The following is a 55,439-nucleotide window of genomic DNA, read 5'->3' as shown; positions in this document are numbered from 1 at the left end:
TCGATGACGCGGGCCAGCTCGGCGCCGTACTCCATGGCGCGGGTCGGGACGCCGGACACGTCCGGCTCGTCGTACTGGCCCAGGTCGGCGGTGTAGGTGCACGGCACCGCGCCCTTGTCGCGCATCCACGCGACGGCGACCGAGGTGTCGAGTCCTCCCGAGAAGGCGATGCCGACGCGCTCGCCGGCGGGGAGGGAGGTGAGGACCTTGCTCACGTGAGGGTTCCTTCGGAGGTGGTGGTGGGGTGGGGTTCGGGGGTCAGGGCGCCGGCGGGTGGCTCTCCGCCAGCGCCAGGAATCGTCGGGCGAGCGCGTCGCCACCGCGGGGGTCGCGGCCGATCACGAGCACGGTGTCGTCGCCGGCGATGGTGCCCAGCACCTCGGGGAACTCCGCCTTGTCGAAGGCGGAGGCGAGGAACTGCGCGGCACCCGGCGGGGTGCGCAGCACGACGAGGTTGCCGGTGGCCTCCGCGCTCACCAGGAGCTCGGCGCACAGCCGGGCGACCCGGTGGGCCGACGCCGCGGTCTCGGCCGGCGGCTGGGGACGCCGGTCGCCCCCCTCGGCGGGCACCGCGTAGACCAGCGCGCCGGAGGCGGCGCGGACCTTCACGGCGTCGAGCTCGACCAGGTCGCGCGAGAGCGTGGCCTGGGTGACCCGCACGCCGCTGTGGGCCAGCAGCTCGGCCAGCTCGGTCTGCGAGCGCACCTCCCGGTGCGTGACGAGGTCGATGATCAGCTGGTGCCGGGCGCTCTTCGTGCTCGGCCGCAGCGCCGCGTCGCCCATCAGCGTCACTCCCCCACCGACCCGGACGCGCCGCTCGCGCTCCCGATGGCCTCGTCGAGGATCGCCGGCCAGGCCGCCAGGAACTCCTCGACGTCCGCGGCGGACAACACCAGCGGAGGAGCGAGCCGGATGCGCCGCGGCGTGGGGTTGTTCACGATGAAGCCCCGAGCCTGCGCCACCTCCGCCACGGCCGCGGAGCCGTCGGCGACCAGGTCCAGGCCGACCAGCAGCCCCTCGCCGCGGACCTCGCTCACCCGGGGGTCGGCCGCCAGCCCGTCGCGCAGCCTCCGGCCCAGCACCGTGACGTGCTCGAGCAGACCCTCCGACTCGATGGTGGCGACCACCGCGAGCGCCGCGGCGCAGGCGACCGGGTTGCCGCCGAAGGTGGTGCCGTGGTTGCCGGGCTGGAGGAGGTCGGCCGCGTCGCCCAGGCCGACGAGGGCCCCGATGGGGAAGCCGCCGCCCAGGCCCTTCGCGACCGTGACCAGATCGGGCCCACCGAGCTCGGCCAGACCGGGCGCGGCGTGGTGGGCGAACCAGCGACCGGTGCGGCCCATGCCGGTCTGCACCTCGTCGAGCCACAGCAGGGCCCCATGCTCGGTGGCGATCCGCCGGGCGGTGGCCAGGTAGTCCGCGGGCGGCACCACGACGCCCGCCTCACCCTGGACCGGCTCCAGCAGGACCGCCGCGGTGCGGTCGGTGACCGCCGCCGCGAGCGCGTCGGCGTCGCCGTAGGGAACGAACGTCACCTCGCCGGGCAGTGGCTCGAACGGGGCACGGTAGGCCTCCTTCGAGGTGAGCGCGAGCGCGCCCATCGTGCGGCCGTGGAAGCCCCCCTCGGCGACCACCACGTGGGTGCGGCCGGTGCGCCGGGTCAGCTTGAATCCCGCCTCGTTGGCCTCGGTGCCGGAGTTGGTGAAGAACACCTTGCCGGGGGTGCCACGACCGGCCGGGTCGACCAGCGCGAGCAGCTTCTCGGCGAGCTCGACCTGGGGGCCGGTGGTGAAGAAGTTCGACACATGACCGAGCGTGGACAACTGGCGGGTCACCGCCTCGACCAGCGCCGGGTGCCCGTGGCCGAGAGCGTTGACGGCGATGCCGCCCAGCAGGTCGAGGTACTCGTTGCCGTCGGTGTCCCAGACCCGGGCGCCGGCGCCCCGCTCGAGCACCAGCTTGGGTGGGCCGAACGTGTTCATCAGCGACCCGGCGTACCGGGCCCTCCACTGGTCGCTCACCTGATGCCCGCTCATGAGCGCGCCGCCTCCCGCGCCTTGCGCGTCTTGGTCTCGACACCGGGCAGCACCTGGGTGCCGACCCCCTCGTTGGTGAACAGTTCGAGCAGCACCGCATGCTCCTCGCGGCCGTCGACCACCGTCGCCCGCGGGACGCCGTTGCGCACGGCACTGAGACAGGCACCCATCTTGGGCACCATGCCGCTGGCCAGCGTCGGCATCAGCGCCTCGAGGTTCTCGGGGCTGATCTCGCCGATCACGTCGTCGCTGTGCGGCCAGTCGAGGTAGAGACCCTCGACGTCGGTGAGCACCAGCAGCTTCTCGGCGCCCAGCGCCACGGCAAGGGCGGCCGCGGCCGTGTCGGCGTTGACGTTGTGGACCTGCCCGTCCTGGTCCGGCGCGACGCTGGAGACCACCGGGATCCGGCCGGCCTCGATCAGGTCGAGCACCGCCTCGGGGCGCACCCTCGTCACCTCGCCGACCAGGCCCAGGTCGACCTCCTCGCCGTCGACGATCGTGTTCGTCGGCTCGGCGGTGAACAGCCCGGCGTCCTCACCGGAGAGGCCCACCGCCAGCGGTCCGTGCTCGTTGATCAGCCCGACCAGCTCGCGCTGCACCTTCCCGACCAGCACCATCCGCACCACGTCCATCGCCTCGGGGGTGGTGACCCGGAGCCCGCCGCGGAACTCGGACTCGATGCCGAGCTTGTCGAGCATCTGCGAGATCTGCGGGCCGCCGCCGTGCACCACCACCGGGCGGAACCCCGCGAACCGCAGGAACGCGATGTCCTCGGCGAAGGCTCGCTTGAGGCGGTCGTCGGTCATCGCGTTCCCGCCGTACTTCACCACGACGACCTTGCCGTGGTAGGCCTTCAGCCACGGCAGCGCCTCGGCCAGCGTCGCCGCCTTGGCGGGGTCGGGCTTCCCGGGGTTGTGGCGGGTGTGCGGGATCGTCTGGTTCTCGGTCATGTCCTGGGTCGTCGTCTCGTCGCTCATGAGCTGTAGGCGCTGTTCTCGTGGACGTACGCGTGGGTGAGGTCGTTGGTCCAGACGGTCGCCCGCTCGGAGCCCGCCTTGAGGTCGATGGTCACGCTCACCTCGCGACCGGTGAGGTCCACCGTGGTGGGGTCGGCGTGCGGCCCCGAGGACTTGCACACCCACACCCCGTTCATCGCGACGTCGAGGTCGACCGGATCGAAGGCGGCGTCGGTCGTGCCGATGCTGGCCAGCACCCGCCCCCAGTTCGCGTCGTTGCCGAACACCGCGGCCTTGAACAGGTTGCTGCGGGCGACGCTGCGGCCGACCTCGACCGCCTCGTCCTCGGTGGCCGCGTTCAGCACCGTGATCGCGATCTCGTGGTCCGCGCCCTCGGCGTCCCGCAGCAGCTGCATCGCCAGGTCGGTGCAGGCCTGGGTGAGCGCGTCGGTGAAGTCCGGCAGGGAGGGCGTGATTCCGCTCGCCCCGCTGGCCAGCACCGTGACCGTGTCGTTGGTCGACATGCAGCCGTCGGAGTCGAGCCGGTCGAAGCTGACCCGGGTGGCCGCGCGCAGGGCGACGTCGAGGTCGGCTGCCTCGACCACGGCGTCGGTGGTGAGCACCACCAGCATCGTGGCCAGCTGGGGCGCAAGCATGCCGGCGCCCTTCGCCATGCCGCCGATCGACCAACCAGGCCCCTCGACCACCACCTGCTTGCTGACGCTGTCGGTGGTCATGATCGCCTCGGCGGCGTCCAGCCCGGCGTCGGACGAGAGCGCCGCGTGCGCCGCGTCCACCCCGTCGAGCAGCGACTGCCGGTCGTTGCGCAGGCCGATCAGCCCGGTCGAGCACACCACCACGTCGATCGCGCCGATGCCGAGGTGACCGGCGACCTGCTCGGCCACCGCGTGCGTGGTCTGGAACCCCTCGGGGCCGGTGTAGCAGTTGGCGCCACCGGAGTTGAGGACCACCGCGCGGACCGTGCCGTCCTTGACCGCCTCCTGGCTCCACAGCACCGGGTTCGCCTTGCACCGGTTGGTCGTGAACACCGAGGCGGAGTCGAACCGCGGCCCGTCGTTGACCACGAGGGCCAGGTCGCGGGCGCCGGTCGACTTGAGTCCGGCGGCGACGCCGGCCGCCCGGAAGCCCTGCGGTTGCGTGACGCTCATCAGGGAGCCACCCCCACCGTGGTCAGGCCCAGGCCCTCGTCGAGGCCGAGCGCGAGGTTCATGCACTGCACCGCGGCACCGGCGGTGCCCTTGGCCAGGTTGTCGACCGCCCCTACGGCGACCAGTCGCCCGGCGGCCGGGTCGACGGTCACCTGCACGTGGACCGCGTTCGACCCCATGACCGACTGCGTCTGGGGCCACTGCCCCGGTGGGAGGACGTGGACGAACGGCTCGTCGGCGTACGCCGCGGCGTACACCTCGTGGGCCTGCTCGCCGCTCAGCCCGGGATCGGCGAGTGGGGCCGAGCAGGTGGCGAGGATGCCCCGGGCCATCGGCACCAGCAGCGGGGTGAAGCTGACCGCGACCTCCCCGCCCGCGAGCGGCGAGAGGTTCTGCACGATCTCGGGCGTGTGCCGGTGGGTGCCGCCCACGCCGTAGGCGCTGGCGTTGCCCATGATCTCGCTGCCGAGCAGGTGCGGCTTGGCGGCCTTGCCGGCACCGCTGGTGCCGGACGCGGCCACGACGACCACCTCGGGCCGGACCAGCCCGGCGGCGACTGCCGGCGCCAGCGTGAGCGTCGACACGGTCGGGTAGCAGCCCGGCACCGCGACCCGGGTCGTGCCGCGCAGCCGCTCGCGCTGGCCGGGCAGCTCGGGCAGCCCGTAGGGCCAGGTGCCGGCGTGCTCACCGCCGTAGAAGGCGGTCCAGGCGCCCGCGTCGGAGAGCCGGAAGTCGGCGCCGCAGTCGACGACCACCACCGAGGGGTCGCGCTCGCTCAGCGCCTCGGCGATCGCACCGGACTGGCCGTGCGGGAGCGCGAGGAACACCACGTCGTGGCCCGCGAGAGTCTCCACGTCGGTGGGCTCGAGCACCCGGTCGGCCAGCGGCACGAGGTGCGGCTGCAACGCACCGAGCGGCTGGCCGGCGTTGGAGGCGCCGGTCAGGGCGCCGATCTCGACCTCCGGGTGGTCCAACAGCAGACGCAGCAGCTCGCCTCCGGCGTACCCGCTCGCGCCTGCAACTGCCACCCGTCTCCTGGTCATGTGCATGACTATACAGTCCTTCGTATGTTCTGAGGCACGGGGGGGGTTCATTCCTCGGTCCCCCACGGCGACAACCGGCATGCGGGAGGGTGGCGCGCGCCACTAGTTTGCGGTCATGCCCCGACTCCCCGCTGCCCGCTACCTCGAGCACCTCCGCGCGGACTCCCGCCGCTTCCGCGACGTCCTGGCCGACTGCGATCCTGCCGCCCGGGTCCCCGGCTGTCCGGACTGGACCGCCGCCGACCTGCTGTGGCACCTCGCCGAGGTGCAGTGGTTCTGGGCCTGGGTGGTCGAGAACCGGCCGAGCGAGCCGGCGGAGGACCAGCCGGGCCCGGACCGGCCGGACACCTACGCCGGCCTGGTCGCGGCGTTCGACGACCACTCGGCCCGGTTGGTCGCGGCGCTGGAGACCGCCGACCCCGCCGAGCACGCGTGGAGCTGGTCGGCGGATCACACGGTCGGCTTCACGCACCGCCGGCAGGCCCACGAGGCGCTGATCCACCGGCTGGACGCCGAGCAGACGGCCGGCGAGGTGACTCCCCTGGACCCGATGCTCGCCGCCGACGGAGTCGAGGAGTGTCTCGACGTGATGTTCGGGGGCACCCCGCCGTGGGGTCGTTTCGAGCCCGGACCCGGCCACGTGCGGGTCGACTTGTCCGACACCGGCCACTCGATCTGGGTGCAGGTGGGGATGTTCCGGGGCACCAACCCCGCCGACGGGGTCAACCACGACGGCACGGACATCCGGGTCGTGGCCGACCCGGCCCACCCCGCCGACGTCGTCGTCAGCGGCACGGCCGCGGCCCTCGACGGCTGGCTGTGGCGCCGCACCGGCGACGAGCAGCTCACCGTCGAGGGCGACCGTGCCGTCTACAAGCAGTTCCGCGAGGCGGTCAGCCACCCGATCGACTGAACGGTCCGTCAGGCGGTCGCTGAGGTCAGCTCCGCTGGACGGCCCCGGTGCGCTCCGCTGCCAGCGCCACTGCGGCCTCACGCGCTGCCGCGGTCTCCTCATCGGTGAGGGTGCGGTCGGGGGCCCGGAAGCGCAGCGCGAACGCCAACGACTTGCGGCCGGGGGCGACCTGCTCGCCGGTGTAGACGTCGAAGAGCCGGATCGACTCCAGCAGCTCGCCCGCGCCCTCGCGCAGCGCGGCCTCGACGTCAGCGGCGGGCACCCCGTCGTCGACGACCAGCGCGACGTCCTCCTTGGCCAGCGGGAACGACGAGAAGACCGGCCCGGGCACCACGTCGACGGCGTGCTCGAGCAGCCGGTCGAGGTGCACCTCGGCGGCGGCCGTGCGAGCCGGGACCCCGAAGGCCCGGCACACCTTCGGGTGCAGCTCGCCCGCGTGGCCGACCACCACACCGCCCACCAGGAGCTCGGCGCAACGACCGGGGTGCCAGGGCGCCCGATTGCCGGAGCGCACGATCAGCTCGAGCCCGAGAGCCTGCGCGACGTCACGCACCGCGCCGATCGCGTCGCTCCACCCGGCCGCACGGCCGGGGCCCCACCAGCCGGCCGGCTCCCGTTCGCCGGCGACGACCAGCGCGAGGTGCAGCGGCTGCTCGGGCAGCGCCTTGTCGAGGTCGGCCAGCTCACCCTCGTCGGGCCGGCGGTCGACACCGAAGATGGGGGCCGGCCCCGCCGCTTCGCGGGGCAGCGTGACGGTGGCGGTCTCGAACAGGGCGACGTCGCCGTGGCCGCGGCCGGCGTTGCGACCGACGGCCTTCAGCAGGCCCGGGAGCAGCGTGGTGGTCATCGCGGGCTCCTCGGCGGAGAGCGGGTTCGCCAGCCGCAGGACCCGGCGCCGCTCGTCGTCCTCGGGCAGCCCGAGCGCGTCCAGGTCGGGCACGCCGACGAACGGGAAGCTGACCACCTCGACGTAGCCGGCGCCGGCGAGCGTGCGCCCGATCCGGCGGCGCAGTGCCTGCGACCGGGTGAGTCCGCGACCGGGCGGAGCCGGAGGCAGCACCGACGGCACGTTGTCGTAGCCCTCGACCCGGGCGACCTCCTCGACCAGGTCGAACGGGTCGGTGAGATCGGGACGCCAGGCCGGCGGGACCGCGGTGAGCCGGTCGCCGTCGACGGTGACCTCGCAGCCCACCGCACGCAGGGCCGCCACAGCGCGGTCAGGGGGGATCTCCATGCCGGTGACCCGGGCGGCCAGGTCGGCGGCGAGAGTGATGGTCGGCTGCTCCGGCGGCCGGCCGACCACGGTCACCCCGGGCCCGGCCTGGCCTCCGCCATAGGTGGTCAGCAGCTCGACGACCCGGTCGGCCGCGGCCTCGGTGATCTCGGGGTCGACCCCGCGCTCGTTGCGCTTGCCGGCCTCCGAGGTGATCTTGTGGCGCCGGCCGGTGCGGAACATCGACACGGCGTCCCAGTGCGCGGCCTCGACCAGCACCGAGGTGGTGGTCTCGGACATCTCGGTGGTCTCGCCACCCATCACGCCGCCCAGACCGATGATGCCCGAGTCGTCGGTGACCACGAGATCCTCGGGCGAGAGCTCGCGCTCGGTGCCGTCGAGGGTGGTCAGCCGCTCCCCCGTGCGGGCGCGCCGGATGCGCAGCGGGCCGGTGAGCTTGTCGGCGTCGTAGCCGTGGATCGGGCGACCGAGCTCGAGCATCACGTAGTTGGTGACGTCGACGGCCAGCGAGATCGGCCGCATCCCGGCGAGCCGGATGCGGCGAGCCATCCACTCGGGCGTGGGTGCCGCCGGGTCGAAGCCGGTGACCTGACGCGCGACGAACAGCGGGCAGCCGTCCGGGTCGTCGACGATCACGGGGTAGCCGGCGTCGTTCGCGGCGGGCACGGACCGGTCCGCCGGGTCGTGGTAGGCCGCCGCGAAGCCGAGCGCGGCGTCGCGCGCGACGCCGCGCAGCGACAGGCCGTAGGCGCGGTCGGGGTTGATCTCGAACTCGATGACCTCCTCGTCGAGGCCGAGCACCCCGAACGCGCTGGCGCCGGGCTCGCCCGCGTCGGCGGGAAGCACGATGATGCCGTCGTGGTCCTCGCCGATCCCCAGCTCGCGCGAGGAGCAGATCATGCCCGCCGAGACGTGGCCGTAGGTCTTGCGCGCCGAGATCGCGAAGTCACCGGGCAGCACGCCGCCGGGAAGCACGACGACGACCAGGTCGCCGGGCTCGAAGTTGTCGGCGCCGCAGACGATGCCCTGGGGCTCTCCGGTGCCGTTGGCGTCGCCGACGTCGACGGTGCACCAGTTGATGGTCTTGCCGTTCTTCTGCGGCTCGGGCTGCTTGGTGAGCACGCGGCCGACCACGAGCGGACCCGTGATGCCGTCGGCGGCACGCTCGATGCCCTCGAGCTTGAGGCCGAGCATGGTCAGCTTGGCGGCCAGCTCCTCGGTGCCGAGCCCGGCCGGCAGGTCGACGTAGTCGCGGATCCAGGAGACGGGGGTCTTCACGGTTCTCAGATCTCCGTTCCGAAGGCGGTGGTGAAGCGGACGTCGCCCTCGAAGAACCCGCGGAGGTCTCCGATGCCGTGGCGGAACATCAGGGTGCGGTCGATGCCCATGCCGAACGCGAAGCCGGTGTAGCGCTCGGGGTCGACCCCGCAGGCCACCAGGACCCGCGGGTTGACCACGCCGCAACCGCCCCACTCGATCCAGCCCTCGCCCCGACAGGTGCGGCAGGTCGCCACGTCGGGCTCGCGGCCGCGGCACACGAAGCAGACCAGGTCGACCTCGGCGCTGGGCTCGGTGAACGGGAAGTACGACGGTCGGAAGCGCGTGGTGATCCCCTCGCCGAACATCGCGGTCGCGAAGTGGTCCAGCGAGCCCTTGAGGTGAGCCATCGTGATGCCCTCGTCGACCACCAGGCCCTCGACCTGGTGGAACATCGGCGAGTGCGTGGCGTCGTACTCGTCGGTGCGGAAGACCCGTCCCGGGCAGACGACGTAGATCGGCGGGCGGCGGGTGAGCATGGTGCGGGCCTGCACCGGCGAGGTGTGCGTGCGCAGCACGAGGTGGTTCTCGGGGGGCTCGGTCCAGAACGTGTCCTGCATGGTGCGGGCCGGGTGGTCGGGCCCGAGGTTCAGCGCGTCGAAGTTCAGCCACTCGGCCTCGACCAGCGGCCCCTCGGCGACCTCCCAGCCCATCGCGACGAAGATGTCGGCGATCAGCTCGGCGCCCGTGGTGAGCGGGTGCCGGGCCCCGCGCGGGGTCCGCGCGGTCGGCAGCGTCACGTCGACGGCCTCCTCGACGAGCATCCGCTCCTCGTGCTCGGCCTCGAGCACGACCTGGCGCGCGGCCAGCGCCTTGCTCACCGCGCCACGCGCCTGCCCGACCCGCTGGCCGGCCTCCTTGCGCGCCTGCGGCGGAAGGGCACGGATCTCGCGGTTGGCCAGCGCCAGCGGCGAGCGGTCCCCGGTGTGCTCGGTGCGCACCTGCTTGAGCTCCTCGAGGTCGCTCGCGGCGGCGATCGCGGCGAACGCGGCCTCGCGCATCGCCTCGACCTCCTCGGCCTTGAGCGGGGTGACCTCGACGGGGTCGTAATCGGTGTTCGGTCCCGACATGGAGAACCTTCCGGGCTGGGGCTGCGCCGGGTCGGCGCGGGAGCTGGTCGCTGAGCTGGCAGGTGGCCGGTGCCGCCGCGGGCACCGCCGGGCCAAGTCTAGGAACTGCCGGGCATCGGCGGCGAACCGGTTGTCTGTCGGCTGCTCAGCGCGTGAGGTACGCCGCGGCCTCCGCTGCCCAGGTGCGCCCCTGCCGGTCGGTGGCCGGTGGCTCCTCCCCCACGGTTAGCTCGAGGAAGCGGTCGTTGCGCTGGACGACGGCGAGCCGCGCACCGGGCATCCCGGAGAGGACGTCGAGCAGGGGGCGCAGCAGCGGCCACACCCGGGCACCCAGACGGTCACTCGTGAACTCGGCGGGCGGGACCCGGCCGGGGACCTCCAGCGTCAGCGCCACCTCGGCCGGTGCCGCACCGACCAGCACGGAGACATCCGAGACCACCGGCTCGGTGGCCGTGCCCCAGGCCACCGAGGGATCGAGGACCGGCGCGACCGCGTCGGTCAGGTCGCGCCACACCTGGACGTCGCGGGCGTCCAGGCCGTCGCGCGTGGCGAGGGTCGCGACCGGCTTGGTCCAGCCGTCGTCGAGGTGCCAGCCCACCACCCGGATCCCGTCGACACCGGCCAGCACCGGATCGCCGACCACTGCGGCCGCGACGTCCGCGACGCCGGGGGGATCGGGTCTATCGACAGAGAGGTCGAGCTCGGGACGCTGCGGATGCTGGGCATCTCCCGCTACGACGACCTGGGCAGGCGCGAGCACGTCGACGGCCCGGACCAGGAGGTCCGCCCACTCGTCGGGATCGCCGTCGGAGTCCTCGAAGTTCCAGATGCCCGAGGCGCCGTCGAGCACATCCTCGGACCGTTGCTCGAGCGTGCCGGCCCCCAGGTAGACCGTGCTGAGCCAGGGCCCCCGGTCAGCGATCGTGGCCAGGACCGCGCTGACCTCCGCAGCGGTCGCATCGGGCTCGAGGTCGACCCGCACCACCTCCTCGAAGGCGCCGTCCTCGACCTCCTGCTCGCCGACGAACGCGTCGCGCACGCCCGAGAGCGCGGCGATGCCGGACGCCTCCGAGCCGCCGGCCTGTTCGTCCGCGTCGCAGCCCCCGGCCAGCAGCGCGCAGAGCAGGAGGCACCCCCCGACCGAGAGAAGCCGTGGGAGTCCGAAGCCCGGCGCAGCCGCCACGGTCACGGCTCACTCGCTCCGATTGGCCTCTGCGGGCCAGGTGGTGACCACGCGGGCTCCACCGCCGGGCGCGTCGCCGATGGTGACAGTGCCGCCATGAGCGCGCACCAGCCCGTTGACCAGGTAGAGCCCCAGCCCCGAGCCGCCCCGCGCGCCGCCGCGCCAGAACTTGGTGAAGACCCGCCGCCGCAGGTCGGGTGGGATGCCGTCGCCCTCGTCGTCGACGGTGATCCGCACCCCCGAGTGGTCGGCGTCCGCCGGCTGCGGCTCGAGCAGCACCGAGACGGTGCCCTCGCCGTGCCGGACGCCGTTCTCGACGAGGTTGGTGACGACTTGGGTGAACTTGTCGGGGTCGACGACGATCTGAGGCAGCTCTGCGGAGGCCCGAAGCTCGACGGCCCGGCTGGTGCTGGCCTGCACCGAGTCGACGATGCGCCCCACCAGCACAGCGGCGTCGGAGGGGCGGGCGTGCATCTGCAGCCGGCCGGTGTCGATGCGGGCGACGTCGAGCAGCTCGGCGATCAGGCGGCTCAGCCGGTCCGAGTCGCTGCTCACCGTGGTCAGCATCAGCTTCTTCTGCTCGTCGCTGAGCTTCTCCCAGCGGTTCAGCATCGCCTGCACGAAGCCCTTGACCCCGGTGAGCGGCGAGCGCAGCTCATGGGCCACGGTGGCGACCAGGTCGGAGCGCTCCCGGTCCAGGCGGGCCCGGCCGCGCCCGGAGCGCAGGGTCACCGCGACCCGGTGCACCGGTGCACCGGGGCCGTCGCGGTGCAGCCGGGCGACGACCAGCACCTCGGTGCCGTTGGGCAGCAGCCAGGACTGCTCCGGGATCGCGGACCGCGTGCTCAACCCCTCGTAGGGGCGGTTGCAGGCGCACCATGCCCGGCCTTCCTGGTCCTGGAGCGCGAGGACGTCGACGAGCGGCTCCCCCAGGCCGGCGTCCGGGTCGGTCCCGAGCATCCGCGCCGCGACCGCGGACACCAGCGTCACGCGCCCCTCGGCATCGGCCACGACCACCCCGTCGGGCAGGGCATCGGCGAGCTCTCGAGCGCTGGCGAGGTCCCGGTCCACGGCGCACAGCCTACGGTGGTGGTCCGGACCAGTGCCGGGTTCGCCTCGCGACAGGAGCACCATGACCACGAACGACCGTTCACGAGCCCGGTCGCGGACCAGGTACGCAGCCGCGACGACCGCGCTCGCCCTCGGGCTGACGACGGCCTGGACCGCGGTGGCCGGCAGCGGGGCGGCGTCCGGTGAGGAGAGCGCCACCGGCGACGGCCCGATCCGCTACCGCACGATCCCGACGCAGGTGTTCGACGTGCCCGGCACCGGCAGGATCGCGGTGGGCGCGCCGAGCCTGAAGCGGGTGATGATCCAGCGCCAGGATGCTGCGACCGGCGCCTGGGCCGAGCCGGAGGTGCTCCACCAGGAGCCTGGCATCGAGTGCGGCGCCCTGAACGGACGCACCTCGGGCGGCGGGGTCGCGCTGCTGCTGGAGTGCGACTCCAACTGGTCCGAGGACCAGGCACCGGCCGAATCGGTTGCCCTCGTCTCGCAGGACCTCGACACCTGGGCACGGCAGACGCTGCCGGGCGAGGCCTACCTCTCTCCTGGCATCTCACCGAGCGGGGAGCACGCGGTATGGCTGGCCGGAGGGCACGGTGACGTCGTGCGCTGGTCGGCCGGCACCGGCTTCGCACCGCTGCAGAGCACGACCTACGACTACGACTCCGGCGACCCGACGGCGGTGGTCGCCGACGACGGCACGGTCACCGTGCTGGGCGCCGAGCCGGCGGCGGACCGTCCCCGCCGGTGCGTGATCGGTGTTCACGGTCTCGACCCGGACGGCGCGGTCACCACCGATGCCGTCGACCCGGCTCCCGGCCATCGTCTCGGGTGCACGGAGCTGAGGATGGTCGGCCTCTCCAGCACCCGGGTCGAGGGAGTCTTCTGGTCCCCTGCCGACACGTTCGTGATCGGGCGTGACGACGAGACGTCGCCCTGGCGGCTGGTGCAGGTGGCGCCGAGCCATGCGCCCGGCCTGGTCGAGCACGGTTTCCGGCCCTCCACGATGCACACGGTGTTCTCTTGGGCCCGCAACGGACCCATGGTGGCGATCGGCAGCCCCGACGGCCAGCGACTGAAGGCGCAGCTGTACGACGCCGAGGCCCAGGTCTGGGGCCCACCCGGGGTGGTCTACGACCACGGCTCGCCGGACTGCCGCTGGGCGGGGACGACCGGCGGAGCCCTCCGCCCGGTGCACCAGCTGGTGATGAGTTGCGGACCATCCGGCCACACCAGGGCGCTGCTCAGCCATGACTCGGTCTCCTGGGTGAGCGTGCCGCTGCGCGGCAAGCCGCTCGCCGTCGGACGAGGCGGCACACCGGTGGCCGCCCCGCAAGCCCGGCGGACCACGGTGGTCTCCCCGTCCGGAGTGGTCCGGCTGCCGGTGGGCGCCCCGGGCCGTTGCGAGGTCGTCTTCCCCACCGGCCCCGACGAGGTGGTGCGGCTGCACGCCGGACGCGGAGACCGCGGCTGGCCCAGCCGTCTACAGGCACACGATGGAGAGCGGTGGCGCACCATCGACCGGGTCCGGATGCCGGCGCGCGGTCGCTGTGCCGAGGTCGACGCCCTGATGGGCGAGGAGCCCACGGAGTTCCAGTTCCGCAACGGGCAGCGGTGGGTCTTCGTGCGCGTCGTCCGCAGGGGCGAGCGGTGGCACGCGGTCCGCGGCAACGGCTACTGACCGTTCTCAGCGGCCGCGTTGCACCTTCGCGGAGGCGTAGAGGCAGACCGCGGCAGCGGTCGAGAGGTTGAGGCTCTCGGCGCGGCCCAGCAGCGGGATGCGCACCCGGTGGTCGGCCAGGGAGGCCAGCTCGCCGGGCAGCCCGTGGGCCTCGTTGCCGAACAGCCAGGCCGTGGGCGCATCGAGCAGAGCGTCGGCCTCGAAGAGGTCGACCTCGCCGGCGCCCGCGGTGGCGAGGACGGCCAACCCGGCCTCGCGCAGGCTGCGTACGACGGCGGCCGGGTCGGGCGCGACCGCCACCGGCAGGTGGAACAGGCTGCCCACGGTGGCGCGCACGGTCTTGGGGTTGTACGGGTCGACCGAGGTGCCGGCGAGCACGACCAGATCGGCGCCGGCGGCGTCGGCGGTGCGGATCACCGTGCCGGCATTGCCGGGGTCCCGCACGTCCGCACAGACCGCGACCAGGCGAGGGGACCGCTCGAGGAGCGTGTCCAGGGGCCGGTCGAGGAACCGGCAGACGGCGACCACACCGGCCGGGGTGACGGAGTCGCTCAGCGAGGCGAGTGCCCGGTCGTCGACGACGGTCCAGGGCACGCCGGCCGCGGCGGCGGCGGACGCCAGGGCTGGCTGCTGGTCGGTGGCGGACTCGGTGGCGAAGACCTCGACCGGGCAGCCGGGGACGCCCAACGCCCCCTCGACGGCCTTCGGGCCGTCGGCAAGGAACAGCCGCCGCTCGGAACGGGCCGAGCGGCGGCTGAGCTTGCGCGCCTCCTTGACGCGGGCGTTGCCCGCAGTCAACGGGGTGGTGTTCAGGCCGAGGCCTCCGTCTTGGGGGCGTTGACGTCCTCGGGCAGCGCGGCCCGCGCGGTCTCGACGAGCGCGTTGAACGCGGCGATGTCGTTGACGGCCAGGTCGGCGAGGATCTTGCGGTCGACCTCGACACCGGCCAGGTTCAGGCCCTGGATGAACCGGTTGTAGGTCATCCCCTGGGCGCGGGCGGCCGCGTTGATGCGCTGGATCCACAGCTTGCGGAAGTTGCCCTTGTTCTTGCGCCGGTCGTTGTAGCTGTAGACCAGCGAGTGGGTGACCTGCTCCTTGGCCTTGCGGTACAGGCGCGAGCGCTGACCGCGGTAGCCGCTGGCCCGCTCGAGGGTCGTACGGCGCTTCTTCTGGGCGTTCACTGCCCGCTTGACGCGTGCCACTGTCTTACTCCTTGGTGCTCAGTTCGGGTGCCGGGGTCTCGGGGCGGAGCGGACGCTCTCGCGTCGCCCTGCCGGGCCGACCGGCGGGGTCGGTGGGGTCAGAGACCCAGCATCTTCTTGGCGCGCTTCACGTCGGCCTTGGCGACCTCGGTGGTGCCGGACAGGCGCCGGGTGACCTTGGAGGGCTTGCTCTCCAGGTTGTGGCGCATGCCGGCCTTCTGGCGCCGGATCTTGCCCGACCCGGTCACCCGGAAGCGCTTGCTCGCTCCGGAGTGCGTCTTGTTCTTCGGCATCTCTGCTCTCTCTTCTCGTCCAGCGGGTGTGCGGGGCGCGCCCCGCCACGGGGGCGGTCCCGGCGGGGACCACCCGTGGTCTGCTCGTGCGGACCGGGTCAGGCCTCGATCTCGGGATCGAGGTTCTCGGACCGGCCACGCTCCTTCTTCTTCGCGACCGGGCCGGCCGCGTGCGCGGCGTCGCGCTCGGCCTGCTCGGCGGCACGCTCGGCGTCGCGCTCGGTGGCCTTGGCCTCCTTGGCCGCCTGCATCTCGATCTTGGCGTCGGCCTTCTTCTTGTGCGGGCCGAGCACCATGATCATGTTGCGGCCGTCCTGCTTGGGCGAGGACTCGACGAAGCCGAGCTCGGCGACGTCCTCGGCAAGGCGCTGCAGCAGCCGGAAGCCCAGCTCGGGACGGTGCTGCTCACGACCGCGGAACATGATCGTGATCTTCACCTTGTCGCCGGCCTTGAGGAAGCGGACCACGTGACCCTTCTTGGTCTCGTAGTCGTGGGCGTCGATCTTGGGACGAAGCTTCATCTCCTTGATGATCACGTTCGTCTGGTTGCGACGCGCCTCGCGGGCCTTCTGGGCGTTCTCGTACTTGAACTTCCCGTAGTCCATGAGCTTGCAGACCGGCGGACGCGCCGTCGGCGCCACCTCGACCAGGTCGAGGTCGGCCTCCTGCGCGAGCCGGAGCGCGTCGGCGGTGGGAACGATGCCGACGGTCTCGCCGTTGGGTCCGACGAGGCGGACCTCGGAAACCCGGATCCGGTCGTTGATACGAAGCTCGGTGCTGATGTGTCCTCCTGGTTGGCGTGCTCTGTCGGAAGATCACCGCGTCTCGGGCCCACTCGGCCCGAAATCGACGAAGGCTCCCGCCGTCGCAAGCGGGAGCCAGTCATGACACGTCACCCGACCTGGGGTGTCGCACCGCCGGGATGGTCGCCAGGGATCGGCGTCCACCTCGGGACCGGACCCGACGACCTGTGCCCGGTGGTGCTGGACGGCGATCGATGCGGGTGGGAGACGCACATGGCGGCCCCGCTTGTGGATCCTTCCCGTCGTGCGGGCACGGCGGAACTGATCGGTCAACACGCGATGCTAGCCGATCATCGCTCCGCAGGCCCAATCCAGCCGAGGCGCTCGCCGACGCGGACCAGCCGCCAGCCGGCGGCCAGGGCCCGCAGGTCGTCGCCCTCCACCACCAGCCGCGCCGGCCCGGCGACGTCGACCAGCAGTGCGGCCGCCTCCTGCTGGACCGCCGACAGGGCCGCCAGTGAGGCGGTCACCGGCGCCGGACGGGCGTCCGGGTTCCACGCGTGCATGGTCTCCAGCGAGGTGAACGCCAGCAATGCGGTGCGCCCGTCGGCGCCGGTGAGCAGCACCGCCGCCATGTCGCTGGACTTCTCCCGGGCCAACCCGTCGGGGCCGGTCTCCACCTCGCCGAGGACCGCAACGACGGGCACCAGCAGCCTGGTCGGCTGCAGCGCCGCCAGCGCGTCGGCGTACCGGCTCGGGTCCGCGGCGTAGGCCGCCAGCGCGGCGGCCAACACCGGGTCGGCGTCGCCCCGGTCGTCGGGGAACGCCGGGCCCTGCAACTGTCGCGGCGGCTGCACCATGCCCCCATCGTCGCGCATGCCCCCGGCGCGGGCGCGGTGTGGGACGCTGGAGGGGTGGACGACGTGACCTGGGGAGCACTCACGCTGACCCTCACCCTGCTCGGCGGGGCCTGGACCTGGTACGCCTTCCGGCACCGGGGCCTGGTCTCCGGACTGCGCGGTGCGGCCTTCACGCTGCTGCCGCTCGCCGCCTACCTGACCAAGACGCTGCGGATGTTCACCCGCATCGCCGACGCGGTCACCGACTGGGCGGTCTCACTCGCCTTCAACCCCCTGGTGTGGGGCGGCGTGGTCCTGGCCGGTGTGTCCGTGGTGCTCTTCGTGGTCGCCGGGGCGCTGGCCGCGCGCGGCATCGGCGGTGGTCCCAAGGCGGTCGCGCGAGGGAGCACGGGGAAGCGGTCGGGCGAGAGCGCCGGTCCCGGTGAGCTCGACAGCGGCACCAAGGGCCGCGGCAGGACTCCGACCCCCTCCGGCGACCCCGAGCTCGACGACATCGAGGCGCTGCTGCGCAAGCGCGGCATCTCGTGAGCGGCAGGCACTCCGGGGTCTCCGCCGAGGCGGTGCACCGCCATCGGCTGTGGGCGCGGCTGGACCAAGCGGTGGCCGGCCTGCCCTCGCCACCGGCCACTCCCGTGCTCGTCGTCGACCTCGATGCCTTCGATCACAACGCCGCCGATCTGGTCCGGCGCGCGGGCGGCAAGCCGATCCGGCTGGCCTCCAAGTCGGTGCGGGTGCCGGCGCTGCTGCGCCGCGCGCTGGCCGTCGACGGCTTCTCCGGCGTGCTCGGCTACACCCTCCGCGAGGCGCTGTGGCTCGAGGAGCAAGGAGTCAGCGACGACATCGTCGTGGCCTACCCCACCGTCGACCGCGCCGCGCTCGCCCAGCTGGTCGCCTCCCCGACCGCGGCCGCCCGCATCACGCTGATGGTCGACGACGTGGCCCACCTCGACGTGGTCGACTCCGTGCGCTCCTCCCACGCGGTGCCGGTGCGGGTGGCTCTCGAGGTCGACGCCGGCCTCCGGTTGGCCGGGCAGCACGTCGGACCCAAGCGCTCGCCGCTGCACGACGCCGAGCAGGTGGTCGCGCTGGCCCGAGCCGTGCAGGAGCGCCCCGGGTTCCGCCTGGTCGGCGTGATGACCTACGAGGGACAGGTCGCCGGCCTGCCCGACTCGGTCCCCGGTCAGCGGGGGCGCTCGGCCGCGGTGCGAGGGCTCAAGGCCGCCTCGACGGGACAGCTGCCCCAGCGCCGACGGGTCGTGGCCGATGCCCTCGCCGGGGTGCTCGAGGCGCCGCTGGAGTTCTGGAACGGCGGCGGCACCGGCTCGGTGGAGACGACGGTCGCCGACCCGGTCGTCACCGAGGTCGCCGCCGGCTCCGGGCTGCTCGTGCCGACGCTGTTCGACCACTACCGCTCCTTCACGGCCACGCCCGCGGCGTTCTTCGGCGTCCCGGTCGCCCGGCGCCCCTCCCCCGACGTGGTCACCGTGCACGGCGGCGGCCTGGTCGCCTCCGGCGCCGCCGGACCGGACCGGCTGCCCACCCCGTGGGCCCCGCCCGGGCTGCGGCTGACCACCCTGGAGGGAGCCGGCGAGGTGCAGACGCCGCTCACCGGGCCCGCCGCCTCCCTGCTGCGCATCGGCGACCTGGTCTGGTTCCGGCACGCGAAGGCCGGCGAGCTGTTCGAGCACGGCAGCACCGTCCACCTGCTCGCGGGCGAGGAGCTCGTCGATGAGGTCGCGACCTACCGTGGCCACGGCCTCGCCTTCTGACCCCGCGGGCGTCGCCGGGCTGGTGCTGGGCCTCGCCGCCGCACGCCCGCCCACGCTCGGCTCGGGCCGGCTCGTCTGCGTCGACGGGCCCGCCGGGTCCGGAAAGACCACGCTGGCGGCGGCACTGGCCTCGGCGCGGCCCGACGCGACCGTGCTGCACATGGACGACCTGTACGACGGGTGGTCGGGGCTGGCGGCCGGCATCGCCCAGCTGGAGGGACTGCTCACCGAGCACGCGGCCGGCCGCCCCGGCCAGGTGCGCCGCTACGACTGGCACGCCGGCCGCTACGCCGAGACCGTCCACCTCGACCCGGTGCGGCTGCTCGTGGTCGAAGGGGTGGGGGCCGGGGCCGTCGGGCACGCCGATCTCACCGGAGTCCTGGCCTGGGTAGTCGCCCCCGACGACACCCGCCTGCAGCGCGGCCTCGAGCGCGACGGGCCGGCCGTCGAGTCGCACTGGCGGCGCTGGCTGACCACCGAGGCCCGCCACTTCGCCGAGGACCGCACCGCGGAGCGCGCCGATCTGATCGTCGACGGTCTCGGCCTCGCGGCCCCGGTCGTCCGCTGAGCCCGGCCCCGCTCGCCGGTGGTGTCGGCTGGGTCACGGATCGGGCCCGGAGCGCCCCTGCCTCCATAGGGCTCCCTAGGGTGGAGGGGTGCTCCCTCCCAGCGGCGACCAGTTCGAGATCAGTGCCGACGGCTACCACGCCGTCGTCACCGAGAGCGGCGCGGCGCTGCGCAGCCTGACCTACTTCGAGCGGCCGCTGGTCGACGGGTTCGCCCGCGCCGCGATGTCACCGGGCGGGCGGGGTCAGTGGCTGGTCCCGTGGCCGAACCGGGTGCGCGACGGCGCCTACAGCTTCCGCGGCCACGACCTGCAGCTGCCGCTGACCGAGCCGTCGCGGGGCAACGCCTCGCACGGGCTGGTGCGCTGGGCGGCCTGGTCGCTCGTGGAGGCCGAGGAGCACCGGGTCCGGCTCGGCTACCGCCTGATGGCGCAGACCGGCTATCCGTGGACGCTCGACCTGGAGGTGACCTACCGGGTCTCGGCCCACGGGCTGACCGCGATGCTGCGCGCGACCAACCGGTCCGACTCCGCGGCCCCCTTCGCCGCGGGCGCACACCCCTACCTGGCGATCGGCGGGGGTCCGGTCGACCACCTCGAGTTGCTGCTGCCGGCGTCGGTGCGGCTGGTCTCCGACGAGCGCAAGCTTCCGGTGCGCTCGCGCCACGTCGAGGGAAGCTCCTACGACTTCCGGACTCCCCGGGCGATCGGGCCTCTGGTCCTCGACGACTGCTTCACCGAGCTCGAGCACGACAACGGCGGGCACGCGACGGTCGAGCTGCTGGCGCCGGGCGACGAGGAGGAGGGTGTCGCGCTCTGGGTCGACCGGCACTTCCGCTACCTGCAGGTCTACACCGCCGACGACGTGGAGCGCACGGCCCGCCGGTCGATCGCGGTCGAGCCGATGACCTCCCCGCCGGACGCCTTCCGCAGCGGCGAGGACCTGGTCGTGCTCGCCCCGTCGGGCCGCGCGGGCGACTCGATCAACCTCTCGTGGGGCATCCGGTCGCTGCCCTGACCTCCAGCTAGCCGCGGTCGAGCAGCAGCCGCAGCTCGCGCACCGCCTGGCGGGCCCGGGCGCCGTCGCTGCCCTGGATGCCCATCGCCGAGACCGTGCTCCCGTCGGCCAGGTCGAAGGTGGCCCACGGGGCGCCGGGCGGCAGGTGCACCGCGACCACCTCGGCCCAGGCGTACTCGTGGCGGCGGTAGCCGTTGACCACCACGAGCCGCTCGGCCTCGGCCACGACGCGCGAGCGCATCAGCGCATACATCACCGCGAAGATCAGCAGCCCGAGGAAGACCAGCGTGCCTCGCTGGAAGGCGGTGAACTTGGCCCGCGTCTCGGGGTCGAAGCCGAACCAGGCGAAGGCACACACCACGACCAGCGCCAGACCGAAGACGAGCCCGGCGATGCGGGGGCCGAAGGGGCGCCAGCTGCGCGGGAGCTGCGCGCCGGCGGCGCCCGGCTCAGAGGCGGCAGGCATGGATGTCGGTGAGCAGGATGCCGCGGGCACCCAGCTGGTAGAGCTCGTCCATGAGCCGGTGCGCGCCCTCGCGGGGAACCATCGCCCGCACCGCCACCCAGCCCTCGCGGTGCAGCGGGGAGACGGTCGGGCTCTCGATGCCCGGGGTCAGCGCCACCGCGCGCGAGACGTGCTCGCTGCGGATGTCGTAGTCCATCATCACGTAGGACCGGGCCACCAGCACGCCCTCGAGCCGGCGCTTGAAGATCTCGAACCCGTCGGGCAGCGGGGCGCCGCGACGGGTCACCAGCACCGCCTCGGACTCCAGGATCGTCTCGCCGAAGACCTCGAGGCCGGCCTGGCGCAGCGTGCTGCCGGTCTCGACGACGTCGGCGATGGCGTCGGCCACTCCGAGCTGGATGCTGGTCTCGACGGCCCCGTCCAGGCGGACCACGCTCGCCTCGATGCCCCGCTCCTCGAGGAACGCCCGCACCACTCCGACATACGACGTCGCGATCCGGCAGCCGGCCAGCTCGCCGAGGTCGCGGAACGCGCCGCGCGGGCCGGCGAAGCGGAACCGGCTGCGGCCGAAGCCCAGCGAGAGCACCTCGTCTGCGTGGGCGCCGGAGTCGCGCAGGAGGTCGCGGCCGGTGACGCCGATGTCGAGGGTGCCCTCGCCGACGTAGAGCGCGATGTCGCGGGGGCGCAGGTAGAAGAACTCGACGCCGTTGTCGCCGTCGGTGAGCGTGAGCTGCTTGGCGTCGTCGCGCTGGCGGTAGCCGGACTCACGCAGCATCTCGGTGGCCGACTGGGACAGCGAGCCCTTGTTGGGCACCGCGATCCGCAGCAGCCCGGGGGTGGGGGTGACAGACACGGGATCCTCTACAGGTGGGAGTAGACGTCGTCGAGCTCGATGCCGGAGGCCAGCATCAGCACCTGGGCGTGGTAGAGCAGCTGGCTGATCTCCTCGGCGGTCCGCTCGGGCCCCTCGTGCTCGGCGGCCATCCAGGACTCGGCCGCCTCCTCGACCAGCTTCTTCCCGATCGCATGGACCCCGGCGTCGAGCTCACGCACGGTGCCGGACCCCTCGGGACGGGTCCGCGCCTTCTCCCGCAGCTCAGACCACAGCTCGTCGAACGTCTTCACGGTCCGACAGCCTAGGTGGCTCCCCCGCCGCGCCGCCCACCGGGCCGGGGTCAGGCGCCGTAGCCGCGCTTGACCCGGCGAAGCGTCTGCGCGGTGACCAGAGCCGCCGAGGAGGCCTCGTAGCCCTTGTCCTCCTGCGACCCCTCGAGCCCCGCGCGGTCCAGGGCCTGCTGCTCGGTGTCGCAGGTGAGCACGCCGAAGCCGATCGCGGTCTGGTGGTCCAGCGCGACCCGGGTGAGCCCGTCGGTCGCGGCGCTGCAGACGTAGTCGAAGTGCGGCGTGCCGCCCCGGATCACCACCCCGAGCGCGATCACCGCGTCGTAGGCCTGCGCGGCCAGCGCCGCGGCCACGACCGGCAGCTCGAAGGTGCCCGGCACCCGGACCACCACGGGCGCCTCGACGCGGTAGTCGTCGAAGGCGCGCTGGGCGCCGGCGAGCAGCCCGTCCATCACCTGGTCGTGCCAGCTGGCCGCGACCACCGCGACCCGCAGGTCGTGGCAGTCGATCGGCTGCTGCGTGGGCGCTCCGGCTCCGCTCATGGGGTGGCTCCGTCCATCTCGAGGTGCGGCAGGTCGTGGCCCATCCGGTCCCGCTTGGTGAGCAGGTAGGCCAGGTTGTGATCGTTGGGGTGGGGGGTCAGCGGCACCCGGCTGTCGACGTGGACGCCGAAGTCCTCGAGGCTCTCGACCTTGTCGGGGTTGTTGGTCAGCAGCCGGACGCTGTGCACCCCGAGGTCACGCAGGATCTGGGTGGCGGTGCCGTAGTGGCGGGCGTCGGCGGGCAGCCCCAGGTCGAGGTTGGCGTCGACGGTGTCGCGGCCGCCGTCCTGCAGCTGGTAGGCCTGGAGCTTGGCGACCAGGCCGATCCCGCGGCCCTCGTGGCCGCGCAGGTAGACCACGACGCCGCGGCCCTCCGTGACGATGCGCTCCATCGCCTCCTCCAGCTGCGGGCCGCAGTCGCAGCGGTGGCTGCCGAACACGTCGCCGGTGAGGCACTCGGAGTGCACCCGGGTCAGCACCGGGCGGTCTGCTGCGTCGGAGAGGTCGCCGTGCACCAGCGCGATGTGCTCGGACCCGTCGACGGTGATCCGGTAGCCGTAGGCGGTGAAGTCGCCGGACCGCGTGGGCAGCCGGGTCTCGGCCACCCGCTCGACCAGGTTCTCGTGGCGGCGCCGGTAGCGCACCAGCTCGTCGATCGAGATCATCGCCAGGCCGTGCTCGTCGGCGAACTCGCGCAGCTGCGGGCCGCGCTTCATGGTGCCGTCGTCGTTGACCACCTCGACCAGCACGCCCGCCGGGGTCAGCCCGGCCAGCCGGGCCAGGTCGACCGCGGCCTCGGTGTGGCCGCGCCGCACCAGCACCCCGCCCTCGCGGTAGCGCAGCGGGAAGACGTGGCCGGGCCGGGTGAGCTCCCACGGCTCGGTGGCCGAGTCGGCCAGCACCCGCACGGTGTGGGCGCGGTCGGCGGCGGAGATGCCGGTGGAGACGCCGTCGCGGGCGTCGACCGAGATCGTGTAGGCCGTGCGCAGCCGGTCCTTGTTGTGGGGGGTCATCAGCGGGATCTCGAGCCGGTCGAGCATCCGCGCCGGCATCGGCACGCAGATCACCCCCGAGCTGTGCCGGATCGTGAAGGCCATCAGCTCGGGGGTGGCCTTGCTGGCGGCGAAGATGATGTCGCCCTCGTTCTCGCGGTCCTCGTCGTCGACGACGATGACCGCCCGGCCGGCGGCGATGTCGGCGATCGCCCGTTCGACGGGGTCGAGCCGGACGGTCTGGTCGGTGCTCATGCAGCAGCTCCTTCTTCCACCGGGGCGGGCGCCTCGGTGCGGGTGGTGCGCTCGAGGCGCCACCAGGTGAACAGGCCGGCGATGCAGAAGCCGCCGTAGAACAGGTACATCGCAGCGGTCGGGTAGTAGCCGGCCTGGACCAGCGTGGTGACGCCGACGACGTCGACGGCGATCCACACCAGCCAGAACTCCACCCAGCCACGGGCCATCCCGTAGGTCGCGAGCAGCGAGCCCGCCAGGATCCACGCCTCGGTCTCGGGGCCCCACGAGCCGATCCGCACCAGCAGGCCGTACGCCGCGGCGTAGCCGACCGCCGCGAGCACGAGCAGGCCCAGCCGCTCGGGGCCGGTCGCCCAGCGGGGGGTGACCGCGGCGCCGTCGGCCCCGTCGGCGCGGTTGCGCGACCAGCGCCACCAGCCGTAGAGGCCGGCGACCGCGAACATCACCTGCCGCCCGGCCTGGCCCCACAGCGGCTCGGCGACCGCGTTGCTCAGCTCGCCGGAGACGAACACCGTGAACAGCAGCAGGTTGCCGACCAGGCCGACCGGCCACGCCCAGAGCACCCGGCGCATGCCGAGCAGCGCACTGGCCAGGCCGAAGCCGTTGCCGACGACCTCGCGCACCGCCAGCGACCCCTCGCCGACGGGGATCGTGCCGTGCAGCAGCCAGTCGAGCATCAGCCCTCCCCTCGCGCCGCGAGCAGCTTCTCGACGTGCTTGGCGATGACGTCGGCCTCGAGGTTCACCCGGTCGCCGACCGCCCGCCGGCCCAGGGTAGTGCGGGCGAGGGTCTCGGGGATCAGGCTGACGGTGAACCGGTCGACGTGGGCCTCGACCACCGTCAGGCTCACCCCGTCGACGGTGATCGACCCCTTGTCGACCAGGTAGCGGGCCAGGTGTGCGGGCAGGGAGACCTCGACGACCTCCCAGTGCTCGCTGGGGGTCCGCGCGAGGATCGTGCCGACGCCGTCGACGTGGCCCTGCACGAGGTGGCCGCCCAGCCGGGTGCTCAGCGTCGCGGCCCGCTCGAGGTTGACCCGGTCGCCCGGCGTCACACCGCGCAGGCTGGTCTTGTCGAGGGTCTCGGCCATCACGTCGGCGGTCCAGCGCGGCCCGTCGAGCGCCGCGACGGTCAGGCAGCAGCCGTTGACCGCGATCGAGTCGCCGAGTCCGGTGCCCTCGAGGACGGCCGCGGCCTCGATGGTGAGCCGGATCGCGTCGCCCTGGTCCTCGACGGCGGCGACGGTGCCGAGCTCCTCGACGATGCCGGTGAACATGTCAGTCCTCTCCCTGGGTGGTGCGGTCGTGGGGGGCCAGCGTGAAGCGGACGTTGGCCTCCGGGTCGTCGGCGAGCACGGTCACGTCGACGACGCGGGGACGGAACGCGTCGGCGATCGTGGCGATTCCGAGGTCGGCGACGGCGCTGCGCCCGGCGCCGAGCAGGAACGGGGCGACGTACGCCACGACCTCGTCGACGAGACCGGCGCGCCAGAAGGCGGCGGCGAGCGTGGGCCCGCCCTCGAGGAAGACGTGCTGGCGGTCGCGGGCGAACAGTTCGGCGAGCGCCGCGCGCGGGTCGCGGGTGCGCAGGTGCACGGTCTCGGCACTGTCGTCGAAGACCCGCCGCCCGGGGTCGAGGTCGCGCAGCCCCATCACGGCGCGCAGCGGCTGATGGGGCAGCGGCCGGTCCTCGGCGTCGCGGACGGTGAGCAGCGGGTCGTCGACCGCGACGGTGTTGCTGCCCACCAGCATCGTGTCGCACAGCGCGCGGAGCCGGTGCGTGTCGAGCCGCGCGGCCCGCGAGCTGACCCAGCGCGACGTGCCGTCGGCGGCGGCGCTGCGACCGTCGAGGGTGGTGGCGAACTTCCAGGTGACGAAGGGACGGCCGTGCTCGACCGCGAACGACCACACCCGGTTGACCGCGCGGGCCTCGTCGGCCAGCAGCCCGCCGACGACCTCGACACCGGCCGCGGACAGGGTGGCCGCTCCCCCGGCGGCGACCGGGTTGGGGTCGGCCTGGGCGAAGACCACGCGGCGTACCCCCGCCTCGAGCAGCGCCTGGGCGCAGGGGCCGGTGCGCCCGGTGTGGTTGCACGGCTCGAGGGTGACCACGGCGGTGGACCCCCGGGCGGCGCCGCCCGCCCGGGCCAGCGCGTCGGCCTCGGCGTGCGGGGTGCCGGCTCCGCGATGGTGGCCCTCAGCCACGGTCCGGCCGTCGGCGTCGAGCAGCACGCACCCGACCCGTGGGTTGGGGCCGAGGGGGACGCCGGGCGTCGCCGCGAGCTCGAGGGCGCGACGCATCGCGCGCTCCTCGGCGCCGCCGAACCCGGTCCGGCTGTCCATCGCTGTCGTCCCCTCGTGCCCGCTCGCGGGCTCCGGGGCGTGGGACCAGCCTCCGGACGCCTCGCCGCGTGGGCGGAGCGACCGGTGCGTGCGTCTTCCCATCCGGACTTTGACCGTCGGTCCAGGAGTTCCACCTGGTCAACCGGTCACTGGCAATGACCGGGTCGCGGACTTTCACCGCCGGCTCGGAATTTCACCGACCCCAGAGCACGCGAGTCTCTCAACTCGTGGCCCTGAGTCTGCCACAGTCCCCACCGGTCGCGGCGCCGGCTCGTCCCACGGGACGGAACGGCGGGCCCCTGGTTCACAGCCTCGGGTCGACCGGCTCCGACTCCAGCGCCAGCACCCCGGCGACCGCCTGGTGCACCCGCCACAGTGGCTCGCCGCCGACGAAGCGGGTCAACGCCTCCAGGCCGAGGGCGTGCTCGCGCAGCGCCAGCGAGCGCTTCCGTCCCAGGCTGCGCTCGCGCAGGGCGTCGAGGGCGTCGAGGTAGTCGGGCCCGTAGACCAGTCGCAGGTAGTCCCGGCCGCGCACCTTCAACCCCGGCTGCACCCGCGGCCCGACCGGATGCGCGGGCTTGACGACCATGCCCTCCCCGCCGCCGGCGGTGAGCTCCTCCCACCACGCCGTGGCCTCCTGCCGCTCGACCGTGGAGGAGAGGTCGACGAAGCGGTGCCGGGTCGGGACGACCAGGTCGCCCCCCAGGCCCGCGAGCCGCTCCAGGTGCCACGGGTGCGGCTCGGTGAGCGCGAGCGCTCGACCTTGTGCAGCGAGCACCTGGAACGGCGCCACCCGCACCCCGTCCAGGCCTGCCGTCGGCTCGCAGTACGCCGCGTAGGCGTCGCGGAACGCCGCGGCGTTGCCGGCCCGGTGCCGCGACCATGCCGCCAGGTCGGCGACGTCGAGCCCCCGCCCCGCGGCCGCCTCCAGCACCGAGTCCAGCGCCGGGAACGAGGCCGCGGCGGCCGCGCCGACCGCGGCGAACTGCTCCCTGATCAGGCCCAGCGCCTTCGCCGACCAGGGCAGCAGCTCGCAGTCGAGCACCAGCCAGTCGGTCTCCAGCTCCGCGAACAGCGGGCCGCATCGCTCTCGGAGTCGCTCGACCAGGGCGGTGCCGGTCTCGCCGGTGAAGAACGCCCGGCCGGTGCGGGTGTGGACGACGCCGGTCGAGCCGTCGCCGACCCCGAAGCGACGCTCCGCGGCCGAGGGGTCTCGGGCCAGCACCGCGACCGCCCGCGACCCCATGTGCTTCTCCTCGCAGACCACCCGGGTCACCCCCGCGGCGGCGTACTCGGCGAAGGCCTGCTCGGGGTGCTCGAGGAGCCCCTCGCGCGCGGGCGCGGCCGACCCGGACGGCGGGCTCTGCGCCGGAGACATCGTCGGCGGCAGGTAGACCAGCCACCGCGGGTCGACCGCGAACCGGCTGAGCACCTCGAGCGCTGCGGCGGCGTTCACCCCCGGCACCTTCACCCGCCCGGCGAGCCCGGTCTCCACCCACTGGGTGCCGGTGACGTCTCGGACGTCGAGCACCGACGGCTCCCGGTCCGGCACCGCCGGGGCGAGGGGGCGCACCGGCGCGTACCACTCGCGTTCGGCGGGCACGGAGACCAGCTCACGCGAGGGATAGCGCAGCGCGGTCAGCGCGCCGCCGAACACCACGCCGGTGTCGAGACAGATCGTGTTGTTGACCCATTCGGCCGTCGGCACCGGGGTGTGCCCGTAGACCACGGTGGCGCGGCCCCGGTACTCCCGTGCCCACGGGTAACGCACCGGCAGGCCGTACTCGTCGGTCTCGCCCGTGGTGTCGCCGTAGAGGGCGAACGCGCGGACCCGACCCGAGGAGCGGCCGTGGTAGGCCTCCTTGAGGCCGGCGTGGGCCACCACCAGCCGGCCCTCGTCGAGCACGTAGTGGCTGATCAGGCCGTCGAGGAAGCGCAGCGTCGCGGCCCGGAAGTCGTCGGACTCGGCCGCCAGCTGCGCCAGCGACTCCGCGAGCCCGTGGGTGGGCCGCACGGCGTGCCCCTTGAGCGCGCGCACCAGCTTGGCCTCGTGGTTGCCCGACACGCACAGCGCCGCCCCGGAGCCGACCATGCCCATCACCAGGCGCAGCACCCCCGGGGTGTCGGGGCCCCGGTCGACCAGGTCGCCGACGAACACCGCCGTCCGGCCCTCGGGGTGGGCCGCGCCCACCGGTCGCCCCGCCTCGTCCCGCTCGAGCTCCCAGCCGAGGTCGGCCAGCAGTGTCTCGAGCTCGGCGCGACAGCCGTGCACGTCGCCGATCACGTCGAACGGGCCGGTGAGGTCACGGCGATCGTTCCAGGAGCGCTCCGGCACCACCTGCGCGGCCTCGATCTCCTCGGCCCCCGCCAGCACGTGCACGCGGCGGAAGCCCTCCTTGCGCAGACGCGACATCGATCGCCGCAGCTCGCGGGCCTGCCGGGTCACCACGTGGTCGCCGAACGGGCGCTCGGCCCGGGCCCGGTTGCGCGCGATCGCGACCTGCTCGGGGACGTCGAGCACGATCGCGTCGACCAGCACGTCGTGGTCCTTCGCGAGCCGGATCAACGCGGCGCGGGCGTCACGCTGCACGTTCGTGGCGTCGACCACGGTCAGCAGCCCGCGCCGCAGCCGCGTGCCGACGATGTAGTGCAGCACGTCGAAGGCGTCCTTGGTCGCCGACTGGTCGGACTCGTCGTCGGAGACCAGCGCGCGGCAGAAGTCGCTGGAGATCACTTGGGACGGCGCGAAGTGGCGCGCGCCGAACGTCGACTTGCCGCTGCCGGACACGCCGACCAGCAGCACCAGCCCCATCGCGGGCACCCTCACCTCGGCCCCCGGCTCAGTCACGGCGGAACACCCCCAGCTGCGTCGGGGCACCGACCTGGTCGTCCGGCTCCCCGATCCCACGGGCCTCGACGGTGTAGCCCCACTGCGCCCCCACGCGGGCGCACCAGTGTGCGAACTCCGCCCGGGTCCACTCGAACCGGTGGTCGGGGTGCCGCAGGCCGTTCGGCGAGCCGGCCAGGCCCGGATAGCGGACGTTGTACTCGCGGTTCGGCGTGGTCACCACCACCGCGCCCGGCCGGGCCTCGCCGAACACCACCCGCTCCACAGCCTCCAGTCGCGGCGGGTCGACGTGCTCGACCACCTCCATCAGCACCGCCGCGTCGTAGCCGGCGAAGCGCTCGTCCCGGTAGGTCAACGCGCCTTGGAAGAGGGTCAGCCGGGATGCCTGCCGCTCCCCCATCCGGTCCAGGCCGATCCGGCGCTCGGCCGCCTGCAGGGTCCGTGCCGACACGTCGACTCCCGTCACCCGGGCGAACTCCGGGCGGGCCAGCAGCGCCGCCAGCAGCTCACCGGTGCCGCAGCCGAGGTCGAGGACCGACGTGGCGCCGAGTCCGGAGAGCAACGCCACCACCGCCTCGCGCCGCTGCGCCCGCAACGGCGCGCGGACCGGCTCCGGGGAGTCCTCCGCCGGATCCTCCGCCAGGTCGCCGCCGAGCTCGGCCAACCGCGCCAGCGCCACCGAGGCCAGCCCGCCGCCGCGCCCCAGGTAGCGCCGGGTGATCAGCTCCCGCTCGGGGTGGCCGGCCAGCCAGTCCCCGCCGGAGCGCAGCAGCTTGTCGATCTCGTCGGTGCCCTGCCAGTAGTGCTTGCTCTCGTCGAGCACCGGCAAGAGCACGTGCAGCTGGTTCAGGGCATCGGCCAGCCGCACCTCTCCGCTCAGCGTCAGCCGCACATAGCGGGAGTCGCCCCACTCGGGGAACCGCTCGTCGAGTGGCACCGGCTCGGCCTCCACCCGCCAGCCCAGCGGCGCGAAGACCCGGCGGGCCAGATCCGGGCCGCCGCGGCACGGCAGCACCGGCACCTCGATGCGCAGCGGGATCGCGGCGTCGGCGAGCTCCTGTCGCGAGCGGCACCGGCCCGACCTGGCAGTGCCGAAGACGTCGGCGAGCGCGACCGCCAGCAGCGACGAGGCGGCGTACGAACGGTCGTTCACGTGCTGCGCGAGGCTGAAGTCGGGGCTCCGGCGGCCCCGTGAGCGGGCCAGCCGCGCCGGGTCGACCTGCAGCACCAGGGCCGCGGTGCACCGCTGCTCGGACGCCTCGGGGTAGAACACGACCGCCCGGCCGAACGACTGGTCGAACTCCTGGACCCGGTCGGGGTGCTTGTGCAGCAGGTAGCCGAGGTCGGTCGCCGGCTCGTGGGTCGTGGAGATCGTCAGCAGCACGGGGTCAGTCTGCCGGGCCGCGCCAGCCCTTCGCGGCTCGCGCCCGCAGCTCGCCGACCATCCGGTCGGGGTCGTCGGCGGAGTAGACCGCGGAGCCGGCGACGAAGACGTCGGCGCCCGCCTCCGCGCAGCGCTCGATCGTCTCCAGCGACACCCCGCCGTCGACCTGGATCCAGGTCTCCAGGCCGTGCTTGTCCACCAGCGCGCGGGCGCGGCGGATCTTGGGCAGCACCAGGTCGAGGAACTTCTGGCCGCCGAAGCCCGGCTCCACGGTCATCAGCAACAGCATGTCGAGCTCGGGCAGCAAGTCCTCGTAGGGCTCGACCGGCGTCGCCGGGCGCAACGCCATGCTGGCGCGGGCGCCCTTGGCGCGGATCTCGCGAGCCAGCCGGACCGGTGCCCGGGCGGCCTCGACGTGGAAGGTCACCGACCCGCAGCCGGCCTCGACGTAGGCCGGGGCGTGGCTGTCGGGGTCCTCGATCATCAGGTGCGCGTCAAGCGGCAGGTCGGTGCTACGGGCCAGGGCCTCGACCATGGTCGCGCCGAAGGTCAGGTTCGGCACGAAGTGGTTGTCCATCACGTCGACGTGCACCCAGTCGGCGCTGCCGATGCGCGCGACCTCGGCGCCCAGGGCGGCGAAGTCGGCGTTGAGGATGCTGGGCGTGATCTGCAGGTGGGGCACGGGGTGAGAGTCTAGGGACCCGTCGGCCGCCGGAACTCCAGGTCCCCGCCCAGGAACGTGTGCACATAGCCACAGGTGCGGCACACCGCGGCCACCGCGGACCGGTTGGCCCAGTCGAGGCCCAGGAAGCTCATCCCGGTGGTGTTCATCTTCACCTCGCGCCGCGCGAACGCCCCCGCGCCGCACACCAGGCAGGCCAGCCGGCGCCCGGACACGTGGGCCTCGGTCAACTCCTCGGTCGGGGTGGCGAAGCGCTCGGACAAGGGTCCTCCTCCGGGTGGGGTGCCCTCGATCCTACGGCCGCCCGAGTCACCCGTCTGTCGCCGACGCGTCACTCCTTCCCGGGATTCTGCGGCGTGTCGAGGAACGATCGACGCCTCGGGGCGGCCCAGCTCGCCCGGCTCACTCCGGATCGGCCGGTGGCTCCGCCCCCTCCCGCTCGTCGCGCTCGGCCCACTCCAGCAGCGGGGCGAGGTCGAACGGGTGGTCGTCGATGTCGCCGTGCAGGTCACCGAGCTCGGCGAAGCGTTGTGGCACCGTGCGGATCGTGAAGTCACGGGGATCGAGGTCGTCGACCTCTTCCCACCGCACCGGGGTGGAGACCCGGGCGTCCGGGAGCCCGCGGACCGAGTACGCCGCCGCGATCGTGTGATCGCGGGCGTTCTGGTTGTAGTCGACGAACAGTGCCGCCGGGTCGCGGTCCTTGGTCCACCACGTCGTGGTCACCTCGTCGGGGGCGCGGCGCTCGACCTCGCGGGCGAAGGCCAGGGCAGCGCGGCGTACGTCCTTGAAGCCGTGGTCGGGATGGATCCGCACATAGACGTGAAGACCCTTGCTGCCGCTGGTCTTGGGGTAGCCGACCGCGCCAAGCTCGTCGAGCACGTCGTGGACCACGTGGGTGACGCGCTGCACCGTCGCGAAGTCGCAGGCCGGGCCGGGGTCGAGGTCGATGCGCCACTCGTCGGGCTGCTCGGTGTCGGGCCGCCGGCTGTTCCAGGGGTGGAACTCGACCGTCGACATCTGCACCGCCCAGATCACGCTGGCCAGCTCGGTCACGCACAGCTCGTCGGCGGTCCGGTTCCACCGCGGGAAGTGCAGCTGCACGGTCTCGACCCACGGCGGCGCCCCGGCGGGCAGCCGCTTCTGGTGCACCTTCTCCCCCGCCAGCCCCTTCGGGAAGCGGTGCAGCATGCACGGCCGCTCGAAGAGCGCGTTGACGATGCCCGGCCCGACCGCGAGGTAGTACTCGACGAGGTCGAGCTTGGTCGCGCCCATCTCGGGGAAGTAGACCCGGTCGGGGTTGCTGACCCGCACGACGCGGTCGTCGACCTCGATCTCGACGGACGGGGACTTCGAGGTGGCCACGTCCCCAACCTAGCCACGCACCACGGCTCTAGCGTGTACGCCGTGGACTTCGACCAGCCGCCCGTCGTACGGATCACCGCCGACGACCCCGGGAGCCTGGCGCCGGGCCGGTGGCCGATGACGATCCCGGCCGTCGCCCAACTGGTCGCCGAGGGGCTGGACCTGCCGAAGGGCGTGACGTTCCTGGTCGGCGAGAACGGCTCGGGCAAGTCGACGCTGGTGGAGGCGGTGGCGATGGCCTACGGGCTCTCCCCCGAGGGCGGATCACGCCAGGGGATGCACACCACGCGAGCCACGGAGTCGCCGCTGGGTGGTGCGTTGCGCCTGCAGCGTGGCCTCGGTGCGCCCCGGTGGGGGTTCTTCCTGCGGGCGGAGACCATGCACGGCTGGTACACCTACTTCGAGCAGACCGCCAGCGGGCTTCCGTCCGGCCGCCCCCCAGGGCCCAGCTATCACGAGATGAGCCACGGCGAGTCGTTCCTGGAGGTGCTCGAGACCCGGTTCGACGCGCCCGGCTTCTACTGCCTCGACGAGCCCGAGGCTGCGCTGTCGTTCTCCTCGACCCTGGGCCTGATCGCCCGCCTGGCCGACGTGGTGGCGCAGCGCGGGCAGGTGCTGTGCGCGACCCACTCGCCGGTGTTGGCGGCGATGCCGGGCGCCACGATCCTCGAGGTCGGCGACTGGGGGCTGCGGCGTACGACGTGGGAGGAGCTGGAGCTGGTGCAGCACTGGCGGGCCTACCTCGACGACCCGCGCCGCTACCTGCGGCACGTGCTCGAGTAGGCCGACGCGTCGATCGTTCCGCGACACGCCGCAGAAACCCGTGAATGGTTGACGCCTCGGCGTCAGACCTTGCGCAGGAGGGCGAGGAACATCGCGTCGGTGCCGTGCCGGTGCGGCCACAGCTGGAGGGTGCCCGGCAGCGGGCCGGCCGCGTCGGGCACCTGCGGCAGCAGGCCGGCGGCGTCCTCGAGCTCGGCGTCGGGGCGCTGCTGGAGCACCGACTGCACCACGCCGGAGGTCTCGGCGAGCACGGGCGAGCAGGTCGCGTACAGCACGACTCCCCCGGGCCGGGTGAGGTCGAGCGCCGCCTCGACCAGGCTGCGCTGCAGCAACACCAGCGCCAGCAGGTCGTCGGGCTTGCGCCGCCACCGTGCCTCGGGCCGGCGCCGCAGCGCTCCCAGACCGGTGCAGGGCGCGTCGACCAGCACCCGGTCGAAGCCGCCGCGGCGGTACGCCGGGTGGGCGCCGTCGGCGGTGACCACCCCGAGCACGCCGGGGGAACCGGCCAGCGCCCGGGCGACCAGCCGTGAGCGGTGGTGCTGGCGCTCGCTGGCGACCAGCCCGGCGTCACGTTCTGCGGCCAGGGCGGCCAGCAGCGCGGCCTTGCCCCCGGGGCCGGCGCACAGGTCGAGCCAGGTGCGGTCCTGGCCGGTCACCGAGGCGGCGGCCAGCGCCAGCGCGACCAGCTGCGAGCCCTCGTCCTGGACGCCGGCACGCCCCTCGCGGACCGCGTCCAGGGCGCCCGGGTCGCCGGAGTCGAGGACCACCCCGTAGGGCGAGTACGCCGTGGGCTCACCGGGGAGCTCCTCGCGACGGGCCCGGCCGGGCCGGGCCACGAGGGTGACCCGCGGGGCCACGTTGTCGGCGGCGAGCAGGTCGTGCAGCTCCAGATCGCCGACGGCGCGACGCAACTCGTCGACCACCCACTGCGGATGGCTGTAGGCGACCTCCGCGAACCGGCTGGGCGAGACCCGGGGGTCGGGGGCCACCAGTCCGATCCAGGTGGTCAGGTCGTGCTCGGCGACGCGGCGCAACACGGCGTTGGCGAACCCACCGGCCCCGGAGCCGACCCTGTCGCGCACCAGGTCGACCGTGGTGCTGATCGCCGCGTGCGCGGGGACCCGCATCGACAGCAGCTGGTGGGTGCCCAGGCGCAGGGCGTCGAGCACCTTCGCCTCGACCTTGCGCAGCGGGCGGTCCGTGCAGGCGGCGAGCACGGCGTCGTAGGTGGCTCGGCGGCGGAGGGTGCCCGAGGCGAGCTCGGTGACGAAGGCCGCGTCGCGCCCGGCCAGTCCGTGCTCGCGCAGCACCGCCGGCAGCACCAGGTTGGTGTAGGCCTGGTCGACGCGGACCGCCTTGAGCACCTCGAAGGCGGCCAGCCGCGCCGGGTCGACCCGCGAGGCCGCCGGCGTCTTGGACCGGGACGGCCGGCCGCGTCCGCCTCGCTGCGGAGCCTCACTCATCGCCGGCGGACGGTCGGCAGGTCATGCGGCTGACGCTAGGGCCTGGAGCGGTCACTCCGCACCGAAACGGGTGCCCGAGGGCAGCCGGACTCCGCGCGCCCAGTCGGCGGCCGGCATCTGCTTCTTGCCGAACGCCTTGACCTCGCCGAGCCGCACCGCGGTGGTCCCGGTGCCGACCAGCACCTCGTTCTTGCGCACCTCGAGGGTGCCCGGAGCGAGCTGCTCGTCGGTCACGACGACCGGACCGACCTTGATCCGCTGCTCGTCGTGGGTGCTCCAGGCGCCGGGCGCGGGAGTGCAGGCGCGGATGCGCCGGTCGACCGCCACCGCGGGCTCGGTCCAGTCGATGCGAGCGTCGTCGACGGCGATCTTGGGCGCGAAGGTGACGCCCTCGGCGGGCTGGGGACGCGCCTCCAGGGTGCCGTCCTCGATGCCGTCGATGGTGGTCACCAGCAACCCCGCGCCGCCCTCGGCGAGCCGCTCGAGCAGGTCGCCGGCCGTGTCGGTGGGCCGGATGCGCTCGGTCATCACTCCGAAGGTCGGGCCGGCGTCGAGCTCCTTGACGATCCGGAAGGTGGTGGCACCGGTGACCTCGTCGCCGGCCCACAGCGAATGCTGGACCGGCGCGGCTCCGCGCCAGTGGGGCAGCACGGAGAAGTGCAGGTTGACCCAGCCGTGGCGCGGGATGTCGAGCGCCGACTGGGGCAGTAGGGCGCCGTAGGCGACCACCGGGCAGGCGTCGGGCTCGAGCTCGCGCAGCTGCGCCTGGAAGTCGGGGTCGCGGGGGTGCTCGGGCTTGAGCACCGGGACGCCGAGCTCCTCGGCGCGCAGGGCGACCGGGCTGGCGACCAGCCTGCGGCCACGTCCGGCGGGGGCGTCGGGGCGGGTGACCACCCCGACCAGCTCGTGCCGGGAGTCGGCGAGGGCGTCGAGAGCAGGGACGGCGACCTCGGGGGTGCCGGCGAAGACGATGCGCATGGGTCAGGGATCCTCAGAGGCCGAAGCCGCGGGTCGGGTGTGGCGAGATCTTGACGGTGGGCTGTTCGAGGCCGAACCACTCGGACTCGCGGATCGCGCGCATGGCGGCCTTGCGCGCCTCGGCGTCGAGCCGGTCGATGAACAGGATGCCGTCGAGGTGGTCGGTCTCGTGCTGGATGGCGCGGGCGAGCAGCTCGGACCCCTCGATGGTCACCGGCTCACCGTGCATGTCGAACCCGCGCGCGACCACGGAGCGGGCGCGCACGCAGTCGAAGGTGATGTCGGGCAGCGAGAGGCACCCCTCCGGGCCGTCCTGCTGGTCGGCGGACAGGTCGAGGGAGGGGTTGACCAGGTGGCCGACCTCGCCGTCGACGTACCAGGTGAAGACCCGCAGCCCCACCCCGATCTGGGGGGCCGCCAGGCCGGCACCGGGGGCCTCCAGCATGGTGTCGGTGAGGTCCTGGACGAGGCGGCGCAGCTCACGGTCGAAGTCGACGACCTCGACGGCTGGCCGGCGCAGGACCGGGTCGCCGAACAGGCGGATCGGCTGGATGGGCACGAGGCTCCTCGCAGGTGGTGGTCGAGTGCGCGGGGCGAGCGTCCTGCGCCCGCCCCGAAACCATCATCCTAGTGACGCGGTCAGAGCACCGGTGGGTCGACCTGGACCCGCACCGGGTCGAGCTTGCGGGCCGAGCGCAGCCGCTGCAGCTCGGTCAGCGCCGCGGAGAGCTGGGCGCCGCGGGAGCGCGGCGCCCGCACCACGGCGCGCGACTCCGGCTCGGCTCCCCGGCGGCCCGCCAGCGGCACCGGGCCGAGCACCTCGGCGCCGTCGGGGAGCGAGAGCAGGGCCAGCGCGTCGTCGACGGCCCCTGGGTCACCGGTGATCGCGGCCATCCGCGAGGCAGGTGGCAGGTGTGCCTCCTGACGCTGGGCGGTCTCCCGGCGGGCGAATCCGGCGACGTCCCACCGGACCAGGGCCTGCAGGGCGGGGTGGGCCGGGTCGCCGACGGCGACGGCTCGTCCGCCGGGCCGCACCAGTCCGAGCGCGTTGCACCAGCGGCGCAGCGCCTCCTCCTCGGTGCGCAGGTCGGTGCGGCCCAGCAGCAGCCAGGTGTCGAGCAGCACCGCGGCGGCGTAGCCCTGCTCGGCGACCGGCTCGGCCCCGGGCGTGGCGACGACGATGGCCGGCTCGGCGCCGACGGCGGCCCGGACCCGGTCGCCGGAGGAGGTGCGGACCGGGACCCGGGGGAAGGCCCGCCCCAGCTCCTCGGCCGTGCGCGCGTCACCGACGACGGGGGCGCGAAGTCCGCGGTGTCCGCACTCGCCACAGCGCCACTCCGGCGCGGGCGTGCCGCACCACCGGCAGCCCGGCGGTGTGGTGGGGCCGGGCTGGACGAGGGGGCCGTGGCAGGCTGCGCACCGGGCCGGGGCCCGGCACCGCTCGCAGGCCAGCGACCCGGCGTAGCCGGCGCGCGGGGTCTGCACGAGGACCGGCCCCGCCTCGAGTGCCTGGCGCACCAGCGCGTGCACCTCGTGCGGCATCCGGCTGGCGCGGGTCAGCGGGTCGCGCTCGAGATCGCGGTCGGTCGCGCCGGAGACGGCCACGGTGAGCCGGCGACGGAGCTCGTCGCGGTCCGGGCTCAACTCGTGGGCCCAGCCGGTGCGCAGGAGGTAGTCGGCCTCGACGCTGCGGGCGAAGCCCCCGACCAGTGCCGCGGTGCCCTCGCGGGCGGCGCGCAGCAGCAGCGTCTCGCGGGTGTGCGGATAGGGGGCCCGCGGCTCGGAGTGCAGGTCGTCGCCGTCGTCCCAGATCACGACCAGGCCGAGCTCGTGCACCGGCGCGAAGGCGGCGGCGCGGGTGCCGACGACGACCCGGCGGGTGCCCCGGCTGACGGCCAGGAAGTCGCGGTAGCGCTGCGCCGGCCCGGCGTCGGCGACCAGGCTCACGTGGTGCCCCTCGCCGAGGACGGCCAGGAGGGCGGTCGAGACGCGGTCGACGTCCCTGCCGTCGGGGACGCAGACCAGGACGCCCCGGCCGGAGGAGTACGCCGCGGCGGCGGCGTGCGCGACCATCAGCGGCCAGTCGCTGCCGGGGGCGGCGCTCCACACCGCTCGTGGGTCGCCGCCCTGGGCGAGGTGGCCGAGGAACGCCGGAGCCGGATGGTGGCCGCGCCACGCCTGCTCCGCGGCCTCGCGGTCGAAGGACGGCCGGCTCGGGGCGGGCCCGGACGGCTCCTTCTCGACCGTGGCGTGCCGCGGCGGGACGGCGAGGCGCAGCACGTCGGCGCGGTTGCCGGCGTAGCGCTCGGCGACCGCCTCGGCGAGGCCGGCCACCTGGGGGTGCAGCACCGGCTCGGCGCTGACCACCCGGCGGAGCGGGGCCAGCCGGCCGGGGTGGTCGGAGGCCGCGGCGCGGGCCACCAGGAAGCCGTCGACGTCCTGGCCGGCGAACCGCACCTTGACCCGGGCGCCGGGCACGGCGGTCTCGGCGAGCGCCGCCGGCACCGCGTAGTCGAAGGGCCGGTCGAGGTGGGCCAGCGGCAGGTCGACCAGCACCCTGGCCACCGGGTCGACGGCGGCGGGCTCGGCCTCGGCGGCCTTGCGGGCCCGGGTGGCCCGCGCCTTGGCCTGCGCCTGCTTGACCGTGGCGCGGACCATCCCGGGCAGCAGCTCGGGATGGTCCGCGTCGGTCATGGCGACACTTCTACCAGCACCCGGGGACACGGCTGCCCCCGATCGCGAGCGTCAGCCGGCGATCGCGGCCTGCAGCGCCTCCACCCGGTCGGTGCGCTCCCAGGTGAACTCGGGCAGCTCGCGGCCGAAGTGGCCGTAGGCCGCGGTCTTGGCGTAGATCGGGCGCAGCAGGTCGAGGTCACGGATGATCGCGGCCGGGCGCAGGTCGAAGACGGCCAGCACCGCCTCCTGGATGCGCTCGTCGGAGACCGTGCCGGTGCCGAAGGTCTCGATGAACACGCCCACCGGCTGGGCCTTGCCGATCGCGTAGGCCACCTGGGCCTCGCAGCGCCGCGCGAGGCCGGCCGCGACCACGTTCTTGGCCACCCAGCGCATGGCGTAGGCCGCCGACCGGTCGACCTTCGAGGGGTCCTTGCCCGAGAAGGCGCCGCCGCCGTGCCGGGCCATGCCGCCGTAGGTGTCGACGATGATCTTCCGGCCGGTGAGACCCGCGTCGCCCATCGGGCCGCCGACCACGAACCGGCCGGTGGGGTTGACCAGCAGCCGGTAGCCGTCGGAGGGGATGTCGAAGGAGCGCAGCACCGGCTCGATGACGTGCTTCTTCACGTCGGGCTGGAGCGTGGACTCCAGGTCGATGTCGGGTGCGTGCTGGGTCGAGAGCACGACGGTGTCGATGCGCACCGGCCGGTTCTCGGCGTCGTACTCGATGGTGACCTGGGTCTTGCCGTCCGGGCGCAGGTAGCCGAGCGTGCCGTCCTTGCGCACCTGGGAGAGCCGCTCCGAGAGCGTCTGCGCGATCGCGATCGGCAGCGGCATCAGCTCGGGGGTGTCGTCGCAGGCGTAGCCGAACATCAGGCCCTGGTCGCCGGCGCCCTGCTTGTCGAGATCGTCCGCGGAGGAGTGCACCCGCGACTCGTGGCCATCGTCGACGCCGGCGGCAATGTCCTCGGACTGGTGGCCCAGCGCGACGGTGACGCCGCAGGTGGAGCCGTCGAAGCCCTTGTCGGAGTGGTCGTAGCCGATGTCGAGGATCTTCTGCCGCACCAGCTTGGCCACCGGCGCGTAGGCCTCGGTGGTGACCTCGCCGGCCACGACGACCAGGCCGGTGGTGAGCAGCGTCTCGACGGCGACCCGGCTGGCCGGGTCGTGCTCGAGCAGATAGTCGAGGACGGTGTCGCTGATCTGGTCGGCGATCTTGTCGGGGTGGCCCTCGGTCACCGACTCCGACGTGAACAGTCGTCCCGTCATTGTGCTCTCCTCAGGTGCTGGCCCCAGGTGCTGGCGCTGGTGCGGCTGTGGTGGCGCGCACCGCGGCGCGGGCGCCGGAAAAGCCTAGCCGGGAGCCGCCCGGATCCCGCCATCCGGACCGCAGGTCCAGCCGTCGGACACCAGCGCTCAGCGCGGCAACCGCGCCCGCACCTGGTCCCAGACGACGTGGGCCAGCGCGGCCTTCGAGCCGCGCGGCACCTCGACCAGGCCGCCGTCGCGGTCGAGGATGACCGCCTCGTTCTCAGGGCTGCCGAAGACGGCGCCGCCACTGACGTCGTTGACGACCAGCAGGTCGCAGCCCTTGCGGGCCAGCTTGGCTCGGGCCAGGTCGAGCACCGTGCCGGAGTCGTCGCCTGTCTCGGCCGCGAAGCCCACGATCACCGCGTTGGGCCGCGCCCGCTCGGCGCTGATCTGCCGGAGGATGTCGGGGTTCTGGGTGAGTGCGATCGACGGCGCCGAGCCGTCGGCCGCCTTCTTGATCTTGCTCGAGCTCACGTCGACGGGGCGGAAGTCGGCGGGGGCCGCGGCCATCACCACCGCGTCGGCGGTGGCGGCCGCGCCGACGACCTCGTCACGCAACTGTGCGGTGGTCTCGACCCGGACCACGCTCACGCCCGCCGGGTCGGGCAGCGCGACGTTCGCGGCGACCAGCGTGACCTGGGCGCCGCGTGCCGCTGCGGCCCGGGCCAGCGCATAGCCCTGCAGCCCCGAGGAGCGGTTGCCGAGGAAGCGCACCGGGTCGAGGTACTCCCGCGTGCCGCCCGCCGAGACCACGACGTGACGCCCGGCCAGGTCGAGCGGCGTGGCGTCCGTTCCCGGCTCGACGGCCCCGCGCTCGAGCACCTGGCTGCAGAGCTCGAAGAGCTCCTCGGGCTCGGGCAGCCGGCCCTTGCCGGTGTCCTTGCCGGTGAGCCGGCCCTCGGCCGGTTCGACCACGACCGCGCCCCGGTCGCGCAACGTGGCGACGTTGGCGCGAGTGGCCGGGTGCTCCCACATCTCGGTGTGCATCGCCGGGGCGAACACCACCGGACAGCGGGCGGTGAGCAGGGTGTTGGTCAGCAGGTCGTCGGCCAGCCCGTGGGCGGCGCGGGCGAGCAGGTCGGCGGTGGCCGGGGCGACCACGACCAGGTCGGCCTGCTGGCCGATCCGCACGTGCGGCACCTCGTGCACCGAGGTCCACACGTCGGTGGCGACCGCCTTGCCGGACAGCGCGGACCACGTGGGCGCGCCGACGAACCGCAGCGCCGCCTCGGTCGGCACCACGGTCACGTCGTGGCCGGACTCGGTGAACCGACGCAGCAGCTCGCAGGCCTTGTACGCCGCGATGCCGCCGCCGACGCCGAGGACCACCCGCCTCCTGGTCAGCGTCGTCGACTCACTGCTCGGCGCCGGCAGCCGGGCCGGCCGCCATCGCCTTCTCCTCCGCGGCCAGCTCGGCCGGGTCGATGTCCTCGCAGGTGAGCAGGTCGTCGTTGATCTCGCGCAGCGCGATCGAGAGCGGCTTCTCCTGGACGTGCGTGTCGACGAGCGGGCCGACGTACTCCAGCAGGCCCTCGCCGAGCTGGGAGTAGTAGGCGTTGATCTGACGGGCGCGCTTGGCGCTGTAGAGCACCAGCTTGTACTTGCTGTCGGTCTTGGTCAGCAGCTCGTCGATCGAGGGGTTGGTGACACCCTGGGCGTCGATTTCGGGGGCAGACACGCGTGAAGCCTCACAGATCGGTGGGGGAATGCTCGACCATGGGTTGGGAGTCGAACCTCATCAAGGCTACCAACTGCTCCGCGGCCTCGTGAACTTCGTGGTTGACGATGGTGACGTCGAACTCGGTCTCGGCGGCCAGCTCGTCGCGGGCGGTGCGGAGCCGGCGCTCGCGCTCCTCCTCGGACTCGGTGCCGCGCCCCACGAGCCGGCGGACCAGCTCGTCCCACGAAGGCGGCTTGAGGAACACGAACAGCGCTCCGGGCATGGTGCCCCGCACCTGCCGGGCGCCCTGCAGGTCGATCTCGAGCATCGCGGGACGCCCCTCGGCGAGCGCCGCCTCGACCGGCCGCCGCGGAGTGCCGTAGCGCGCGGCCTGATGCACCACCGCCCACTCGAGCAGCTCGTCGCCGGCGATCATCGCGTCGAACTCGGCGTCGGAGACGAACCAGTAGTGCACGCCGTCGACCTCGCCGGGCCGAGGCGGGCGAGTGGTCGCCGACACCGAGATCCAGACCTCGGGGTGACGGGCGCGCACGTCGGCGGCGACTGTTCCCTTGCCGACCGCGGTTGGGCCGGCGAGCACGACCAGCCGCGACGGCCGGACCGGCTCAGTCACGTCCGGCGAACTCGCGCTCCAACGCGGCGACCTGCTTGCTGCCCAGGCCGCGGACTCGACGGCTCTCGGCGATGCCGAGCCGCTCCATCAGCTGGCGCGCCCGGACCTTGCCGAGTCCGGGCATCGACTGGAGCAGCTCGACCACACGCATCTTGCCGATGACCTCGTTGGTCTGGCCCTCGTGCAGGACGTCGACGATGGAGGCGCCTGCGTTCTTCAGCCGGTTCTTCACCTCGGCTCGCTCCCGACGGGAGGCAGCGGCCTTCGCGAGAGCCGCCTGGCGCTGTTCGGGGGTGAGCGGGGGCAGTGCCACGGGCGGGCGTCCTTCGGTCGAGGGGCGGCAGGGTCTGGTCCGCTCAATCTAGCCAGTCGGGTGCGACAGCGGCAATCGCGGTCCCCCACCGGCCCCGAGCGCCGAGGCAGATCAGGGAACACCGCCAACGCAATGCACTCATCGTGCACTAGAGTGCACTCATGGACGCCAACACCGCGGCACTCGCCGGCGCGATCGGCACCCGCGTCCGGCAGGAGCGCCAGGCGCGGCGCTGGACGCTCGACCAGCTGGCCGAGGCGACCGGTCTGAGCCGCCGGGCGGTGGTCAACGTCGAGCAGGGCACCGCGAACCCCGGCATCGGCACGCTGCTGCGGATCAGCGACGCGCTGGGAGTGGGACTGCCCGCGCTGGTCGAGCCGCCGCGGCCGGAGCCGGTGCAGGTGGTCCGCGACGGGACGGGGCCGGTGCTCTGGACCGGCGCCAAGGGCGGGCGCGCGGTCATGGTGGCCGGCACCTCTCCACCCGACGTCGCAGAACTCTGGGACTGGACGCTGGGTCCCGGCGACAGTCACAGCAGCGAGGCACACGCCGCCGGCACCAGGGAGCTGCTCCAGGTCCTCGAGGGCACGCTCACCCTCGTCGTCGGCGAGCGGCCGGTGACGCTTCGTCGAGGGGATGCGGCCTCGTTCCCCGGCGACACCGCCCACGCGTACCGCAACCCCGGCTCCGAGACCACCCGGTTCACTCTCGCGGTCTTCGAACCCGGCGTCGGCGCCATCTCCAAGCAGCTCCCCGCCCAGCAGACCAGCCACCAGACAGCCACGGAGGCCACCCATGCCTGACCACTGCCTCGAACACCTCGATGCCTTCCTGCTCGGCGCCTCCGTCGACCCGGCCGTGTTCGAGCTGCGACCCGACTACCGCGCCCTGCTGCTCGCGGTCGACGGCATCCGGCCCGGTGCCAGCGACGCGCAGAGCGAGGCCCTGCTGGCCGAGGCCGAGGCCGCGGCCCGCGCGGCGACCGCCGACCGACCGGTCGAGGAGCTCGCCCACATCGCCGCCTGGCGCGAGGCCTATCGGGCCTTCGGGGCGAAGCCGCAGCGCACCCGCAACAGCGTCGAGGCGCTCACCCGCCGCGCCAGCTCCGGACTGCCCCGGGTCAACCGGCTCACCGACATCTACAACGCGATCTCGGTGCTGCACCAGCTCCCGCTCGGCGGCGAGGACCTCGATCGTTACGACGGACCACCCAGGTTGGTGCGCGCCACCGGCGAGGAGCCGTTCGACACCACCGCCAACGGCGAGAGCCTCGTCGAGCACCCCGTCGCCGGCGAGGTGGTCTGGTGCGACGCCAGCGGCGTGACCTGCCGGCGCTGGAACTGGAGGCAGACCCCTCGCACCCAGCTCGGCGACGACACCACCACCGCGCTGTTCATCCTCGACGCGCTCGACCCGATGACCGACGACCAGCTGACCGCCGCCGCCGACGACCTGCTGAGCCACCTGGGTCGGCTCGGTCCCGACGTCCGCGCGGCCCGCCGGCTGCTGGCCCGCTGAGGAGCGACGAGATGTTCATCCAACCCTGGGACGCGGCGCTCGAGCCCGCGGAGTGGCAGGCCTGGGTGGCCGGCACCGACCGGTTCGGTGTGCTCGCGGTCAACAACCTCGACCCTGCGCAGGCCCCCTTCGTGATCCCCACCCACTTCACCGTGGCCGACGGACCCGGTGGCGGCGGCAGCGGTGAGCTGCTGCTCCACCTCGCCCGCCCCAACCCGGTGTGGCCGCACCTCGCGGCCGCCACCGAGGTCCGTCTGGCCATGGTCGGGGACTACGCCTACGTGCCGACGCACTGGCGGGCCCGACCCGACGGCGTCGAGACCGACGGGGTGGCCACCAGCTACTACACCGCGGTGCAGTTCCGCTGCCGCCCGACGATCGTCGACGACCCGGCCGAGAAGGCGGCCCTGCTCGCCGCGCAGCTCGCGGACCTGCAGCCCGAGGGCCGCTACGGCGAGATCGCAGCCGACCAGGGTCCCTACGCCCGGATGCTGCCCGGCCTCCGCGGCGTACGCCTCGAGGTGCTCGGGGTCGACGCGAAGTTCAAGTACGACGACCACAAGCCGCGCGAGCACCGGGAGCGCGTCATCGACCGTCTCGAGCAGCGCGGCCAGGGGCTCGACGCCGGTGCCGCGCGGCAGCAGCGGCGCCGTCTCGACGCCGTCGGGGAGACCCGGCGGGAGTGACGCCGGGTGGGCCCGGTTCAGAGCGTGAGCTGGGTCTTGCAGACGTCGCGGGCCTGCTGCTCGATGCCCGCCAGGGCGGCCAGGGTCGCCTCGCTGGCCAGCTCGCGGGCGGCGGCCGCGATCGCGGCCCGCTCGGCCGGCTCGATCCCGGCCGGCGGATCCTGCGCGTCGTAGGTCGCGGGGTCGACACCGGCGTCGTCGAGAGCCTCCTCGAGCACCTCGATCCGCCGCACCAGCAGCGCCCACTCGTCGGCGAGGTCGGAGGGGGCGCGCTCCTCGAGCTCACGGAACAGACCGAGCGCCTCGATCAGCGCGGTGGGCCCGCCCTCGCCCACGATCTCCGACAGCCGCTGCTGCCGCTCCTCCAGGGCCTCGCAGTAGCTCTCGGCGGGGTCGTCGGAGCAGCCGGCCACCAGCACCGTCGACAGCAGCATCCCGCACACCAGCGCGGTGGCCCGGCCGCGCCTCACGAGCCGAGCACCCGGGCGATCTCGTCGTTGGTACGCCGCACCGCGTCGGCCAGCGCGCGCGGGTCGGGCCCGAGGCGCAGCACGTCGCGCGAGGAGCTGGGCAGCACCGAGCGGGCCGCCGCCTTGAAGATGCGGCGCAGGTCGGCCGCGGTGCCGCCCTGGGCCCCGAAGCCCGGCGCCAGGATCGGGCCGTTGACGTCGAGGTCCTCCCCCGTGGCGCCGATGGTGGCGCCCACGACCGGGCCGAACGAGCCGAGCGGCGTCGCGCCGTCGTTCAGCGCCCGGAGGTGGTCGAGCATGGTGCCGGCGACGCTGCGGCCGTCGGCGGCCACCGCGTGCTGCACCTCGGGGCCCTCCTTGTTGGAGGTCAGCGCGAGTACGAAGAGTCCGGCACCGTGCCGGCGGGCGGTCTCGACCATCGGGTCGAGGGAGCCGAAGCCGAGGAACGGGCTGGCGGTGACGGCGTCGGCGGCGAGCGGGGAGGCCGGGTCGAGGTAGGCGTCGGCGTAGGCCTGCGAGGTGGAGCCGATGTCGCCGCGCTTGACGTCGAGCAGCACCAGCGCCCCGGCCTCGCGGGCGGTCGCCACGACCCGCTCGAGGACCGCGACCCCGCGGCTGCCGAACCGCTCGTAGAACGCCGACTGGGGCTTCACCACGCCGGCGTGCGGGGCGATCGCCTCGGTGGCGGTGAGCGCGAACCGCTCCAGCCCGGCGACGTCGTCACCGAGACCCCAGTCGTGGAGCAATCCCGCGTGCGGGTCGATGCCGACGCAGAGCTGGCCGCGGGCCGCGATCGCGGCGTGCAGCCGGGTGCCGAACGGGATGGGGCTCACGGGGGTCCTCCTGGGGTGTCCGGGTCGGGGGTCGGATCCAGCGCGGCGACCAGCCTCGCCAGCGTCGTGGGGTCGTGCAGCTGGGCCGTGCCGACCTGCACCGCGACCGCGCCGAGGTCGAGCAGCCGGCGCGCCTGGTCGGCGGTGGCGACACCGCCGCCGGCGACGACCGCCGCCCGGTCCAGGCCGGCGCACACCTCGGCCACGCACCGGGCCACCACCGGGCCCACCGCCGGACCGCCGAGCCCCGCCGGACGGCCGTCGGGCAGTGCGGCGGCGAGCGGACCGCCGACGACGACCGCCGCCGCTCCGGCATCGGTGACCGCTCGGGCCGACTCGACCACGCGCAGCGGGTCGGGGCGCACCTTGGCGAGCACGGCGACGCCGTCGGGCAGCTCACGGCGCACCGCGGCGACCACGTGGCCGGTGTGCACCGGCTCCCGCACGTCGAGCACCCCCGGGCCGGCCCCGTCGGCGGGCCCGAGGTTGACCTCGACCGCGGCGAGGCCGGGGGCGGTGCCGAGCCGCCGCGCCAGCTCGGCGTACTCGCCCAGCGAGCCGGCCACCATCGAGACCACGACGCGGGCGCCCTGCTGGACCAGCCACGGCAGCTCGGTGGCCAGGAACCCCTGCACGCCCGGGTTCGGGAAGCCGGTGGCGTGGACCAGGCCCGACGGCGACTCGACCACCCGGGGCGCGGCCGCCCCCGGGCGTGGGTCGAGGGAGATGGAGCGGGTGACGAAGCCGCCGAGCGCGGCCAGGTCGACGTACGCCGCGAGCTCGCGGCCGGTGCCGCCGCAGCCGGCCGCGACCAGCACCGGCGAGGGCAGCGGCATCCCGGCGAGGGTCGTCGGTGCCGCGCTCACGGGAGCCCGGCCTCGAGGTCGTGCCAGCGCACCCGGTCGCCGCGGAGGACCGGTCCGTCGTAGCAGGCCCGGGCGCTGCGCGGGCTGCCGTTCTCGGCTACGACCGGCACCGGACAGCCGTGACACAGGCCGGTCGCGCAGGCCAGCGGCTGCTCGACCGCGGTCTGGCTCCAGGCTCCGTGTGCCTCGGCCGCCGCGGCCGCCGCGTGCAGCGTTGCGGTCGTGCCGGTGGCGTAGACGACGGCCGCCTCGGACCTCGCGAGCGCGTCGGGGAGCACGTCGGCCACGGCTCCGCGCACGCCGACCGAGCCGTCGGCGGTGACCACGGTCACGGCGCGGGCCGAGCGGCGGGCCTCCAGCGCCGAGAGCAGCCGCGGCTCGTCGGGGGCGGCCAGGACCAGGCTGACCGGGCAGCCGCGCTCGCGGAGCCGCTCGGCGAGCGGGAACAGCGGCGCCGCGGCGTAGCCCTCCCCCACGAGCAGGCAGGGCACCTGCTCCTTGGGCAGTGCGAACGCGCGGCCCAGCGGCCCGGTGATCGGCACCCTCGCGCCGACCGGGAGTCCGGCCAGCCAGCGGCTCCCGGCGCCACGGGGCTCGACCACGAGCTGCAGGGCGGCCGCGTGGCCGCCCACCGGCCGCACCCGGTGCACCCAGAAGGGCCGGGGCGCCGGCCGGGCCCGGTCGTCGGGGCGGACCGTCACGAACGTGCCCGGGCGGAACCGCTCGCCGACACCGGGGGCGACGATGGTGAGGTGGGTGAACGCGCCGACCCGCTTGGTGGCCAGCACCTCACCGTCGACGTGGATCGCCCCTCTCGCCGGCCCGGTCATCGGCTCCGCGGGTCTCCCGGGAGACCGGCGACCAGCCGCCGTGGCCAGCCCGGCCCTTCGTAGACGAACGCGGTGTAGGCCTGCAGCAGGGTCGCGCCGGCGGCGAGTCGTTCCCGGGCGTCGTCGACCGTGGTGAGGCCGCCGACCGAGACCAGCGTCAGGCCGGGACCGACGCGCCCGCGGAGCAGCCGCAGCACCGCGAGAGACCGGGCGGCGACCGGTGGCCCCGAGAGCCCGCCCGCGCCCACCGCCGCCACCCGGTCGGGCGGGGTGCGCAGGCCGTCGCGGCTGATCGTGGTGTTGGTGGCGATGATGCCGTCCAGGCCGAGCGCGGTCGCCAGGTCGGCGACGGCGAGCACGTCGTCGTCGGCCAGGTCGGGGGCGATCTTCACCAGCAGCGGCACCCGGCGACCGGTGACCACCGCGTCGGCGGTGCGGCGTACCGCCCGCAGCAGCGGGTCGAGCCGCTCGACGGCCTGCAGGGTGCGCAGCCCCGGCGTGTTCGGCGAGCTGACGTTGACCACCAGGTAGTCGGCGAAGGGGGCGAGCAGGCCGGCGCTCTTGGTGTAGTCGGCGAGGACGGCGGCCTCGTCGTCCTCCGGCACCACCTTGGTCTTGCCGATGTTGACGCCGAGCACCGGGCCGCCCCGGTCGTCGAACCGGCCCAGACGCCGGCCGCGCCGCGCCAACCGGGCCGCCACCGCCTCGGCGCCGTCGTTGTTGAAGCCCATCCGGTTCACGATCGCCCGGTCGGCCGGGAGCCGGAACAGCCGCGGGCGCGGGTTGCCCGGCTGGGCCTCACCGGTGACCGTGCCGATCTCGACGTGGCCGAAGCCGAGTGCGCCGAGCGCGTCGATGCCCACCGCGTTCTTGTCGAACCCGGCGGCCAGGCCGAGGGGGTGGGCGAAGGTCAGCCCCATCGCCTCGACCGGCTCGGGTCGCAGCCGGTCGAACCGGCCCAGCGCACTCAACGCGGGGCCGGCCGCCCGGATCGCCCGGAAGCCGGCATGGTGCGCCCGCTCCGGGTCGATCCGGGTGAAGACCGTGTCGAAGAGCCGGGTGTAGGCCGTCACCCGGCCTGCCCGTCGCCGTCACCGTGCCGGTCGAGGGCGCGGCCGGTGAGCGCGGCCCACTCCTGCAGGCTGCGCACCCCGATGTCGCCTCGGCGCAGCGCCTCGATGCCCTGCACCGCCGCCCAGAGCCCCTGGGTGGTGGTGATGCTCGGGATGTTCGCGCGCACCGCCGCGGTGCGGATCTCGTAGCCGTCCAGACGCACCGCCGGCCCGCTGGTCGAGCCGTGCGGGGTGTTGATCACCAGGTCGACCTCGCCGTCGAGGATCGTCTGCACGATCTCCTTCTCGCCGTTCGGGCCCGGCCCCTCGAAGTGCTTGCGCACGACCTCGGCCTGCACCCCGTTGCGGCGCAGCACCTCGGCGGTGCCCTGGGTGGCCAGGATCTCGAACCCGTGCTCGGCGAGCACCTTCACCGGGAACACCATGTTGCGCTTGTCGCGGTTGGCGACGCTGACGAAGACCCGCCCCTCGGTGGGCAGCGAGCCGAACGCCGCCGTCTGGGCCTTGGCGTAGGCGCTGCCGAAGTCGGCGTGGAAGCCCATCACCTCGCCGGTCGACTTCATCTCCGGCCCGAGCACGGTGTCGACCTGGCGGCCGTCGGGGGTGCGGAACCGGTTGAACGGCATCACCGCCTCCTTGACCGCGATCGGGTGGTCGCCGGGCAGGGTGCCGCCGTCACCCTCGGCCGGGAGCACCCCGAGCCCGCGCAGGCTGGCGATCGACTCGCCGAGCATGATCCGGGCGGCCGCGTTCGCCAGCGGCGTCGCGGTCGCCTTCGACACGAACGGGACGGTCCGGCTGGCCCGCGGGTTGGCCTCGATCACGTAGAGCACGTCGGCGCCGAGCGCGAACTGGATGTTGATCAGGCCCCGCACGCCGACGCCCTTCGCGATCGCCTCCGTGGCGGCGCGGATGCGGGCGATCTCGCCGGCACCGAGCGTGATCGGCGGGAGGGCGCAGGCCGAGTCGCCGGAGTGGATGCCGGCCTCCTCGATGTGCTCCATCACGCCGCCGAGGAAGAGCTCCTCGCCGTCGAAGAGCGCGTCGACGTCGATCTCGACCGCGTCGTCGATGAAGCGGTCGACCAGCACCGGGTGCTCCGGGGTGACCTGGGTGGCGCGCTGGATGTAGGCCTGGAGCGCGTCGTCGCTGTAGACGATCTCCATGCCCCGGCCGCCCAGCACGTAGGAGGGGCGCACCAGCACCGGGTAGCCGATCTCGTGGGCGATCTCCAGCGCGTCGTCGAAGCTGGTGGCCATGCCGTGCTTGGGGGCGGTCAGCTTGGCCTCGTGCAGCACCCGGCCGAACGCGCCGCGCTCCTCCGCGAGGTGGATCGCCGCCGGCGAGGTGCCGACGATCGGCACGCCGGCGTCCTCCAGGCCCTGGGCCAGGGAGAGCGGGGTCTGGCCGCCGAGCTGGCAGATCACCCCGGCGACCGGGCCCGCCAGGCTCTCGGCGTGGAAGACCTCGAGCACGTCCTCCAGCGTGAGCGGCTCGAAGTAGAGCCGGTCGGAGGTGTCGTAGTCGGTGGAGACGGTCTCGGGGTTGCAGTTGACCATCACGGTCTCGTAGCCGGCCTCGCTGAGCGCGATCGAGGCGTGCACGCAGGAGTAGTCGAACTCGATGCCCTGCCCGATGCGGTTGGGGCCCGACCCGAGGATCAGCACCGCCGGCCGCTCCCGCGGCGCCACCTCGGACTCCTCGTCGTAGGAGCTGTAGTGGTAGGGCGTGACCGCCGCGAACTCGGCGGCGCAGGTGTCGACGGTCTTGTAGACCGGCCGGATGCCGAGCGCGTGCCGGACCCCGCGCACCACCGCCGGTGTGAGGTTGCGCAGCTTGCCGATCTGGTAGTCGGAGAAGCCGTGCCGCTTCGCCCGGCGCAGCACGTCGGCGGTCAGCTCGGGCGCCTCGAGCACCTCCAGGGCGACCTCGTTGATCAGCGAGATCTGGTCGACGAACCAGGGGTCGATCGCGGTCGCCTCGAAGATCTCCTCCGCGGTGGCCCCCGCGCGCAGGGCGTCCATGACCTTCTTCAGCCGGCCGTCGTGGGGAGTGCGGATCTCCTCCAGCAGCGCTGCCTTGTCGAGCTCGACCCACTGGTGGCTCCAGTCGAAGACCGCCTCGTGGCTCTCGATCGAGCGCAGCGCCTTCTGCAGCGCCTCGGTGAAGTTGCGGCCGATCGCCATCGCCTCGCCCACCGACTTCATGTGGGTGGTCAGCGTCGGGTCGGAGCCGGGGAACTTCTCGAACGCGAACTTCGGCACCTTCACCACGACGTAGTCGAGCGTCGGCTCGAAGCTGGCCGGGGTGCTCTGCCCGTCGGGGCGCACGGTGATGTCGTTGGCCACCTCGTCGAGGGTGTAGCCGATCGCGACCTTCGCCGCGATCTTCGCGATGGGGAACCCGGTGGCCTTGGAGGCGAGGGCGCTCGAGCGCGAGACCCGCGGGTTCATCTCGATCACGATCAGCCGGCCGTCGCGCGGGTTCACGGCGTACTGGATGTTGCAGCCGCCGGTGTCGACGCCGACCGAGCGGATGATGCCGATCGCGAGGTCGCGCATCGACTGGTACTCGCGGTCGGTGAGCGTCATCGCCGGGGCGACGGTGATCGAGTCGCCGGTGTGCACGCCCATCGGGTCGAGGTTCTCGATGCTGCAGACGATGACGACGTTGTCGGCCTTGTCGCGCATCACCTCCAGCTCGTACTCCTTCCAGCCGAGGATCGACTCCTCCAGGAGCACCTCGGTGGTCGGGCTGGCGTCGAGTCCCGCGCCGGCGATGCGGCGCAGGTCGGTCTCGTCGTAGGCCATGCCCGAGCCGGTGCCGCCCATCGTGAACGAGGGGCGCACGACCACCGGGTAGCCGAGCTCGTCGGCGGCGGCCAGGCAGTCGTCCATGGAGTGGCAGATCGCCGAGCGGGCGCACTCGCCGCCGAGGTCCTCGACGATCCTCTTGAACACCTGGCGGTTCTCGCCGCGGTCGATCGCCTCGATGCTGGCGCCGATCAGCTCGACGTCGTACTTCTCCAGCACGCCGTTCTCGGCGAGCGCCATCGCGGCGTTCAGGGCGGTCTGGCCACCCAGCGTCGCCAGCAGCGCGTCGGGGCGTTCCTTGGCGATCACCTTCTCCACGAACTCGGGCGTGATCGGCTCGACGTAGGTGGCGTCGGCGAACTCGGGGTCGGTCATGATCGTGGCCGGGTTGGAGTTGACCAGGATGACCCGCAGGCCCTCCTCGCGCAGCACCCGGCACGCCTGGGTGCCGGAGTAGTCGAACTCCGCGGCCTGGCCGATCACGATCGGCCCGGAGCCGATGACCAGGACCGATGAGATGTCGGTGCGCTTGGGCATGTCAGGCACCCTTCCTGTCGGCCATCAGCGTGACGAAGCGGTCGAAGAGGTACGCCGCGTCGTGCGGCCCGGCGGCCGCCTCCGGGTGGTACTGCACCGAGAAGCTCAGCAGCCCGCCGCCCTCGGAGTCGGGGGCCCTCAGCTCCAGGCCCTCGACGACGTCGTCGTTGAGGCAGACGTGGCTGACCACGGCGCTGCCGTAGGGGGTCTGGACCGGGTGGTCCAGCGGCACGCCCTCGGGCCAGGCGACGGCGAACCCGTGGTTGTGCGCGGTGACCTCGACCTTGCCGGTGGTGCGGTCCATCACCGGCTGGTTGATGCCGCGGTGGCCGTAGGTGAGCTTGTAGGTGCCCAGGCCCAGCGCCCGGCCGAAGAGCTGGTTGCCGAAGCAGATGCCGAAGTAGGGCACCCCCCGCTCGAGGGCGGCCTGGAGCAGCTCGATCTGGTGGGTGGTGGCGGCGGGGTCGCCCGGGCCGTTGGAGTAGAACAGCCCGTCGGGCCCGGCGCCGTCGCCGACGGCGAGCACGTCGTCGAGCGTGGCGGTGGCGGGCAGCACGTGCACCTCGATGCCGCGCTCGGCCATCCGGGCCGGGGTCATCGACTTGATGCCGAGGTCGAGCGCGGCCACGGTGAACCGCTTCTCCCCCCACTCGCCGGGCCGGGCGGGCACCACGTAGGCCTCGCTGGTGGTGACCTCGTCGGCGAGCTCGAGCCCGACCATCTGGGCCGACCCGCGGACCCGGTCGAGCAGCGCCTCGGGGTCGGTCTCGACCGTGGAGATGCCGACCCGCATCGCCCCGCGCTCGCGCAGGTGGCGGGTCAGCGCGCGGGTGTCGACGCCGCTGATGCCGACGACGCCCTGCTCGCGCAGCTCCTCGTCGAGGGGGCGCCGTGAGCGCCAGTTGGAGGGGACCCGGGCGGGGTCGCGCACGACGTAGCCGGCGACCCAGATCCGGCGTGACTCGGCATCCTCGTCGTTGACGCCGGTGTTGCCGATGTGCGGGGCGGTCATCACGACCACCTGGCGGTGGTAGGACGGGTCGGTGAGCGTCTCCTGGTAGCCGGTCATGCCGGTGTTGAAGACCGCCTCGCCGAACGTCTCACCCTCGGCGCCGAAGGCCTCGCCGCGGAAGGCCCGGCCGTCCTCGAGGACCAGCAGGGCGGGCCGGGGGCGCGAGCGGGCCGGATCGGCCAGGGGGGTGGTCACCGAGCTGGTCATCACCGGGGGGTGTTGGGCATGCGAAGGCACGCCTACCTCCTTCTCCGCCTCACGGGACGGATCGTTAAAGGATGTCGGTCGACTCGAGGAGCCGACCCGACCCTACCAGTGGCCGGGCCGTGGCCGGCCGGCCGTCCGCCCCCACCCACCGGGCGGCTCGTCGCCCGCACCGACGATCCCGTCACAGTCGTGCAACTCGGTGTTGCAACATCGCTACGATGCGGCCATGACCACGACGCCACGGCGAGCCCCGCAGACCGACGGACGGCGCACGGCCGCGGCGGCCCGGCGCCGGGCCCGCGAGGCAGAGATCATCGCCGCCACCCGGGCGCTGTTCGACGAGCGCGGCGTCCGCGATGCTCAGATCGACGACATCGCCCGGGCCGTCGGGATCAACCGGGCCATCGTCTACCGGCACTTCTCCGGCAAGGAGGAGCTGTTCGCGCTCACGCTCGTCGGCTACCTCGACGAGCTGCGGGAGGCGCTCGCCGACGCGGCCGCCGGCCCCGGCGGCGCACGCGATCGCCTCGCCGCCCTGGTCGGCGCGTTCGCCGACTACGGCGTGGAGCACCCGGCGTTCGTGGACTGCGCCCAGACCCTGATGCGGCGCAGCGGCCCCGAGCTGCTCGACGAGATCTCCGAGAGCGCGCTGTTCCGGCTGGGGCGGGCGATCTCTGCCTGCCTGACCCTGCTGACCGGGGTGCTCGAGGACGGCGGCACCGCGGGCGAGCTGGACGTCGACGACCCGGTCCTGCTGGCCAACACCCTCTACGCGAGCGGCCTCGGGGCGCTCCAGCTCGCCCGGGTCGGCATCCTGGTCAAGGAGGAGTCACCCGGCGTGCCCACGGTCGGGAGGATCTCCCCCGACCAGGTGCGGGAGTTCCTGGTCACCACCGCCCTGGCCCTGGCCGGTCGCTAGCGACCTCGGCCGTTCCTCGGCCCGCCACCCTTGGACCAGCCCTTGGCCTTGCCGTTGCCGTTGCCCGGCCCGCCGGTCGCTCCCCCCGAGCCCCCACCCGCTCCGCCTCCGGATCCGGCGCTCGTCCGGGTGGTGCCGTCGGCGCCACCGGTCTCCTCGGCCGGGGCGTCCCCGACGGCGCCGGTGACGTCGTCGTCGTCCGGCGGCACCGACACCGTCAGCGTCACCGTGCTGCCGACCGGGAGCCGGCCCACCGGGCCGACCTGGACAACCTGCCCCTCGGCCCCCTCGCGGGCGACCTCCTCGCGGTCCGGGACCAGGCCCAGGTCGGCCAGCGTCGAGGCGGCGCGCCGGTAGCTGCGCCCCAGCACCGACCGGGCACGCAGCCGCACCTGGCCGGAGGCCACCTGGAGCACGACGACGGTGTCCCCGCCGGCCGAGGTGCCCGGCCCCGGGTCCTGGGCGAGCACGGTGCCCTGCCCCGCACCGGGCTCGTCGACCTCCTCCTGGCGGACCCCGAGCTCGGCGTCGACCAAGGTGGCCGCGGCCGCCGAGGCGGGCAGCCCGCGCACGTCCGGCACCGTCGTGGCGTCCGGAGAGCCGACCACGAAGACCACCCCGGCGACGACCAACGCCAGCGCGACCAGTCCCGCGGCCAGCAGCCGGGACGGGCGCCGCCACCAGAGCGTGGACCCCGCCGCGCTCCCGCGCGGCCTGCTCCTGGGCAGCTCGCCGGTGGCGCTCGCCACCACCGGGACCGACGGCCGGCCTCCGGGCCCCGGGGCGGCGCCGACGACGGGGTCGGCGGAGAGCTCGGTGGCGCGGGCCGCGACGACCGCAGCCGTCTGCGGCCGCTCGTCGGGGTCCTTGCGGGTGAGGTCCTCGATCAGCTCCCGTACGCCGGCCGGAATCTCCTCCCCGAGCCCCGGCGCCTCGTCGTTGAGATGGGCGAGGGCGGTCGCGAGCTGGTTCTCACGACGGAACGGCTTGCGGCCGGTGAGTGCCTCGTAGGCGACCAGTCCGAGCGAGTAGAGGTCGGACCGGGGGGAGGCGCCGTGCCCCCGACTCTGCTCGGGACTGATGTAGTCCACCGTGCCGACGATCGTGCCGGTGACGGTCAGCGGCTCGGACTCCAGCGTGCGGGCGATGCCGAAGTCGACCAGCACCGCGCGCCCCGCGGGGGTGATGATGACGTTGCCGGGCTTGAGGTCGCGGTGCACGATGCCGTGGTCGTGGGCGACCTGCAACGCCCCGGCCACCTGCGCGACGATGCCCATCACCTGGCCGGGCGGCAGGGTGCCCCGCTCGCGCAGCAGCTGCGAGAGCGAGGTGCCCTCGACGTACTGCATGACGATGTACGGCGTCGGGTCGGCGCCGGGGGTGGCCGCGGGCTCCTCGCCGAAGTCGTAGACCTGGGCGATGCCGGGGTGGTGCAGCGAGCCGGCGAGGCGCGCCTCGGCCTGCAGCCGGGCGCGCATCGTCGCGTCCTGTCCCGGCTGCAGCTCCTTGACGGCGACCTCCCGGCCCAGCACGGTGTCGCGGGCCCGCCGCACCGACCCGGTGCCCCCCGCACCGAGCAGCTCAGCGAGCTCGTACCGTCCGCCCAGGAGGTCGGGCGTTCCCGTCCCCATGCGCCCCCGGGTACCCCGAACCCGGAGCTCCTACGCCCCGAGCCGGTCGAGGCCTAGCTGTGATGCCCAGCCAGGTTGTCCAACCTGGTGATGGGTGCGGCCTTCCCGATTGCTGAG

The 55,439-nt window shown here is 73.8% G+C and carries 56 protein-coding genes and 1 riboswitch (1 of these 57 running past the window's edge); of the genes, 11 read left to right on the top strand and 45 right to left on the bottom strand.

The genetic code is table 11. From position 1 onward, the window contains the following. The 6 genes in view from argG to argC are tightly spaced (at most 43 nt apart) and all read right to left on the bottom strand, a layout consistent with a single transcriptional unit that may run on beyond the window. Nucleotides 1–215, bottom strand: the start of a protein-coding gene (gene argG, locus D6B71_RS21425; protein ID WP_121258842.1) for an argininosuccinate synthase. The gene continues 1,219 nt to the left of window position 1, outside the view; the window shows 215 of its 1,434 coding nt (coding positions 1–215); it begins with the start codon at nucleotides 213–215; its stop codon lies beyond the left edge, outside the window. A 43-nt stretch (nucleotides 216–258) separates the two neighbouring features. Continuing rightward, complete coding sequence (locus D6B71_RS21420; protein ID WP_121258851.1) at nucleotides 259–783, bottom strand: arginine repressor; 525 nt, start codon at nucleotides 781–783, stop codon at nucleotides 259–261. A gap of 5 nt (nucleotides 784–788) precedes the next feature. Beyond that, nucleotides 789–2,033, bottom strand: coding sequence for an acetylornithine transaminase (locus tag D6B71_RS21415; RefSeq protein WP_121258841.1), 1,245 nt, complete (start codon nucleotides 2,031–2,033; stop codon nucleotides 789–791). After that, nucleotides 2,030–2,983: an acetylglutamate kinase gene (gene argB, locus D6B71_RS21410; RefSeq protein WP_206051908.1), complete on the bottom strand. Its 954-nt coding sequence runs from the start codon at nucleotides 2,981–2,983 to the stop codon at nucleotides 2,030–2,032. Before argB ends, D6B71_RS21415 begins: the two co-directional genes overlap by 4 nt. 23 nt (nucleotides 2,984–3,006) lie before the next feature. Beyond that, complete coding sequence (gene argJ, locus D6B71_RS21405) at nucleotides 3,007–4,158, bottom strand: bifunctional glutamate N-acetyltransferase/amino-acid acetyltransferase ArgJ (protein WP_121258839.1); 1,152 nt, start codon at nucleotides 4,156–4,158, stop codon at nucleotides 3,007–3,009. Beyond that, nucleotides 4,158–5,207, bottom strand: coding sequence for an N-acetyl-gamma-glutamyl-phosphate reductase (argC, locus tag D6B71_RS21400; RefSeq protein WP_121258838.1), 1,050 nt, complete (start codon nucleotides 5,205–5,207; stop codon nucleotides 4,158–4,160). Before argC ends, argJ begins: the two co-directional genes overlap by 1 nt. Before the next feature lie 109 nt (nucleotides 5,208–5,316). Between argC and D6B71_RS21395 the strand changes: the two genes are divergently transcribed. Further along, nucleotides 5,317–6,114, top strand: coding sequence for a maleylpyruvate isomerase family mycothiol-dependent enzyme (locus tag D6B71_RS21395; protein WP_121258837.1), 798 nt, complete (start codon nucleotides 5,317–5,319; stop codon nucleotides 6,112–6,114). Nucleotides 6,115–6,139: 25 nt separating this feature from the next. Here the strand turns inward: D6B71_RS21395 and pheT are convergent, their stop codons facing one another. The 4 genes from pheT to D6B71_RS21375 form a co-directional block, all read right to left on the bottom strand. Next, a complete protein-coding gene (gene pheT / locus D6B71_RS21390) occupies nucleotides 6,140–8,626 on the bottom strand; it encodes a phenylalanine--tRNA ligase subunit beta (RefSeq protein ID WP_121258836.1) in 2,487 nt (828 codons plus the stop codon). A gap of 5 nt (nucleotides 8,627–8,631) precedes the next feature. Next, a complete protein-coding gene (gene pheS / locus D6B71_RS21385; protein ID WP_121258835.1) occupies nucleotides 8,632–9,735 on the bottom strand; it encodes a phenylalanine--tRNA ligase subunit alpha in 1,104 nt (367 codons plus the stop codon). A 145-nt stretch (nucleotides 9,736–9,880) separates the two neighbouring features. Then, nucleotides 9,881–10,924: a hypothetical protein gene (locus tag D6B71_RS21380; RefSeq protein ID WP_121258834.1), complete on the bottom strand. Its 1,044-nt coding sequence runs from the start codon at nucleotides 10,922–10,924 to the stop codon at nucleotides 9,881–9,883. 3 nt (nucleotides 10,925–10,927) lie between these two features. After that, entirely contained in the window at nucleotides 10,928–11,989 is a 1,062-nt protein-coding gene (locus D6B71_RS21375; RefSeq protein WP_240641628.1) for an ATP-binding protein, read from the bottom strand. Nucleotides 11,990–12,050: 61 nt separating this feature from the next. On the opposite strand from D6B71_RS21375, the gene D6B71_RS21370 reads away from it, so the two are divergent. Beyond that, nucleotides 12,051–13,664, top strand: a complete 1,614-nt coding sequence (locus D6B71_RS21370) for a hypothetical protein (RefSeq protein ID WP_121258832.1) — start codon at nucleotides 12,051–12,053, stop codon at nucleotides 13,662–13,664. A 6-nt stretch (nucleotides 13,665–13,670) separates the two neighbouring features. On the opposite strand, the gene D6B71_RS21365 is transcribed toward D6B71_RS21370, so the two are convergent. The 5 genes from D6B71_RS21365 to D6B71_RS21345 all read right to left on the bottom strand — a co-directional run bounded on the left by D6B71_RS21365 (nucleotide 13,671) and on the right by D6B71_RS21345 (nucleotide 16,762). Continuing rightward, nucleotides 13,671–14,462 carry a TrmH family RNA methyltransferase gene (locus D6B71_RS21365; protein WP_240641627.1) on the bottom strand — a complete coding sequence of 264 codons (792 nt, stop codon included), beginning with the start codon at nucleotides 14,460–14,462 and terminating at the stop codon, nucleotides 13,671–13,673. 11 nt (nucleotides 14,463–14,473) lie between these two features. After that, complete coding sequence (gene rplT / locus D6B71_RS21360; protein ID WP_121258831.1) at nucleotides 14,474–14,866, bottom strand: 50S ribosomal protein L20; 393 nt, start codon at nucleotides 14,864–14,866, stop codon at nucleotides 14,474–14,476. A gap of 98 nt (nucleotides 14,867–14,964) precedes the next feature. Then, a complete protein-coding gene (gene rpmI, locus D6B71_RS21355; protein WP_121258830.1) occupies nucleotides 14,965–15,159 on the bottom strand; it encodes a 50S ribosomal protein L35 in 195 nt (64 codons plus the stop codon). A 98-nt stretch (nucleotides 15,160–15,257) separates the two neighbouring features. After that, entirely contained in the window at nucleotides 15,258–15,923 is a 666-nt protein-coding gene (gene infC / locus D6B71_RS21350) for a translation initiation factor IF-3 (RefSeq protein WP_276311018.1), read from the bottom strand. A gap of 329 nt (nucleotides 15,924–16,252) precedes the next feature. After that, nucleotides 16,253–16,762, bottom strand: a complete 510-nt coding sequence (locus D6B71_RS21345; RefSeq protein ID WP_121258828.1) for an SseB family protein — start codon at nucleotides 16,760–16,762, stop codon at nucleotides 16,253–16,255. Nucleotides 16,763–16,816: 54 nt separating this feature from the next. Here D6B71_RS21345 and D6B71_RS21340 point away from each other — a divergent pair, with 54 nt between their 5' ends. The 4 genes from D6B71_RS21340 to D6B71_RS21325 all read left to right on the top strand — a co-directional run bounded on the left by D6B71_RS21340 (nucleotide 16,817) and on the right by D6B71_RS21325 (nucleotide 20,114). After that, nucleotides 16,817–17,290, top strand: coding sequence for a cellulose synthase (locus D6B71_RS21340; protein ID WP_121258827.1), 474 nt, complete (start codon nucleotides 16,817–16,819; stop codon nucleotides 17,288–17,290). Beyond that, nucleotides 17,287–18,531: an amino acid deaminase/aldolase gene (locus D6B71_RS21335; protein WP_121258826.1), complete on the top strand. Its 1,245-nt coding sequence runs from the start codon at nucleotides 17,287–17,289 to the stop codon at nucleotides 18,529–18,531. Before D6B71_RS21340 ends, D6B71_RS21335 begins: the two co-directional genes overlap by 4 nt. After that, complete coding sequence (locus D6B71_RS21330; protein WP_240641626.1) at nucleotides 18,491–19,099, top strand: uridine kinase family protein; 609 nt, start codon at nucleotides 18,491–18,493, stop codon at nucleotides 19,097–19,099. The genes D6B71_RS21335 and D6B71_RS21330 overlap by 41 nt, the downstream gene beginning before the upstream one ends. Nucleotides 19,100–19,187: 88 nt before the next feature. After that, nucleotides 19,188–20,114: an aldose 1-epimerase family protein gene (locus D6B71_RS21325; RefSeq protein WP_121258825.1), complete on the top strand. Its 927-nt coding sequence runs from the start codon at nucleotides 19,188–19,190 to the stop codon at nucleotides 20,112–20,114. Between the two features lie 7 nt (nucleotides 20,115–20,121). On the opposite strand, the gene D6B71_RS21320 is transcribed toward D6B71_RS21325, so the two are convergent. The 13 genes from D6B71_RS21320 to ligD form a co-directional block, all read right to left on the bottom strand. Continuing rightward, the gene (locus D6B71_RS21320; protein ID WP_121258824.1) at nucleotides 20,122–20,580 is read right to left on the bottom strand and encodes a PH domain-containing protein; all 459 of its coding nucleotides are present in this window, start codon (nucleotides 20,578–20,580) and stop codon (nucleotides 20,122–20,124) included. Next, complete coding sequence (hisG, locus tag D6B71_RS21315) at nucleotides 20,564–21,409, bottom strand: ATP phosphoribosyltransferase (protein WP_121258848.1); 846 nt, start codon at nucleotides 21,407–21,409, stop codon at nucleotides 20,564–20,566. The genes D6B71_RS21320 and hisG overlap by 17 nt, the downstream gene beginning before the upstream one ends. A gap of 32 nt (nucleotides 21,410–21,441) precedes the next feature. Beyond that, nucleotides 21,442–21,705 carry a phosphoribosyl-ATP diphosphatase gene (locus D6B71_RS21310; RefSeq protein WP_121258823.1) on the bottom strand — a complete coding sequence of 88 codons (264 nt, stop codon included), beginning with the start codon at nucleotides 21,703–21,705 and terminating at the stop codon, nucleotides 21,442–21,444. Between the two features lie 50 nt (nucleotides 21,706–21,755). Further along, nucleotides 21,756–22,244 carry a 6,7-dimethyl-8-ribityllumazine synthase gene (gene ribH, locus D6B71_RS21305; protein WP_121258822.1) on the bottom strand — a complete coding sequence of 163 codons (489 nt, stop codon included), beginning with the start codon at nucleotides 22,242–22,244 and terminating at the stop codon, nucleotides 21,756–21,758. Beyond that, the gene (locus D6B71_RS21300) at nucleotides 22,241–23,491 is read right to left on the bottom strand and encodes a bifunctional 3,4-dihydroxy-2-butanone-4-phosphate synthase/GTP cyclohydrolase II (protein ID WP_121258821.1); all 1,251 of its coding nucleotides are present in this window, start codon (nucleotides 23,489–23,491) and stop codon (nucleotides 22,241–22,243) included. The genes ribH and D6B71_RS21300 overlap by 4 nt, the downstream gene beginning before the upstream one ends. Next, entirely contained in the window at nucleotides 23,488–24,168 is a 681-nt protein-coding gene (locus D6B71_RS21295; protein WP_121258820.1) for a nicotinamide mononucleotide transporter family protein, read from the bottom strand. Before D6B71_RS21295 ends, D6B71_RS21300 begins: the two co-directional genes overlap by 4 nt. Then, entirely contained in the window at nucleotides 24,168–24,767 is a 600-nt protein-coding gene (locus D6B71_RS21290; RefSeq protein WP_121258819.1) for a riboflavin synthase, read from the bottom strand. The genes D6B71_RS21295 and D6B71_RS21290 overlap by 1 nt, the downstream gene beginning before the upstream one ends. 1 nt (nucleotide 24,768) lies before the next feature. Beyond that, a complete protein-coding gene (gene ribD, locus D6B71_RS21285) occupies nucleotides 24,769–25,833 on the bottom strand; it encodes a bifunctional diaminohydroxyphosphoribosylaminopyrimidine deaminase/5-amino-6-(5-phosphoribosylamino)uracil reductase RibD (protein ID WP_240641625.1) in 1,065 nt (354 codons plus the stop codon). Nucleotides 25,834–25,917: 84 nt separating this feature from the next. Continuing rightward, nucleotides 25,918–26,048, bottom strand: a riboswitch (FMN riboswitch). Between the two features lie 89 nt (nucleotides 26,049–26,137). After that, a complete protein-coding gene (locus D6B71_RS21280; protein WP_240641624.1) occupies nucleotides 26,138–28,681 on the bottom strand; it encodes a polynucleotide kinase-phosphatase in 2,544 nt (847 codons plus the stop codon). Beyond that, nucleotides 28,674–30,065, bottom strand: a complete 1,392-nt coding sequence (locus tag D6B71_RS21275) for a 3' terminal RNA ribose 2'-O-methyltransferase Hen1 (protein WP_121258817.1) — start codon at nucleotides 30,063–30,065, stop codon at nucleotides 28,674–28,676. Before D6B71_RS21275 ends, D6B71_RS21280 begins: the two co-directional genes overlap by 8 nt. A gap of 4 nt (nucleotides 30,066–30,069) precedes the next feature. Beyond that, nucleotides 30,070–30,747, bottom strand: a complete 678-nt coding sequence (rpe, locus tag D6B71_RS21270; RefSeq protein ID WP_121258816.1) for a ribulose-phosphate 3-epimerase — start codon at nucleotides 30,745–30,747, stop codon at nucleotides 30,070–30,072. An 11-nt stretch (nucleotides 30,748–30,758) separates the two neighbouring features. Next, nucleotides 30,759–31,010, bottom strand: a complete 252-nt coding sequence (locus D6B71_RS21265; RefSeq protein ID WP_121258815.1) for a zinc ribbon domain-containing protein — start codon at nucleotides 31,008–31,010, stop codon at nucleotides 30,759–30,761. A 139-nt stretch (nucleotides 31,011–31,149) separates the two neighbouring features. Beyond that, nucleotides 31,150–32,112: a non-homologous end-joining DNA ligase gene (gene ligD / locus D6B71_RS21260; protein WP_121258814.1), complete on the bottom strand. Its 963-nt coding sequence runs from the start codon at nucleotides 32,110–32,112 to the stop codon at nucleotides 31,150–31,152. Between the two features lie 42 nt (nucleotides 32,113–32,154). Between ligD and D6B71_RS21255 the strand changes: the two genes are divergently transcribed. Further along, the gene (locus D6B71_RS21255; RefSeq protein ID WP_240641623.1) at nucleotides 32,155–32,895 is read left to right on the top strand and encodes an AAA family ATPase; all 741 of its coding nucleotides are present in this window, start codon (nucleotides 32,155–32,157) and stop codon (nucleotides 32,893–32,895) included. A gap of 62 nt (nucleotides 32,896–32,957) precedes the next feature. On the opposite strand, the gene D6B71_RS21250 is transcribed toward D6B71_RS21255, so the two are convergent. The 9 genes from D6B71_RS21250 to mihF form a co-directional block, all read right to left on the bottom strand. Then, nucleotides 32,958–34,358 carry an RsmB/NOP family class I SAM-dependent RNA methyltransferase gene (locus D6B71_RS21250; protein WP_121258813.1) on the bottom strand — a complete coding sequence of 467 codons (1,401 nt, stop codon included), beginning with the start codon at nucleotides 34,356–34,358 and terminating at the stop codon, nucleotides 32,958–32,960. Nucleotides 34,359–34,409: 51 nt separating this feature from the next. Beyond that, nucleotides 34,410–35,336: a methionyl-tRNA formyltransferase gene (gene fmt / locus D6B71_RS21245; RefSeq protein ID WP_121258812.1), complete on the bottom strand. Its 927-nt coding sequence runs from the start codon at nucleotides 35,334–35,336 to the stop codon at nucleotides 34,410–34,412. A 13-nt stretch (nucleotides 35,337–35,349) separates the two neighbouring features. Further along, nucleotides 35,350–35,895: a peptide deformylase gene (gene def / locus D6B71_RS21240; RefSeq protein ID WP_121258811.1), complete on the bottom strand. Its 546-nt coding sequence runs from the start codon at nucleotides 35,893–35,895 to the stop codon at nucleotides 35,350–35,352. A gap of 80 nt (nucleotides 35,896–35,975) precedes the next feature. After that, nucleotides 35,976–38,030 (bottom strand): primosomal protein N', encoded by a 2,055-nt coding sequence (locus tag D6B71_RS21235; RefSeq protein WP_121258810.1) that lies wholly within the window; start codon nucleotides 38,028–38,030, stop codon nucleotides 35,976–35,978. Nucleotides 38,031–38,081: 51 nt separating this feature from the next. Next, complete coding sequence (gene metK / locus D6B71_RS21230) at nucleotides 38,082–39,278, bottom strand: methionine adenosyltransferase (RefSeq protein ID WP_121258809.1); 1,197 nt, start codon at nucleotides 39,276–39,278, stop codon at nucleotides 38,082–38,084. Between the two features lie 147 nt (nucleotides 39,279–39,425). Further along, the gene (coaBC, locus tag D6B71_RS21225) at nucleotides 39,426–40,649 is read right to left on the bottom strand and encodes a bifunctional phosphopantothenoylcysteine decarboxylase/phosphopantothenate--cysteine ligase CoaBC (protein WP_240641622.1); all 1,224 of its coding nucleotides are present in this window, start codon (nucleotides 40,647–40,649) and stop codon (nucleotides 39,426–39,428) included. Nucleotides 40,650–40,674: 25 nt separating this feature from the next. Further along, entirely contained in the window at nucleotides 40,675–40,998 is a 324-nt protein-coding gene (rpoZ, locus tag D6B71_RS21220) for a DNA-directed RNA polymerase subunit omega (protein WP_121258807.1), read from the bottom strand. Between the two features lie 10 nt (nucleotides 40,999–41,008). Further along, complete coding sequence (gene gmk, locus D6B71_RS21215; protein WP_121258806.1) at nucleotides 41,009–41,614, bottom strand: guanylate kinase; 606 nt, start codon at nucleotides 41,612–41,614, stop codon at nucleotides 41,009–41,011. After that, nucleotides 41,607–41,927, bottom strand: a complete 321-nt coding sequence (gene mihF / locus D6B71_RS21210) for an integration host factor, actinobacterial type (RefSeq protein WP_121258805.1) — start codon at nucleotides 41,925–41,927, stop codon at nucleotides 41,607–41,609. The genes gmk and mihF overlap by 8 nt, the downstream gene beginning before the upstream one ends. Nucleotides 41,928–42,088: 161 nt before the next feature. Between mihF and D6B71_RS21205 the strand changes: the two genes are divergently transcribed. Genes D6B71_RS21205 through D6B71_RS21195 form a run of 3 tightly spaced genes read left to right on the top strand, consistent with a single transcriptional unit; the run spans nucleotide 42,089 to nucleotide 44,131 of the window. Continuing rightward, complete coding sequence (locus D6B71_RS21205; protein WP_121258804.1) at nucleotides 42,089–42,730, top strand: helix-turn-helix domain-containing protein; 642 nt, start codon at nucleotides 42,089–42,091, stop codon at nucleotides 42,728–42,730. After that, nucleotides 42,723–43,445, top strand: a complete 723-nt coding sequence (locus tag D6B71_RS21200) for a B3/B4 domain-containing protein (protein WP_121258803.1) — start codon at nucleotides 42,723–42,725, stop codon at nucleotides 43,443–43,445. The genes D6B71_RS21205 and D6B71_RS21200 overlap by 8 nt, the downstream gene beginning before the upstream one ends. 11 nt (nucleotides 43,446–43,456) lie before the next feature. Next, the gene (locus D6B71_RS21195) at nucleotides 43,457–44,131 is read left to right on the top strand and encodes an FMN-binding negative transcriptional regulator (RefSeq protein ID WP_121258802.1); all 675 of its coding nucleotides are present in this window, start codon (nucleotides 43,457–43,459) and stop codon (nucleotides 44,129–44,131) included. A gap of 17 nt (nucleotides 44,132–44,148) precedes the next feature. On the opposite strand, the gene D6B71_RS21190 is transcribed toward D6B71_RS21195, so the two are convergent. From D6B71_RS21190 to carA, 7 genes are read right to left on the bottom strand one after another with little or no spacing between them, the layout of a single operon-like run. Beyond that, complete coding sequence (locus D6B71_RS21190) at nucleotides 44,149–44,601, bottom strand: hypothetical protein (RefSeq protein WP_121258801.1); 453 nt, start codon at nucleotides 44,599–44,601, stop codon at nucleotides 44,149–44,151. After that, complete coding sequence (gene pyrF / locus D6B71_RS21185; protein ID WP_240641629.1) at nucleotides 44,598–45,425, bottom strand: orotidine-5'-phosphate decarboxylase; 828 nt, start codon at nucleotides 45,423–45,425, stop codon at nucleotides 44,598–44,600. Before pyrF ends, D6B71_RS21190 begins: the two co-directional genes overlap by 4 nt. A 5-nt stretch (nucleotides 45,426–45,430) precedes the next feature. Continuing rightward, nucleotides 45,431–46,300 (bottom strand): tRNA-dihydrouridine synthase, encoded by an 870-nt coding sequence (locus D6B71_RS21180; RefSeq protein ID WP_121258799.1) that lies wholly within the window; start codon nucleotides 46,298–46,300, stop codon nucleotides 45,431–45,433. Continuing rightward, nucleotides 46,297–47,130 carry an iron-sulfur cluster-binding protein gene (locus tag D6B71_RS21175; protein ID WP_121258798.1) on the bottom strand — a complete coding sequence of 278 codons (834 nt, stop codon included), beginning with the start codon at nucleotides 47,128–47,130 and terminating at the stop codon, nucleotides 46,297–46,299. The genes D6B71_RS21180 and D6B71_RS21175 overlap by 4 nt, the downstream gene beginning before the upstream one ends. Continuing rightward, complete coding sequence (locus D6B71_RS21170; RefSeq protein WP_121258797.1) at nucleotides 47,127–48,203, bottom strand: quinone-dependent dihydroorotate dehydrogenase; 1,077 nt, start codon at nucleotides 48,201–48,203, stop codon at nucleotides 47,127–47,129. The genes D6B71_RS21175 and D6B71_RS21170 overlap by 4 nt, the downstream gene beginning before the upstream one ends. Next, nucleotides 48,200–51,553 carry a carbamoyl-phosphate synthase large subunit gene (gene carB / locus D6B71_RS21165; RefSeq protein ID WP_121258796.1) on the bottom strand — a complete coding sequence of 1,118 codons (3,354 nt, stop codon included), beginning with the start codon at nucleotides 51,551–51,553 and terminating at the stop codon, nucleotides 48,200–48,202. The genes D6B71_RS21170 and carB overlap by 4 nt, the downstream gene beginning before the upstream one ends. Nucleotide 51,554: 1 nt before the next feature. Beyond that, nucleotides 51,555–52,772, bottom strand: coding sequence for a glutamine-hydrolyzing carbamoyl-phosphate synthase small subunit (gene carA / locus D6B71_RS21160; protein ID WP_121258845.1), 1,218 nt, complete (start codon nucleotides 52,770–52,772; stop codon nucleotides 51,555–51,557). A gap of 226 nt (nucleotides 52,773–52,998) precedes the next feature. Here carA and D6B71_RS21155 point away from each other — a divergent pair, with 226 nt between their 5' ends. After that, nucleotides 52,999–53,691: a TetR/AcrR family transcriptional regulator gene (locus tag D6B71_RS21155; protein ID WP_121258795.1), complete on the top strand. Its 693-nt coding sequence runs from the start codon at nucleotides 52,999–53,001 to the stop codon at nucleotides 53,689–53,691. On the opposite strand, the gene D6B71_RS21150 is transcribed toward D6B71_RS21155, so the two are convergent. Further along, complete coding sequence (locus D6B71_RS21150) at nucleotides 53,688–55,322, bottom strand: protein kinase domain-containing protein (RefSeq protein WP_121258794.1); 1,635 nt, start codon at nucleotides 55,320–55,322, stop codon at nucleotides 53,688–53,690. The two genes, D6B71_RS21155 and D6B71_RS21150, sit on opposite strands and share 4 nt — an antisense overlap. Nucleotides 55,323–55,439 lie beyond the last annotated feature (117 nt).

Origin of the sequence: Nocardioides ferulae, assembly GCF_003660455.1 — a bacterium.
GTDB classification, from domain to species: Bacteria; Actinomycetota; Actinomycetes; order Propionibacteriales; family Nocardioidaceae; genus Nocardioides; species Nocardioides ferulae.
This window is presented reverse-complemented; position numbering and strand designations above follow the sequence as displayed.

Excerpts from the sequence above, each read along its gene's own strand:
- D6B71_RS21420 (WP_121258851.1), bottom strand. The coding sequence starts at position 783 with ATGGGCGACGCGGCGCTGCGGCCGAGCACGAAGAGCGCCCGGCACCAG.
- D6B71_RS21415 (WP_121258841.1), bottom strand. The coding sequence starts at position 2,033 with ATGAGCGGGCATCAGGTGAGCGACCAGTGGAGGGCCCGGTACGCCGGG.
- argB (WP_206051908.1), bottom strand. The coding sequence starts at position 2,983 with ATGACCGAGAACCAGACGATCCCGCACACCCGCCACAACCCCGGGAAG.
- argJ (WP_121258839.1), bottom strand. The coding sequence starts at position 4,158 with ATGAGCGTCACGCAACCGCAGGGCTTCCGGGCGGCCGGCGTCGCCGCC.
- argC (WP_121258838.1), bottom strand. The coding sequence starts at position 5,207 with ATGCACATGACCAGGAGACGGGTGGCAGTTGCAGGCGCGAGCGGGTAC.
- D6B71_RS21395 (WP_121258837.1), top strand. The coding sequence starts at position 5,317 with ATGCCCCGACTCCCCGCTGCCCGCTACCTCGAGCACCTCCGCGCGGAC.
- pheS (WP_121258835.1), bottom strand. The coding sequence starts at position 9,735 with ATGTCGGGACCGAACACCGATTACGACCCCGTCGAGGTCACCCCGCTC.
- D6B71_RS21370 (WP_121258832.1), top strand. The coding sequence starts at position 12,051 with ATGACCACGAACGACCGTTCACGAGCCCGGTCGCGGACCAGGTACGCA.
- rpmI (WP_121258830.1), bottom strand. The coding sequence starts at position 15,159 with ATGCCGAAGAACAAGACGCACTCCGGAGCGAGCAAGCGCTTCCGGGTG.
- D6B71_RS21345 (WP_121258828.1), bottom strand. The coding sequence starts at position 16,762 with ATGGTGCAGCCGCCGCGACAGTTGCAGGGCCCGGCGTTCCCCGACGAC.
- D6B71_RS21330 (WP_240641626.1), top strand. The coding sequence starts at position 18,491 with ATGAGGTCGCGACCTACCGTGGCCACGGCCTCGCCTTCTGACCCCGCG.
- D6B71_RS21320 (WP_121258824.1), bottom strand. The coding sequence starts at position 20,580 with ATGCCTGCCGCCTCTGAGCCGGGCGCCGCCGGCGCGCAGCTCCCGCGC.
- ribH (WP_121258822.1), bottom strand. The coding sequence starts at position 22,244 with ATGAGCGGAGCCGGAGCGCCCACGCAGCAGCCGATCGACTGCCACGAC.
- D6B71_RS21300 (WP_121258821.1), bottom strand. The coding sequence starts at position 23,491 with ATGAGCACCGACCAGACCGTCCGGCTCGACCCCGTCGAACGGGCGATC.
- D6B71_RS21295 (WP_121258820.1), bottom strand. The coding sequence starts at position 24,168 with ATGCTCGACTGGCTGCTGCACGGCACGATCCCCGTCGGCGAGGGGTCG.
- D6B71_RS21290 (WP_121258819.1), bottom strand. The coding sequence starts at position 24,767 with ATGTTCACCGGCATCGTCGAGGAGCTCGGCACCGTCGCCGCCGTCGAG.
- ribD (WP_240641625.1), bottom strand. The coding sequence starts at position 25,833 with ATGGACAGCCGGACCGGGTTCGGCGGCGCCGAGGAGCGCGCGATGCGT.
- D6B71_RS21250 (WP_121258813.1), bottom strand. The coding sequence starts at position 34,358 with ATGAGTGAGGCTCCGCAGCGAGGCGGACGCGGCCGGCCGTCCCGGTCC.
- fmt (WP_121258812.1), bottom strand. The coding sequence starts at position 35,336 with ATGCGCATCGTCTTCGCCGGCACCCCCGAGGTCGCCGTCCCTGCTCTC.
- D6B71_RS21235 (WP_121258810.1), bottom strand. The coding sequence starts at position 38,030 with ATGACCGACGCGGACCATCCCGAGCTGCTGCCCGGGATGGTCCGCGCC.
- metK (WP_121258809.1), bottom strand. The coding sequence starts at position 39,278 with ATGACGGGACGACTGTTCACGTCGGAGTCGGTGACCGAGGGCCACCCC.
- D6B71_RS21205 (WP_121258804.1), top strand. The coding sequence starts at position 42,089 with ATGGACGCCAACACCGCGGCACTCGCCGGCGCGATCGGCACCCGCGTC.
- D6B71_RS21200 (WP_121258803.1), top strand. The coding sequence starts at position 42,723 with ATGCCTGACCACTGCCTCGAACACCTCGATGCCTTCCTGCTCGGCGCC.
- D6B71_RS21195 (WP_121258802.1), top strand. The coding sequence starts at position 43,457 with ATGTTCATCCAACCCTGGGACGCGGCGCTCGAGCCCGCGGAGTGGCAG.
- D6B71_RS21175 (WP_121258798.1), bottom strand. The coding sequence starts at position 47,130 with ATGACCGGGCCGGCGAGAGGGGCGATCCACGTCGACGGTGAGGTGCTG.
- carB (WP_121258796.1), bottom strand. The coding sequence starts at position 51,553 with ATGCCCAAGCGCACCGACATCTCATCGGTCCTGGTCATCGGCTCCGGG.
- carA (WP_121258845.1), bottom strand. The coding sequence starts at position 52,772 with ATGACCAGCTCGGTGACCACCCCCCTGGCCGATCCGGCCCGCTCGCGC.
- D6B71_RS21155 (WP_121258795.1), top strand. The coding sequence starts at position 52,999 with ATGACCACGACGCCACGGCGAGCCCCGCAGACCGACGGACGGCGCACG.
- D6B71_RS21150 (WP_121258794.1), bottom strand. The coding sequence starts at position 55,322 with ATGGGGACGGGAACGCCCGACCTCCTGGGCGGACGGTACGAGCTCGCT.